The organism is Rhodococcus sp. WS3 (assembly GCF_003797085.1).
Lineage (GTDB): Bacteria > Actinomycetota > Actinomycetes > Mycobacteriales > Mycobacteriaceae > Rhodococcus_F > Rhodococcus_F globerula.
In genome coordinates this window covers 1-57,671 of record NZ_RKMA01000002.1, presented here as the reverse complement: position 1 = coordinate 57,671, position 57,671 = coordinate 1, and the positions used below count along the sequence as shown (strand labels likewise).

53 protein-coding genes, 1 tRNA gene and 1 riboswitch (1 of these 55 running past the window's edge) are annotated in these 57,671 nt (G+C 61.9%); of the genes, 15 read left to right on the top strand and 39 right to left on the bottom strand.

Translation table 11 applies throughout. From position 1 onward, the window contains the following. The 6 genes from EEB13_RS14445 to EEB13_RS14420 form a co-directional block, all read left to right on the top strand. Positions 1–853 carry the 3' portion of an SDR family oxidoreductase gene (locus EEB13_RS14445; protein ID WP_033232183.1) on the top strand. 590 nt of this gene lie to the left of the window's left edge, so 853 of the gene's 1,443 nt are visible here — the last part of the coding sequence; its start codon lies off the left edge, out of view; the stop codon is at positions 851–853. Positions 854–997: 144 nt separating this feature from the next. Further along, on the top strand, positions 998–1,411 hold the full coding sequence (locus EEB13_RS14440; protein WP_033232182.1) for a universal stress protein: 414 nt from the start codon (positions 998–1,000) through the stop codon (positions 1,409–1,411). Between the two features lie 44 nt (positions 1,412–1,455). Next, complete coding sequence (locus tag EEB13_RS14435; protein WP_033231919.1) at positions 1,456–2,748, top strand: saccharopine dehydrogenase family protein; 1,293 nt, start codon at positions 1,456–1,458, stop codon at positions 2,746–2,748. Between the two features lie 106 nt (positions 2,749–2,854). Next, positions 2,855–5,038 (top strand): malate synthase G, encoded by a 2,184-nt coding sequence (locus tag EEB13_RS14430; RefSeq protein ID WP_141485631.1) that lies wholly within the window; start codon positions 2,855–2,857, stop codon positions 5,036–5,038. A gap of 131 nt (positions 5,039–5,169) precedes the next feature. Further along, positions 5,170–6,831 carry a substrate-binding domain-containing protein gene (locus EEB13_RS14425; protein ID WP_141485630.1) on the top strand — a complete coding sequence of 554 codons (1,662 nt, stop codon included), beginning with the start codon at positions 5,170–5,172 and terminating at the stop codon, positions 6,829–6,831. After that, on the top strand, positions 6,831–7,976 hold the full coding sequence (locus EEB13_RS14420) for a metallophosphoesterase (RefSeq protein ID WP_141485629.1): 1,146 nt from the start codon (positions 6,831–6,833) through the stop codon (positions 7,974–7,976). The genes EEB13_RS14425 and EEB13_RS14420 overlap by 1 nt, the downstream gene beginning before the upstream one ends. Positions 7,977–7,998: 22 nt before the next feature. Here EEB13_RS14420 and gcvP read toward each other — a convergent pair whose 3' ends face one another. From gcvP to EEB13_RS14360, 11 genes are all read right to left on the bottom strand, one after another. Beyond that, complete coding sequence (gene gcvP / locus EEB13_RS14415; protein WP_095886376.1) at positions 7,999–10,857, bottom strand: aminomethyl-transferring glycine dehydrogenase; 2,859 nt, start codon at positions 10,855–10,857, stop codon at positions 7,999–8,001. 52 nt (positions 10,858–10,909) lie between these two features. Further along, positions 10,910–11,038: riboswitch (glycine riboswitch) on the bottom strand. A gap of 213 nt (positions 11,039–11,251) precedes the next feature. Then, positions 11,252–11,803, bottom strand: a complete 552-nt coding sequence (locus tag EEB13_RS14405) for a MerR family transcriptional regulator (protein WP_230590041.1) — start codon at positions 11,801–11,803, stop codon at positions 11,252–11,254. Positions 11,804–12,210: 407 nt separating this feature from the next. After that, positions 12,211–12,684, bottom strand: coding sequence for a bifunctional nuclease family protein (locus EEB13_RS14400; RefSeq protein WP_033231914.1), 474 nt, complete (start codon positions 12,682–12,684; stop codon positions 12,211–12,213). A gap of 89 nt (positions 12,685–12,773) precedes the next feature. Then, complete coding sequence (locus tag EEB13_RS14395; protein WP_033231913.1) at positions 12,774–13,511, bottom strand: MerR family transcriptional regulator; 738 nt, start codon at positions 13,509–13,511, stop codon at positions 12,774–12,776. Continuing rightward, positions 13,511–14,002, bottom strand: a complete 492-nt coding sequence (gene garA, locus EEB13_RS14390) for a glycogen accumulation regulator GarA (protein ID WP_033231912.1) — start codon at positions 14,000–14,002, stop codon at positions 13,511–13,513. The genes EEB13_RS14395 and garA overlap by 1 nt, the downstream gene beginning before the upstream one ends. A 199-nt stretch (positions 14,003–14,201) precedes the next feature. Further along, on the bottom strand, positions 14,202–14,606 hold the full coding sequence (gcvH, locus tag EEB13_RS14385; protein WP_033231911.1) for a glycine cleavage system protein GcvH: 405 nt from the start codon (positions 14,604–14,606) through the stop codon (positions 14,202–14,204). A gap of 46 nt (positions 14,607–14,652) precedes the next feature. Beyond that, positions 14,653–15,405: a DUF881 domain-containing protein gene (locus EEB13_RS14380; protein ID WP_033231910.1), complete on the bottom strand. Its 753-nt coding sequence runs from the start codon at positions 15,403–15,405 to the stop codon at positions 14,653–14,655. Between the two features lie 3 nt (positions 15,406–15,408). Continuing rightward, complete coding sequence (locus EEB13_RS14375) at positions 15,409–15,759, bottom strand: small basic family protein (RefSeq protein ID WP_033231909.1); 351 nt, start codon at positions 15,757–15,759, stop codon at positions 15,409–15,411. Between the two features lie 14 nt (positions 15,760–15,773). Then, on the bottom strand, positions 15,774–16,640 hold the full coding sequence (locus EEB13_RS14370) for a DUF881 domain-containing protein (RefSeq protein WP_095886377.1): 867 nt from the start codon (positions 16,638–16,640) through the stop codon (positions 15,774–15,776). Continuing rightward, complete coding sequence (locus EEB13_RS14365) at positions 16,637–17,170, bottom strand: CDP-alcohol phosphatidyltransferase family protein (RefSeq protein WP_371851319.1); 534 nt, start codon at positions 17,168–17,170, stop codon at positions 16,637–16,639. The genes EEB13_RS14370 and EEB13_RS14365 overlap by 4 nt, the downstream gene beginning before the upstream one ends. A gap of 202 nt (positions 17,171–17,372) precedes the next feature. Further along, positions 17,373–17,987 (bottom strand): NUDIX hydrolase, encoded by a 615-nt coding sequence (locus EEB13_RS14360; protein ID WP_033231907.1) that lies wholly within the window; start codon positions 17,985–17,987, stop codon positions 17,373–17,375. A gap of 101 nt (positions 17,988–18,088) precedes the next feature. Between EEB13_RS14360 and EEB13_RS14355 the strand changes: the two genes are divergently transcribed. Further along, entirely contained in the window at positions 18,089–20,305 is a 2,217-nt protein-coding gene (locus EEB13_RS14355) for a DUF2254 domain-containing protein (protein WP_141485628.1), read from the top strand. Between the two features lies 1 nt (position 20,306). Here the strand turns inward: EEB13_RS14355 and pepN are convergent, their stop codons facing one another. The 5 genes from pepN to EEB13_RS31515 form a co-directional block, all read right to left on the bottom strand. Further along, positions 20,307–22,793, bottom strand: coding sequence for an aminopeptidase N (gene pepN / locus EEB13_RS14350; protein WP_141485627.1), 2,487 nt, complete (start codon positions 22,791–22,793; stop codon positions 20,307–20,309). A 38-nt stretch (positions 22,794–22,831) separates the two neighbouring features. Next, positions 22,832–23,632 carry a bifunctional hydroxymethylpyrimidine kinase/phosphomethylpyrimidine kinase gene (thiD, locus tag EEB13_RS14345; protein ID WP_033231904.1) on the bottom strand — a complete coding sequence of 267 codons (801 nt, stop codon included), beginning with the start codon at positions 23,630–23,632 and terminating at the stop codon, positions 22,832–22,834. A 97-nt stretch (positions 23,633–23,729) separates the two neighbouring features. Beyond that, positions 23,730–25,034, bottom strand: coding sequence for a DUF1254 domain-containing protein (locus EEB13_RS14340; protein WP_141485626.1), 1,305 nt, complete (start codon positions 25,032–25,034; stop codon positions 23,730–23,732). Positions 25,035–25,122: 88 nt separating this feature from the next. Further along, positions 25,123–25,743 carry a class F sortase gene (locus EEB13_RS14335; RefSeq protein ID WP_230590018.1) on the bottom strand — a complete coding sequence of 207 codons (621 nt, stop codon included), beginning with the start codon at positions 25,741–25,743 and terminating at the stop codon, positions 25,123–25,125. Then, entirely contained in the window at positions 25,740–26,453 is a 714-nt protein-coding gene (locus EEB13_RS31515) for a hypothetical protein (RefSeq protein ID WP_033231902.1), read from the bottom strand. Before EEB13_RS31515 ends, EEB13_RS14335 begins: the two co-directional genes overlap by 4 nt. Before the next feature lie 412 nt (positions 26,454–26,865). Between EEB13_RS31515 and EEB13_RS14325 the strand changes: the two genes are divergently transcribed. Continuing rightward, positions 26,866–28,311 (top strand): UDP-N-acetylmuramoyl-L-alanyl-D-glutamate--2,6-diaminopimelate ligase, encoded by a 1,446-nt coding sequence (locus EEB13_RS14325; protein WP_261984552.1) that lies wholly within the window; start codon positions 26,866–26,868, stop codon positions 28,309–28,311. A gap of 38 nt (positions 28,312–28,349) precedes the next feature. On the opposite strand, the gene EEB13_RS14320 is transcribed toward EEB13_RS14325, so the two are convergent. Further along, positions 28,350–28,706, bottom strand: coding sequence for a hypothetical protein (locus tag EEB13_RS14320; protein WP_033231900.1), 357 nt, complete (start codon positions 28,704–28,706; stop codon positions 28,350–28,352). Between the two features lie 299 nt (positions 28,707–29,005). On the opposite strand from EEB13_RS14320, the gene EEB13_RS14315 reads away from it, so the two are divergent. Together EEB13_RS14315 and EEB13_RS14310 are read left to right on the top strand one after the other, a co-directional pair. Then, a complete protein-coding gene (locus EEB13_RS14315; protein WP_141485624.1) occupies positions 29,006–29,677 on the top strand; it encodes a HemK2/MTQ2 family protein methyltransferase in 672 nt (223 codons plus the stop codon). Positions 29,678–29,682: 5 nt separating this feature from the next. Beyond that, the gene (locus tag EEB13_RS14310; protein ID WP_116103480.1) at positions 29,683–29,904 is read left to right on the top strand and encodes a CDGSH iron-sulfur domain-containing protein; all 222 of its coding nucleotides are present in this window, start codon (positions 29,683–29,685) and stop codon (positions 29,902–29,904) included. Between the two features lie 136 nt (positions 29,905–30,040). Here EEB13_RS14310 and EEB13_RS14305 read toward each other — a convergent pair whose 3' ends face one another. Further along, positions 30,041–30,352 (bottom strand): MerR family transcriptional regulator, encoded by a 312-nt coding sequence (locus tag EEB13_RS14305; protein WP_033231898.1) that lies wholly within the window; start codon positions 30,350–30,352, stop codon positions 30,041–30,043. Positions 30,353–31,157: 805 nt separating this feature from the next. On the opposite strand from EEB13_RS14305, the gene EEB13_RS14300 reads away from it, so the two are divergent. The 4 genes from EEB13_RS14300 (at position 31,158) to EEB13_RS14285 (ending at position 34,101) form a co-directional block, all read left to right on the top strand. Beyond that, entirely contained in the window at positions 31,158–32,303 is a 1,146-nt protein-coding gene (locus EEB13_RS14300) for an alkane 1-monooxygenase (protein WP_141485623.1), read from the top strand. Then, positions 32,300–32,629, top strand: coding sequence for a hypothetical protein (locus tag EEB13_RS14295; protein WP_141485622.1), 330 nt, complete (start codon positions 32,300–32,302; stop codon positions 32,627–32,629). The genes EEB13_RS14300 and EEB13_RS14295 overlap by 4 nt, the downstream gene beginning before the upstream one ends. Positions 32,630–32,758: 129 nt before the next feature. Continuing rightward, entirely contained in the window at positions 32,759–33,469 is a 711-nt protein-coding gene (locus EEB13_RS14290; protein ID WP_095886386.1) for a GAF and ANTAR domain-containing protein, read from the top strand. Between the two features lie 218 nt (positions 33,470–33,687). Next, positions 33,688–34,101, top strand: a complete 414-nt coding sequence (locus EEB13_RS14285; protein ID WP_261984551.1) for a hypothetical protein — start codon at positions 33,688–33,690, stop codon at positions 34,099–34,101. Positions 34,102–34,195: 94 nt separating this feature from the next. Here EEB13_RS14285 and EEB13_RS14280 read toward each other — a convergent pair whose 3' ends face one another. The 3 genes from EEB13_RS14280 to EEB13_RS14270 form a co-directional block, all read right to left on the bottom strand. Then, positions 34,196–34,594: a hypothetical protein gene (locus EEB13_RS14280; RefSeq protein ID WP_033231896.1), complete on the bottom strand. Its 399-nt coding sequence runs from the start codon at positions 34,592–34,594 to the stop codon at positions 34,196–34,198. Between the two features lie 21 nt (positions 34,595–34,615). Next, the gene (locus tag EEB13_RS14275) at positions 34,616–35,059 is read right to left on the bottom strand and encodes a DUF6389 family protein (protein WP_033231895.1); all 444 of its coding nucleotides are present in this window, start codon (positions 35,057–35,059) and stop codon (positions 34,616–34,618) included. Between the two features lie 114 nt (positions 35,060–35,173). Continuing rightward, the gene (locus tag EEB13_RS14270) at positions 35,174–38,458 is read right to left on the bottom strand and encodes a protein kinase domain-containing protein (protein ID WP_141485621.1); all 3,285 of its coding nucleotides are present in this window, start codon (positions 38,456–38,458) and stop codon (positions 35,174–35,176) included. Positions 38,459–38,592: 134 nt separating this feature from the next. On the opposite strand from EEB13_RS14270, the gene EEB13_RS14265 reads away from it, so the two are divergent. Beyond that, positions 38,593–39,423 (top strand): class II glutamine amidotransferase, encoded by an 831-nt coding sequence (locus tag EEB13_RS14265; protein ID WP_175393642.1) that lies wholly within the window; start codon positions 38,593–38,595, stop codon positions 39,421–39,423. Between the two features lie 83 nt (positions 39,424–39,506). Here EEB13_RS14265 and EEB13_RS14260 read toward each other — a convergent pair. The 18 genes from EEB13_RS14260 to EEB13_RS14175 all read right to left on the bottom strand — a co-directional run bounded on the left by EEB13_RS14260 (position 39,507) and on the right by EEB13_RS14175 (position 57,529). After that, positions 39,507–39,580 (bottom strand) — tRNA-Pro (locus EEB13_RS14260). A 101-nt stretch (positions 39,581–39,681) separates the two neighbouring features. Then, on the bottom strand, positions 39,682–41,109 hold the full coding sequence (der, locus tag EEB13_RS14255) for a ribosome biogenesis GTPase Der (RefSeq protein ID WP_033231894.1): 1,428 nt from the start codon (positions 41,107–41,109) through the stop codon (positions 39,682–39,684). Next, complete coding sequence (gene cmk / locus EEB13_RS14250; RefSeq protein WP_179300812.1) at positions 41,106–41,786, bottom strand: (d)CMP kinase; 681 nt, start codon at positions 41,784–41,786, stop codon at positions 41,106–41,108. The genes der and cmk overlap by 4 nt, the downstream gene beginning before the upstream one ends. An 11-nt stretch (positions 41,787–41,797) precedes the next feature. After that, positions 41,798–43,339 carry a pseudouridine synthase gene (locus EEB13_RS14245; protein WP_141485620.1) on the bottom strand — a complete coding sequence of 514 codons (1,542 nt, stop codon included), beginning with the start codon at positions 43,337–43,339 and terminating at the stop codon, positions 41,798–41,800. 79 nt (positions 43,340–43,418) lie between these two features. Beyond that, the gene (gene scpB, locus EEB13_RS14240) at positions 43,419–44,126 is read right to left on the bottom strand and encodes an SMC-Scp complex subunit ScpB (RefSeq protein ID WP_116103431.1); all 708 of its coding nucleotides are present in this window, start codon (positions 44,124–44,126) and stop codon (positions 43,419–43,421) included. Beyond that, positions 44,123–44,938: a segregation and condensation protein A gene (locus EEB13_RS14235; protein WP_141485619.1), complete on the bottom strand. Its 816-nt coding sequence runs from the start codon at positions 44,936–44,938 to the stop codon at positions 44,123–44,125. Before EEB13_RS14235 ends, scpB begins: the two co-directional genes overlap by 4 nt. After that, positions 44,938–45,816: a ParA family protein gene (locus EEB13_RS14230; RefSeq protein ID WP_373557473.1), complete on the bottom strand. Its 879-nt coding sequence runs from the start codon at positions 45,814–45,816 to the stop codon at positions 44,938–44,940. The genes EEB13_RS14235 and EEB13_RS14230 overlap by 1 nt, the downstream gene beginning before the upstream one ends. Positions 45,817–46,093: 277 nt before the next feature. Then, on the bottom strand, positions 46,094–47,017 hold the full coding sequence (gene xerD, locus EEB13_RS14225) for a site-specific tyrosine recombinase XerD (RefSeq protein ID WP_092807649.1): 924 nt from the start codon (positions 47,015–47,017) through the stop codon (positions 46,094–46,096). Between the two features lies 1 nt (position 47,018). Continuing rightward, positions 47,019–47,651 (bottom strand): NUDIX domain-containing protein, encoded by a 633-nt coding sequence (locus tag EEB13_RS14220; protein WP_045067870.1) that lies wholly within the window; start codon positions 47,649–47,651, stop codon positions 47,019–47,021. Between the two features lie 7 nt (positions 47,652–47,658). Further along, positions 47,659–49,419 carry a CTP synthase gene (locus EEB13_RS14215; protein WP_095886394.1) on the bottom strand — a complete coding sequence of 587 codons (1,761 nt, stop codon included), beginning with the start codon at positions 49,417–49,419 and terminating at the stop codon, positions 47,659–47,661. A gap of 143 nt (positions 49,420–49,562) precedes the next feature. Then, complete coding sequence (locus tag EEB13_RS14210) at positions 49,563–50,510, bottom strand: copper transporter (protein WP_033231885.1); 948 nt, start codon at positions 50,508–50,510, stop codon at positions 49,563–49,565. Then, positions 50,507–51,691 (bottom strand): putative cytokinetic ring protein SteA, encoded by a 1,185-nt coding sequence (gene steA, locus EEB13_RS14205; RefSeq protein WP_033232172.1) that lies wholly within the window; start codon positions 51,689–51,691, stop codon positions 50,507–50,509. The genes EEB13_RS14210 and steA overlap by 4 nt, the downstream gene beginning before the upstream one ends. Positions 51,692–51,779: 88 nt before the next feature. Then, complete coding sequence (gene recN / locus EEB13_RS14200) at positions 51,780–53,555, bottom strand: DNA repair protein RecN (RefSeq protein WP_116103436.1); 1,776 nt, start codon at positions 53,553–53,555, stop codon at positions 51,780–51,782. Positions 53,556–53,558: 3 nt separating this feature from the next. Continuing rightward, positions 53,559–54,506, bottom strand: a complete 948-nt coding sequence (locus tag EEB13_RS14195; RefSeq protein ID WP_033231883.1) for an NAD kinase — start codon at positions 54,504–54,506, stop codon at positions 53,559–53,561. Then, positions 54,503–55,333: a TlyA family RNA methyltransferase gene (locus EEB13_RS14190; RefSeq protein WP_141485618.1), complete on the bottom strand. Its 831-nt coding sequence runs from the start codon at positions 55,331–55,333 to the stop codon at positions 54,503–54,505. Before EEB13_RS14190 ends, EEB13_RS14195 begins: the two co-directional genes overlap by 4 nt. 1 nt (position 55,334) lies before the next feature. Continuing rightward, complete coding sequence (locus tag EEB13_RS14185) at positions 55,335–55,577, bottom strand: hypothetical protein (RefSeq protein WP_033231881.1); 243 nt, start codon at positions 55,575–55,577, stop codon at positions 55,335–55,337. 75 nt (positions 55,578–55,652) lie between these two features. After that, positions 55,653–56,636: an HAD-IIA family hydrolase gene (locus tag EEB13_RS14180; RefSeq protein WP_045067875.1), complete on the bottom strand. Its 984-nt coding sequence runs from the start codon at positions 56,634–56,636 to the stop codon at positions 55,653–55,655. Further along, positions 56,633–57,529, bottom strand: a complete 897-nt coding sequence (locus EEB13_RS14175; RefSeq protein ID WP_230590016.1) for a hypothetical protein — start codon at positions 57,527–57,529, stop codon at positions 56,633–56,635. The genes EEB13_RS14180 and EEB13_RS14175 overlap by 4 nt, the downstream gene beginning before the upstream one ends. Positions 57,530–57,671 lie beyond the last annotated feature (142 nt).

The following is a 57,671-nucleotide window of genomic DNA, read 5'->3' as shown; positions in this document are numbered from 1 at the left end:
CGACCTCCGCGACCCTGCGCAGGTAGTCGCCCTTGCCGATTCCGTTGCAGCACAAGGCCCTCTCGACATCCTGATCAACAACGCCGCCCAGACCGTGCGCCGCTCCCCCGGCGCGTACGGCGCTCTGGTCGACGCCGAATCCGGCGCATTGCCGGCGGGCGAGCTCCCCGATGTGGTGACCTTCGGCAAAACCAGCGACGCGCATCCCGCAGCGCTCGCAGGCTCACTGTCCGACGTCGCAGCCATCACGTCCGGAAATCTCTCCGCCGACGCAGTCAGCTCGCTCGCGCTGGTCGCGAAATCCGCGTCACCCGATCGCATCGAGCAGGGCATCGCCATCGATGCCGGCGGACTCCTCCCCGACCTCGCACACACCAACAGCTGGGTTCAGACCGTCGAGGAAGTTGATCCGATCGAGCTTCTCGAAGTGCAACTCTGCAATTCGGTTGCTCCGTTCATTCTGGTCTCGCGCCTGCGCCCGTCGATGGCGGCAGCAGCAGCGCGTCGTAAGTACGTCGTGAACGTCTCCGCGATGGAAGGCCAGTTCAGCCGCGCGTACAAGGGTCCTGGTCACCCGCACACCAACATGGCGAAAGCAGCACTGAACATGCTCACTCGCACCAGCTCCAAGGAAATGCTCGAGGACGGCATCCTCATGACTGCCGTCGACACCGGGTGGATCACCGACGAGCGCCCCCACTTCACCAAGATGCGCCTCGCCGACGAGGGTTTCCACGCTCCGCTCGACCTTGTCGACGGCGCCGCCCGCGTGTACGACCCCATCGTTCAGGGCGAACTGGGCGTCGACATCCATGGCTGCTTCCTCAAGGACTACAAGCCCTCACCCTGGTGAGAGAGGTGACCGCACACACCTCACCGTCTCGATGTGGCGATCTCGACACCCCATATACGCCGTGTCGAGTACCGCATTTGAGGTAGCGCTCGGCAATACCGCGCGATAATGGACCCCGACACTGCCCACTGCCTCGGAGGAACCATGACGATTGCCGTCGTACACAAGGACAGCCCGGAGGGCCGCGCGGCAATTGTCCACGGAGCACGAGAATCCGTGAATCGGCGCGAGCAACTTGTTGTCCTGCACGTACTCGACGACGTCAATGTCCCGGACACCGACGAAGACAGCGCGGCTTTACGCGGCGAGATCCAGTCTGCGCTGGACGCCGGCGGATTCGCTCAAACACCGTGGGAGCTCCGCACCACCGAACACGACGGCGATCCAGTGACCGCGCTGGTCGAGTTGGTCGATGCCGTCGAAGCCGATCTGTTGATCGTGGGAACGCGTCGTATGTCCCCGATCGGCAAGTTCCTACTCGAGCGCCCGCTGCAGCGGCTACTGCTCGAAGTCGAGGTCCCGATCCTCGTCGTGAAGGAACCTCTACCTGCGGAGTGAGCTCACTCACACGCATTCGGGTCCCGCATTTGTAGGCTGACTACATGACCGGACCCGTGAGTGACCGCAATATCGACAGTCGACCCGAGCGCGAACTCGACATCATCGTCTACGGAGCTACCGGCTTCGTCGGCAAACTCCTTGCCGAATACCTCGTTCAGCATGCACCCGCCGGAACGAAGATCGGCCTCGGCGGGCGTTCCCTCGAGAAGCTGACCGCCGTGCGGGCCGGATTGGGTGCTGCGGCAGCCGAACTCCCCCTCGTTGTCGCCGACGCCGATGATTCGACCGCCTTGAAGGCGCTTGCCGAACGAACGCACGTCGTAGCTACGACGGTCGGTCCGTATGCCAAGTACGGCCATCAGTTGGTTCACGAATGCGCCGCCGCGGGAACCCATTACGTCGACCTCACCGGTGAGGTTCTCTTCCACCGCGAGAGCATCGACGCCAATCACGAACTTGCCGTGTCGACAGGTGCCCGCATCGTCCATTCGTGCGGCTTCGATTCCGTCCCTTCCGATCTTGGGGTCCATGTTCTTCACAAGCTGATCGAAGCGGACGGCGCCGGGGAGTTGACGGACACCACGCTGGTGGTCACGTCACTGCGCGGCGGCGTCAGCGGCGGGACCATCGATTCACTCCGCACGCAGATCGACGTGTCGAAACACGATGCACGGTTGCGGAAACTCGCGGCCTCGCCTTACTCGCTGAGCCCCGATCGCGCCAGCGAACCCGATCTGGGAAAGCAGAGTGACGCCACGGTGGTCGACGGCCGAAAGATCGATCCGTCGCTGCACGGCTGGAAGGCGCCCTTCTTCATGGCGTCCTACAACACCCGAGTCGTGCGACGCAGCAATGCCCTTCGCGAGTGGGCCTACGGCCGAAAGTTCAAGTACACCGAGGTGATGAACGTCGGTTCGTCTGTGGTCTCACCGGTGATCGCCGGCGGCGTTGCCGTGGGACTCGGCGCCTTGATCGCAGGCCTCGCACTGCCGCCGACGCGTTTCCTCCTCGACAAGGTTCTGCCGTCCCCGGGCGAGGGACCAAGCGAGGACACTCAGAGCAAAGGCCACTTCACCCTCGACGTATTCACGGTGACCACAACGGGCGCGCGCTACACCTCGCGTGTCCGGGCCAAAGGCGACCCGGGATATAGTGCTACCGCAGTGATGCTCGGCGAATCAGCGCTGAGTCTTGCTGTCAGTAACGCAGAATTGCCCGATAACGCAGCATTACCCAACGCTGCAGGCGTCCTCACCCCGGCCACAGCCTTGGGGGATGTCCTGGTCGAACGTCTGCGTCGTAGCGGTTTCGAGATCTCCGCAGGCCGGTTGTGATGTATCCATCGAGGCTCTGTCCACCTGCGAGATACTCACGAGTAACATTGATTGTGGTTCATGGCACCCGTCGTGGTGCTCCGATTTCGGAAAAGTGAGGCTATTCATGACTGAGCGCGTTCAGGTCGGCAGTCTGCAGGTTGCCAAGGTTCTCTACGACTTCGTGGTCGAGGAGGCTCTGCCAGGCACCGGTGTAGATGCCGAGACCTTCTGGGCCGGCGCTGACAAGGTCATCACCGAGCTCGCGCCGAAGAACCGCGCCCTGCTTGCCAAGCGCGACGATCTGCAGGCGCAGATCGATCAGTGGCATCGCAACCAGGCCGGCGCTCCCATCGACGCCGCCGCATACAAGGCGTTCCTGCAGGAAATCGGATATCTCCTGCCCACACCCGCCGAGTTCTCCGTGACGACCACCAACGTCGACACCGAGATCACCTCAACCGCGGGCCCGCAGTTGGTCGTCCCGATCCTCAATGCCCGCTTCGCGCTCAACGCCTCCAATGCTCGCTGGGGTTCGTTGTACGACGCGCTCTACGGCACCAACGCCATCTCCGAGGAGAACGGCGCCGAGAAGGGTTCGGGCTACAACAAGGTCCGCGGCGACAAGGTCATCGCCTGGGCTCGTGAATTCCTCGACGCGGCAGCACCTCTCGCGTCGGGATCGCACGCCGATTCGACCAAGTACTCGATCGACGGCAGTGAGCTGAAGGTCACCCTGGCGGATGGCACTGTCACGACGCTCGCCCAGCCGGAGAAGTTTGTCGGCTACCTCGGTGAGAAGGACGCGCCCACCAGCATTCTGCTGCGCAACAACGGACTGCACGCCGAGATCCAGATCGACGCGTCCTCCCCGATCGGCAGCACCGACGCGGCCGGCGTCAAGGACGTCGTTCTCGAATCCGCGGTCACCACGATCATGGACTTCGAGGATTCGGTCGCCGCTGTCGATGCCGACGACAAGGTCGTCGGTTACCGCAACTGGTTGGGCCTGAACCGCGGCGACCTGTCCGAGGAGATCAAGAAGGGCGCCAAGTCCTTCACCCGCACGCTCAACGGCGACCGTAAGTACACGGGGGTCGACGGCAGCGAACTCAGCCTGCACGGTCGTTCACTCCTGTTCGTCCGCAACGTCGGTCACCTCATGACCAACCCGGCGATCCTCGACGCCGACGGCAACGAGGTTCCCGAGGGCATTCTCGACGCGTTGATCACCAGCGCCTGTGCTGTCCACGGCTTGTCGATCAGCGAAGCCAACGGCCCACTGGACAACAGCCGCACCGGTTCGATCTACATCGTCAAGCCCAAGCAGCACGGTCCCGAGGAAGTTGCCTTCACCACCGAACTGTTCGGCCGTGTCGAGCAGGTCCTCGGCCTGCCGGAGAACACGCTCAAGGTCGGCATCATGGACGAAGAGCGTCGTACGACGGTCAACCTTGCAGCCTGCATCAAGGAAGCCGTCGACCGCGTTGTCTTCATCAACACCGGCTTCCTCGACCGCACCGGCGACGAGATCCACACCTCCATGGAAGCCGGCGCGATGGTGCGCAAGGCCGAGATGAAGAAGCAGAAGTGGATCGGCGCGTACGAGGACTGGAACGTCGACACCGGCCTGGCCTGCGGTCTGCAGGGCAAGGCTCAGATCGGCAAGGGCATGTGGGCCATGACCGAACTGATGGCGGACATGCTCGAGCAGAAGATCGGCCACCCCAAGGCCGGCGCCAACACCGCCTGGGTGCCTTCGCCCACCGGCGCCACCCTGCACGCGACGCACTACCACCGCGTCGACGTGTTCGCGGTTCAGGACGGCCTGAAGGGTAAGCCGCGCGCGAGCGTCGACGACATCCTGACCATTCCGCTCGCCCCCAGCACCGACTGGACGGACGCGGAGAAGAAGGAAGAACTCGACAACAACTGCCAGTCCATCCTCGGCTACGTCGTCCGGTGGATCGACGCGGGTGTCGGCTGCTCCAAGGTTCCCGACATCCACGATGTCGCCCTCATGGAGGACCGCGCAACGCTACGCATCTCGAGCCAGCTGCTCGCCAACTGGCTGCGTCACGGCATCGTCAGCGAGACCGATGTCGTGAGCGCACTCGAGCGCATGGCACCGGTTGTCGACCGCCAGAACGAGGGCGACGCGGAATACCGGAACATGGCACCTGATTTCGATTCCAACATCGCCTTCCAGGCCGCGAAGGAACTGATCCTCGAAGGTGCGAAGCAGCCCAGCGGATACACGGAGCCGATCCTGCATCGCCGCCGCCGCGAGTACAAGGCCGCCAACGCCTGATTTCACCTCGCTCAACTCGAACAGCCTCGACGCCGCTCCCGGTGTCGAGGCTGTTCGCGTTGGCCCCGAAGATTCGTCACTAGACTGGCTCTCGGCAGAGATCGTCGAGTGAGCAAGGTAGGGCAGCGTACGTGGGCGAACATCGCGGCGGGTCAGGCGCCAGAGGTATCAGTAAGGGGCCGATCCTGGTTGTCGTGGCGGTCGTCCTGATCGTGGCCGGATTCTTCGGGTGGAAGGCCCTCGGTAATCGCATCGACGATCAAGGTCAGCAAGCAGCGGGGACGTGCGTCGAGGGCAACCGGACGCTCGACATCACGGTTGATCCGTCGATTGCCCCGCAGGTCGAGCAGTTGGCCAAGCGATTTACCGACACTTCACCGGTGATCCGAGATCATTGCATCACCACTGCAATCAATGCGGTGCCATCGCCATTAATCGCAAACGCCCTGGCAGCAGGCGCCGAATGGGATTCCGCCGCGCTCGGACCGCGCCCAAATCTGTGGATTCCGACCAGTTCTTTCGAACTCGCCCCACTGTCCGGTAAAGCCGTGATCAACGGAGAGCCACGTTCCATCGCGAACTCGCCGGTTGTGCTGGCGGTTGCGCCGGAGACAGCAACTTCGCTGGAGTCCGCGAACGCGGGATGGCAGTCCCTCGGTGACACAACACTCGCACTTCCGGTTGGCAGCCCGCAGACCGTCATGGCAACGCAGGCAATTGCCGCGGCCGTGGCCGGCGCGGGTTCCGGACCGGTCACCCTCGAACAGGCTCAGTCCAGCCAAGTCACATCGGCATTGAGCGCTCTCGCGTCACAGTTTCAATCCCTCCCGACGCCGCCCGCCACCACCGCCGATGCACTAGCCGCCCTCACCAGCGGCGCCCCTGCCACTGTCACCGCCGTCCCGGCCATCGAACAGTCGATCGCCCAGTCGGCCAACGCTGACATGACGGCATTTTCCCCGAGCGGCGCAACTCCGCTCGCGGACTATCCGGCGGTGATCGTCGCGGGCGGCGGAATCGACGAAACCGCCGCACGCGCCGCCGCACAGTTCTCCGAGTTCATGCGCGATACGGAGCAGTCCCAGATCTTCGTCGACGCCGGATTCCGCGTCGAGGGTAAGAGTGTCCCAGATCTGGGTGCACTCGAACCCGCGCAGATCACCTCAACCCTGACGCCCGCATCGGCGGAAACTGCCACTGCTCTGAACGCTGTTGTCGCCAACCCTGTTTCCGTTCGCAGCGCAACCATCCTGCTGGATACCTCGACGTCGATGAGCGCCAACTTGTCCGCAGCCGGTGCGGCGATCGAGTCTCAGTTGGTCCGCAGCCCGGACGCCTCCGATGTCGCGGTGCACGCGTTCCCTGGCTCGAGCGCCACGGCATCGGAGCGTGTAATCGTTCCCGGCGCACCCCTCAACGCTGATCAACGAACCAAACTCACCGCCGCTATGAGCAGTCTCAGCGCTGAAGGAAAAACATCGAAATACCCCGCGCTGGCCGCAGCGTACAAAGACGCGGCAACCGGATACGACGCCAATCGAACCAACTCCGTTCTGTTGGTCACCTCTGCTGCCACCGACGAGTCGACGATGACACGCGCCGAACTCCTCAGCGCCATCGCGTCGGCAACTGATCCAGCTCGCCCGGTGCGGGTCGACGTTCTGGTTATCGGTTCCAGTGGCGATGCCGCCACGCTGCAAGATGTCTCCGACAGAACTGGTGGAACATTGATTCGCGTGAACCCGGATGACTCTGCCGCGATGTCGGCTGCAGTCGCGGAACTGCTGTCCTGATGGCGCGGATCGCAGTATTTGCCGTTGTTCTCGCACTTCTCACCTGGTTTCTGCACCGCAGGCTGGTCCGAGCAACCGGCATGCCGACGTGGTGGGCCCGCATTACCGACACCGCATTGGTGCTGTTGGCCGTTCTGACGCTCATCGGCATGGGCAGCGGCGAGGTCTTCGCCACGTCGTGGGCCCGCCCGGTCGGGTTTCTCGGGTGGGTCTGGTTGGCTTCGTGGTTGTATCTGATTCCGGGGCTGCTGATCATCGGAGTGTGCGCCGGGGTCAATCGTCTGGTGCGTAGACGACGTGAGGAACCTGAGGTGGATCCGGCGAAGCGTCGTACTTTGCAGTTGGCAACCGCCGCGGTCACGGTTGCGGCGTTGGGCACTGCCGTATACGGGGTGTACGAGGCGTCGAACCCGAAGGTCTCCCGGATTCGGGTGCCGTTGGCCCGCCTGCCCGAAGGCTTCAACGGCTACCGGATTGCCTTGATCACCGACTTGCATGTGGGCCCGGCCCGCGGAGTCGACTTCACCCGCAAGGTGGTCGAGATCGTGAACTCGCAGAATGTCGATCTGATTGCGATCGGCGGTGACCTCGTGGACGGCACAGTCGCGAAGGTTGCTCGCGATCTTGGGCCGCTCGCCGATCTTCATGCGCCGGACGGGATCTTCGGGGTCAGTGGCAATCACGAGTTCTACGCCGACGACGGCGGCAAGTGGCTCGACGTGTGGGAAACCTTGGGGATCACCACGCTTCGTAACAGCCGAGCGCCGATCGAGCGTGGCGGCGACACCATCGACATCGTGGGCATCCACGACTACACGTCACCGGCCCCGTACGAGCCGGATCTGACAGCAGCACTGAACGGGCACGATCCGAATACATTTGCGTTGCTGCTCGCCCACGAACCCCGCCAAGCGCTCGAAGCGTCGGAGATGGGCATCGATCTGCAACTGTCCGGGCACACGCACGGCGGACAGATGTGGCCGCTGCGCTATCTCGTGCCGCTGCAACAACCTTCGGTGCAGGGCCTGGACACGATCGGCAATACCGTTCTGTACACAACGCGCGGCGCCGGAGCGTGGGGTCCGCCGGTGCGCGTCGGCGCGCCGCCGGAGATCACCGTCCTCGAACTCGTTCGCGAGAACTGACGGTCTCCGGCGGGCACACGCCTTAGTTGCCTGCGAACGCTTCGATCGGCGGGCACGAGCAGATCAGGTTGCGGTCGCCGTGTGCACCGTCGATACGACGCACGGACGGCCACACCTTGGGACGAGCCTTACCGCGCGGGAACACTGCGATCTCACGCGAGTACGGGTGATCCCACTGCGCCGCGATGCTTCCGGCAGTGTGGGGAGCGCCGCGAAGCGGGTTGTCCTCCACAGTCCACTCACCGGCTCCCACGCGATCGATCTCGCCGCGAATGGCGATCATCGCGTCGCAGAACTCGTCGATTTCCTCGAGGTTTTCACTCTCGGTCGGCTCGACCATCAAGGTGCCGACCACGGGGAAGCTCATGGTCGGAGCGTGGAAACCGTAGTCGGCGAGACGCTTTGCGACGTCGTCGACGGTCACGCCGGTGTCCTTGGTCAGACCGCGCAGGTCGAGGATGCACTCGTGCGCGACCATGCCGTTCTCGCCGGTGTAGAGAACCGGGAAGTACTCGTCGAGTCGACGCGCGATGTAGTTTGCCGACGCGATGGCGGTCAGGCTGGCGCGGCGCAGGCCCTGAGCACCCATCATCCGGATGTAGGTCCAGGTGATGGGCAGGATGGACGCACTGCCGTACGGCGCTGCCGAGATCGTGCCTCTACCACCGAGTTCGGGGGCCATCGGGTGTCCGGGCAGGAACGGCGTCAGGTGCGAGCGCACGCCGATCGGTCCGACGCCGGGTCCCCCGCCGCCGTGCGGGATGCAGAAGGTCTTGTGCAGGTTCAGGTGGCTGACGTCGCCGCCGAATCGGCCCGGACGAGCAAGGCCGACAAGCGCGTTGAGGTTGGCGCCGTCGACGTACACCTGGCCGCCGGCGTCGTGTACTGCTGCGCAGATGTCGGAGATCTCGTGCTCGTACACACCGTGGGTGGACGGGTAGGTGATCATGATCGCGGCGAGACGCTCGGCGTGATCGGCGATCTTCGCGCGCAGATCGTCGACGTCGACGTCACCGTTGGGGCGGCACGCAACAACCTCGACGCGCATTCCGGCCATGACTGCCGAAGCCGCGTTGGTGCCGTGAGCACTCGACGGGATGAGGCAGGTGTCGCGGTGATCGTCGCCGCGGCTGAGGTGGTAGTTACGGATCGCGAGTAGGCCCGCGTACTCCCCCTGGCTTCCGGCGTTGGGCTGGAGGCTGACGTTGTCGTAGCCGGTGACCGCGACCAGCCAGTCCTCGAGGTCCTTGATGATCTTCAGCAGACCGGGTGCGTCGGACGTCGGCGCAAACGGGTGGATTGCGTTGAACGCGGGCCACGTGATGGATTCCATCTCGGCGGTCGCGTTGAGCTTCATGGTGCACGAACCCAGCGGGATCATGCTGCGATCGAGCGCAATGTCCTTGTCGGACAGCGCGCGCAGGTAGCGAAGCATCGCTGTTTCCGTACGGTAACGGGTGAAGGCTTCGTGCTGCAGGTAGTCGGAGGTACGCTCCTGATCAGCCGGAACCGAGTTGCCCTCTGCTTCGATGGCAACAACAGCGTCGTCGATCCCGAAAGCGTCGAGCACGGCAAGAACGTGGTCGGCGGTGGTGGCCTCGTCGCAGGAGATGCCGACATGATCGGCGTCGACCAGACGCAGGTTGATTCCGGATTCCTTTGCGGCAGCGACAACGTCGGCCGCCTTGCCCGGAACCTGAGCCAGCACGGTGTCGAAGAACGAATCGTGGACAACGGTCACGCCGCCCTCACGCAAACCGTTTGCCAACGCGTGCGCCCGGGCAGCGACGCGCAAGGCAATCGCCTTGAGTCCCTCGGCGCCGTGGTAGCTCGCATACATCGCGGCCAGGATGGCGAGGAGCACCTGAGCGGTGCAGATGTTGGACGTCGCCTTCTCACGGCGAATGTGCTGCTCACGCGTCTGCAGCGCCAGGCGATACGCCTTGTCTCCGTCCGCGTCGATGGACACGCCGACCAAACGGCCGGGCAGCTGACGCGCGAGCTTGGAGTGCACCGCCAGGTAACCGGCGTGCGGTCCGCCGTAACCCATGGGAACACCGAAGCGCTGGGTGGTGCCGAAGCACGCGTCCGCACCGAGCTCACCGGGCGAGGTGATGAGCGTCATCGCAAGTAGGTCGGCACCGACGGCAACCAGTGCGCCGCGCTCATGAGCTTCCGCAATGATCGAGGTGTAGTCGACAACGCGTCCCGAAGCGCCCGGGATCTGGGCGATGACACCGAAGAAATCGCCCTCGGGCAGTCCGGCAGTGAGGTCAGCGGAGACGATCTCGATGCCGAGCGGCTCGGCGCGCGTCTCGATGACAGCAAGGGTCTGCGGGTACAGGTCCGCGTCGACGACACAGCGTGGGGACTTGCTGCGGTTCGCGCGGCGCAGGAGCGTCATGGCTTCGGCAGCGGCGGTGGCCTCGTCGAGCATCGACGAGTTGGCCAGTTCCATGCCGGAAAGATCGGCGACCATGGTCTGGAAGTTGAGGAGGGCTTCGAGGCGGCCCTGGCTGATCTCCGGCTGATACGGGGTGTACGCGGTGTACCAGGCCGGGTTCTCGATGATGTTGCGCAACAACACCGGCGGAGTGAGCGTGTCGAAGTAGCCGAGGCCGATCATCGACGTGGCAACCGTGTTCTGGGCAGCGAGGGCGGACAGTTCCGCGAGCGCTTCGTGCTCTCCGACCGGCAACGGCAATGCGTCGAGTCCGGCAGCGATTCCGCCGGGTGCGGCGTCGAGAATGACCGACGGAACGGCCTTGGTTGCGAGATCGTCGAGGGAGTCGACCCCGATGAGTTCGAGGATGCGCGCGAGTTCCGCGGCGTTCGGACCGACATGGCGGTCGGCAAAATTACGGCTTGCAGCGTCGATCACGACAACTCCCAGGCAGATCGGAGGATCAGGACACACACCGACTGCGGTGTGTTCCTCCCCCTCTGTCGCCTGCTCGACAACGAGCGCCTGAGAGATTCGGTAGTGATCCACCATGCCGGCGGAACCACAGCCTTTCCCCGTCGGCGGGTGGGTTATCCCACCGCTTTCCAGAGGCGTCGGAGCCCGTACGGTCCTTGGTGCCTGAGAGATTGACGGGGAGGTATTGCTCCTTCGGCGCCCTGATAACGCTCACGACAAGTCCGCAAATCGAAGACTGGTGTGTGAAGCACTACCCGAGGCTCTCCCGTACGCCGGCGACGCGTGGACCAGTCTAGTTGACCGGCCGACCTTCCGTCGCCACCACATCGACCGAGCGGGTGTGACGCCCGGAACACTATCCGGTCTTGCGGCTCACACGATTCTTGCGGCGCGACGCCAATTCGTCTTCGGGATTCGGATCACTTTCGCCGCCGTCCGCACGCTCGGCCGGGAAGTCGGCGATGGTTCCGGTGAGTTCACGCATCGCGCCGCTGACGGCGATGCCGAATACTCCCTGCCCACCTTGGAGCAGGTCTACGACCTCTTCCGGGGACGTGCACTCGTAGACGGTGGTCCCGTCGGAGAACAGAGTGATGTTGGCGAGATCGCGAACGCCGCGGTGACGCAGGTGATCGACGGCCACCCGGATGTTCTGCAAAGAGATTCCGGTGTCGAGCAAACGCTTGACGATCTTGAGAACCAGAATGTCCTTGAACGAGTACAAACGCTGGCTGCCGGATCCGGCCGCGCCGCGGATGGACGGGACGACCAGTGCGGTCCGTGCCCAGTAATCGAGCTGACGGTAGGTAATGCCGGCGATCTGGCATGCGATGGGAACGCGGTAGCCGACAAGATCGTCAGGAATGGAGTCGTCCGGGAACAATCCCGGCTGCAACTCTTCCGACATGGGTTGGGCAGCCGGATCTGCAGTCAGTTCAGCGACGCCGGAATTCTCCGCCTTGCCTACGTTCGACTGTTCTTCCACTGCCGTCTCCTTCTCGATACGCCATCGTGTCATCACGCTGTGCTATGCGGCAGAGTCTGATACCCGAACAGAAACGGATACCCGCGTCAGCCGATCTCGAACCACCGAACATTTCGAAGCAGTGAATCCGAGGCACGTAATTCCACGAGTGGACTTACCTAGAGTACGCCCCGACAGAGCACCAAGACCAGACTCTATTTCAAGGCTCAACGATCTTCACCGCTCGCAACGGTAAGACCCCGGCGCGATTTTGGTCAACGCAACACGCCGAACGAGACTAAACCTCTACTTGAGAGTTGAAGCCTCAAGCCAGTCTCGGAAACTTTCGGCTAACCGTCAGTTGCCTTGAAATCATCCGGCGAGATCGTGTCCAGGAATTCCTTGAATTTCTCCACCTCGTCTTCACGCTCGTCAGGAATGACCAATCCCGCCTCGGCAAGGACTGATTCCGAGGCAAAGATCGGGACCCCGATCCGAAGTGCCAACGCGATGGAATCCGACGGACGAGCGGAGACCGTAGTTTGCTCGTCGAAAACCAGGTCGGCATAGAACGTGCCTTCTTGCAGATCCACGATGCGGACTTCCTGCAGACTGCGGCCGAAGGATTCGATCAGTATTTTGATCAGGTCGTGTGTGAGCGGCCTCGCCGGCTCGACTCCCTGTTGCTCCAGAACGATCGCCGTGGCTTCCGTCTGCCCGATCCAGATCGGAAGGTACCGATCACCATCTGACTCGCGGAGCAATAAAACCGGCTGATTCTGGGGCTGCTCGACACGAACTCCGATCACACGCATTTCGCCCATCGAGCTTGCCTCCAACCTGAAATGACCCTGGTGGCCGAATTCACGACCGTACTGAGATTCTATTCGCGTGGAACGAGATGATCGAGAACTCAGCGATCAAGACTTCCGCGGACTGCTGATTTGACCAGGCATGTATGCAATGTCAACGACAATGCTGCCAGTTCTCGAACCATTTCCTCGGCTCGATCACGGGCACCCGCATCACGTCCCTTGGCTACCGGTCCGGCGATCTGGGTAACCAACCCGGCTTCACGATCCGCAGCCAACTTGAACGCACGTAGATGTCGTACTTCCAAACCGTATTCCGCCATCGCCTTGGCTGTCCGGGCCAACGTCACTGCGTCTTCGTCGAAGAATCCGGCAGCGCCTGGCACGATCAGGCCGGTGCGAATGAGGTCGGTCAGGAATCGATCGTCGATGTCCGCGCGAGCGAGAAGATCCGCCCGACCCACTCGGACTTCTCGATCCACCCGGAATACCTCGGGCGATACTTCTCCCGGAGCGATCGACAGGACGCGCGGACGTCGCGGCGCAGAGTTGTCTGCGCTGACCGTCGCGGCACCACTGTCGATCGCCTCGAGTTGTTCCTTGATGACTTTCAGCGGCAGGTACTGATCACGTTGAGCGGTCAGTACGTAGCGAAGACGCTCGCAGTCCTCGATGGAGAACCTGCGGTATCCCGACGGCGTCCGTTGTGGGCTGATCAAGCCTTCGGACTCGAGGAAACGAATCTTCGAAATCGTCACGTCGGGAAAATCTGGACGCAACCGATCCAGCACGGAGCCGATAGACATCCCCGGCTGGCTCTGCTGCCGCAATGCCGTCATTAGCTACCAGCACCTGCTGACGCCTCGCCCACCTGCGAACCGCCGGAACGCGGGCCGGTGAGGAAAACCAGACGGAACTTACCGATCTGCACCTCGTCGCCGTTGGCCAGCACTGCCGAATCGACAGGCTCACGGTTGACGTACGTGCCGTTGAGGCTTCCGACGTCGACGACGTGGAATTCGGCTTCTTCCTGACGGAACTCGGCGTGGCGGCGGCTGACCGTCACATCGTCGAGGAAGATGTCACTGTCCGGGTGGCGACCTGCCGACGTGGTCGGCTGATCCAGCAAGAAACGCGATCCCGCGTTCGGTCCTCGTTTGACGACGAGCAGAGCCGCGCCGGCAGGTAGACCTTCGACACCTGAAACCGGCTGCTCGGCGGCCGGTGCTGCTGAGGAGTTGTCGAGCTCGTTGAGGAAATCTGCACGGAATACCGATGTGGTCTCCGCCGGCGTCTCCCCGTAGCCCGCGTCGTTACCGTTCTCGCTCACTGTTTCTCCTCCTCGATCAATCGTCCAGATCAGAAATCACTGGACTACGCAGTGCACTTTTTTCTCGAGCATCTTTCACAGTCACTTACAGATACGACCTGCACCCCGACTTGGCACATGCGTACCCCACGACCGTACCCTGCGCGCACCCTTGTGTGCAGCGAGACTGGCCGCGACACAACGGGTCGGCAGTCAAGCCCTAGCTGGACGTCAGTGCGGTGTATCCCGCAGCATCCAAGGTCTCCGAAATCGCACTGTCCAAAGTGGCTTCGTCGGCAACCTCGAGATCGACGAGCCAACCGTTGTTGTACGGATCGGTGTTCACGAGTTCGGGAGCACCGTCCAATTCGCTGTTAGCCGCAATAACTTTCGCGGTGAACGGCGCAAAGATGTCGGATACGCTCTTGGTCGATTCGACCTCACCGAGCGATTCGCCAGCGGTGACGTCTTCTCCCGCGGCGGGGAGCTGAACGAACACCACATCTCCGAGCTGTGACTGAGCGAAGTCGGTAATGCCCACTCGAACAGATGTCGGGCCGGTTCGCTTCACCCACTCGTGCTCCGCGGTGTAACGCAGATCGGTAGGTGTATCGAGCTCACTCACAGTGGCTTCCTTTCACATGCCGTCCGAAAGTTCCGGACGCAAAAATTCAATTTCCGGGTTGAGCGTATTGGCGCGGATTCAATTGTCGCAAGGCGGAGATCGTGACCTGCTGTGATTGCTCGACGGTGGAACTTCCGCCGCCCCGTGACACGTTGTCGAACACTCCGCCCGGAATGTTCAATGCCGCTGCCAAAGTCGGCGGATCGCCGATCGCGCTCACAGTGTACGGCGCTGCGATCTTGGTTCCGTCCACTTCGATGTCACCGCCGCGGCCACCGACCCACGAGTTCACGCCGATCCGGATCGGTTCGCCTGTGGCTCCGGCAATCTGAATAGCCTCGGCTCCGGCGGCACGTAGTTCCTGGATCAGATCGAGAATCACCTCGGGCCCGACACCGCCCGTCGGATCGGTCAACGTCATGGTGACGCCAGGACCGCTCGCCGGCGCTGTCCCCACCTGGATGGAGAGGGCATTCAAACGGGCCTGCGCTTCACCGAGAGCCGCGTCGGTGCTTCCGCTGCGCCGCAATGTCGCCAGAGAATCCTCGAGCTCCGAGACTTCCTGTCGCAGCGCGGCTTCGCGCCGATTCAGGTTGTCGAGAACCACAAGGAGATCGGCGGGGCGCGCAGAATCGAGCGAGTCCCCCGCAACCGTGCTGCGCACCTGAGTTGCGATTGCCACTCCCAGAACACCGAGCAGAACTGTCGCAAGAATTGCGAACACCACGTTGCTTCGGTGCTTGTTCACCGGTCGCAACTCGTGTCGTCCCTCGTCGTGCTTCCTGACCGCGTCAGCCATGTCTCACGCTCCGAACAGCCGGCGACGCAGTGCCGCTGCATTGCCGAAGATTCGAATCCCCAGGACCACTACGATGGCCGTCGAGAGTTGCGTGCCGACTCCGAGCTGATCACCCAGCCAGACGATCAGCGAGGCAACAAGAACGTTGAAGACAAACGAGACGACAAATACCTTGGCGTCGAAGATCTCGTCCAAGTACGCCCGCAAGCCACCGAATACCGCATCGAGTGCGGCTACAACGGCAATCGGAAGATACGGCGCGAATGCGTCGGGCACCTGTGGGCTGAAGACAACACCCAGGACGATGCCGATCACCAACGCGGCGAGTCCGTACAGGGCGGAACCGGCCTTCATCGAACTCGCTCCATCTATCTAGGTCCTATCGGTTCAGTCGCAACGCGCACCGGGCGCGTTGCGGCGGGCGGAAGGCTCATCGAATTATCCTCGGCCACAGCAAAACCGACGCCGTACAGCTGCGCGATGCTGGACATCCGCAGGTAGGCATCGCTCACGACAAATTCTCGCTGCAAAGCACGAGAGTCACCGATTGCCTCGACGACGTACGGCGAGAAGACGGGCTGATTGTCGACCAGCATCGCGCCGCCGGCCTGACGGATCGTTACCGTCGGGCCGATGCGCACGCCGCCCACGGCAACGGCCTCGGCGCCGCCGGCCCACAGTGCGTTGACCACACTCTGTATATCTCGATCGAGTACGACGCTCTTTCCCCCGACGCTGCGTTGCGATGCGTCGGAAAGATTGGGGCGTCCAGCCGGGTCGGTGAGGGTGACGGTGATGCCTTCGCCGTGTACGGCTTCGGCGCCCGCTTCGGCTTCGACGCCGCGCAGTTCCCCGAGAATTTTGTTGCCTTCGGTGTCTCCGGCCAATGCGGTGGCTCGGGCGGCGTCGACCTGCTCGGTGAGGGAGTGCCGAGTCGCGTCCAGATCGTCGATCTGATCTTCGGTCGCACGTACCTTCGCAACGAGATCGGAACGGAGATCTTCGGTGCCGGACACCTGCCCAGCTGCCGAGACCGCTGAGACTGTCAGAACAAAACCGAGCAGGAGTCCGCCCAGAGCCAGCCACGGCCCGGTTCGGGGCATGGAGTTCTTGCTGTGTTCATGTTCTCGTTCGAGCGCTGCAGCCTCGTATCCGGGATCGAGGTGTTCGGTCATCAGCGACCGGAGCAGTGACGGCACCGGGTTGCGGCGCACGTCCTCCCCCGTTCTTTTCATCGGGGTACAACCTCGTAGGTCCGCGCAATCCGGGCAGCTTTGAGCACATAGATCACGGCGGTCCACACGTACAGGACTGTTCCCCAGATCAGGAAGGCAAAACCGAAAGCGTGAGTGAATCCGGCGATCGGCCAATCTCCGTGGCCGGCCAGTATCAGCGGCAACGCAAACATCAGCAGGAATGTCGCGGCTTTACCGAGATAGATGACCTCGGGCGGCGGGAGGCCGCGTCTGCGGTAGATCGGAAGAGTGAGAGCAAGGATCAAGTCCCGGCCGATCAGGATCGCTGCGACCCACCAGGGGATGAAGTCGCGGGCCACAAACGTCACGAGCGTCGTCACGACGTACAAGCGGTCGACCAGTGGATCGAGAACAGCGCCCAATTTCGAGCTCTGATCGAGAATCCGCGCCAGTTTGCCGTCGAGCCAGTCCGTGAATCCGGTGAGCATCAGTAGCGCCAGCGCCCACCCGTCCGAATGTGTCACCAAGAGCAGGTACGCGAACACCGGGAGCAGCAGCAGGCGAGCCATGCTGAGAATGTTGGGAACCGTCAGAACTCGATCTGTCACGACAAGTTCCTGTTCACCTGATGTCACTGCACACACCTCGTATTGTTCCGCACTCCGCATCGAACTGCCCGCCGTTGCGGCGCCGTGGTGCCAGCTTTCCACAGCACTTGCGACATTTTGCTCATGGCCGCTCAGGGAGCCGCTCGCGCCCGTGTGGGTGTTGTTACCGCCAGGCGAAGACGGGTTGTTCGAGGTTGTCGATCCGGGTGTGCCGCCCACTGAGAACTTCCCGGAGTTGGTAGACGACGGCACCGGTCGGAGCATGCACGAGGCTGGTTCGAAACGGCCACTGCACCACAGGATTCGGAGACTCCTCGATCGACACGAAACGCGGGTCCACATCGAGTTCGGCTGATGTGACCGCGTACAACGACGCCACCTCGTCCGGGTTGGGTACCAATTTTTCGATCTCGGCGCCCGACCACACGACAAACGGACGGATCACGAAGCCTGAGCGTGTGACGTAATCGTCGAGGCGGCCGATGATGTCGGACGTCGCGGCGGTCAGCCCCAGTTCTTCGGAGAGTTCGCGCAGTGCGCCTTCTTCGGGTGTTTCACCGGCGTCGACGCTCCCGCCTGGCAGGGCGAATTGACCGGGGTGCGCGCGCATTTTGCTCGGCCGCTTGGTCAGCGGGAACACCGATGTGCCGTCGGCATCTCGCATCAGGGCAAAGACCACAGATGCCAACCTGCGCCCATCGAGGTCGACAGACCGTGGTTCGAAGGTCGAAAAGGCTGATTCGACATGGGCCCGATCCAGTAAATCCGCGTTCACCATTTCTCGACAGTAGCGCGGCCCCGGCAAGATTCAGACACAGGCCAGTTTCCAATTGAGCGTTTTGCGAGAATACCTGCGGAAAACCCTGTCATGCTGACGTAGTGAAGGCATGGTTCGAGCACACGGTCGTCGATACCGGACGGCTGCCGTTGTTCTTCCTGCTGGTCGCGTTTTTACTTACCTTTCTGTTCATCAGATTCAGTGTGCGCATGATCCGCGCCGAAGTGTCGTGGTGGCCGGGCAATGTCACGCCGGGCGGTATGCATATCCATCACATGGTGTTCGGGCTGATGATGATGCTCGTCTCCGGGTTTGCCTTTATCGCATTGGCGGATTTCCACACCCCGGTCGCCAATTGTGTGCTCGCGTCGGTGTTCGGAATCGGTAGCGCCTTGGTTCTCGACGAATATGCGCTGGTTCTGCATTTGCGGGATGTCTATTGGGCCGAAGAAGGTCGGTCGTCGATAGATGCGGTCTTCGTGGCGATCGCCATTTCCTTTCTTTTCTTGTTCGGCGTCCATCCGATCGGGTTTGCCGGCGAGTTCGACCCATACGAGGAAGATCGCAGTATCGCAACCCTCATTGCAATTGTTGTCGCGCTGATACTCCAATTGGCACTCGCGATGATCACACTTCTCAAAGGCAAGTTGTGGACCGGTTTGATCGGATTGTTTTTCCCGCCGCTCCTCATCGTCGGCGCAATCCGGCTGAGCCGCCCGGGTGCGCCGTGGGCCAGATCCCGGTACCGCGACAAGCCGGCGAAGATGTCTCGCGCGGTCGCCCGCGAGCAACGCGTCAGGGAACCACTGATCAAAGCCAAAATTCGATTTCAGGAAAGCGTCTCGGGGAGTTTCGGGGTACCGGAAGCCATCCCTTCAGCAGCAACTGAACCGACCACGGTGTCGACACCAGAGCCCCCGGCTACGACTCCGAAGTGGCGGCTATCCGACGCACTGCGGTGGCGTCGTACCCGCAGACGGCTTCGCACCGTCCCCGTGTGGCGGTTACCCGTTCTGCTTGTCGTCGCGGCATTCTTCTTGGCCGACACGCTTATCGATCTCGACAGTTCGGTGTTCGACGGCTTCGGTTCTGATTCGCTCGAATACGCCGTGGATCCGGGAGCTACAGCAACTCTGCTGAGCGTGATTGCCGGTGGAATGATCACCCTCACCGGTCTGGTGTTCACTGCGATCACACTGGCCATGCAATTCGGCGCTTCGCAGATATCGGTGCGAGTGGTGCCGATGCTGGCTCAGCAGCGAGTCATGCGATGGTCCATCGGGATGTTTCTCGCGACATTTGTCTACTCGATCATCGTTGCCCTCGATCTTGCTCTCAACACCCAACATTCAGCTCCCCAGATATCCACGTACACGGCGCTGTTTCTTGCGATCATCAGCGCCATTCTGTTTATTGCACTGGTATCTCGGGTCGGCTCAATTCTCAATTCCAGTCGCCTCCTGCGATGGATCGCAGCCGAAGGACGAAGCGCAATCGTTCGCTCCTACCCGCATTACGACGAGTCGACGTTGGACGCAACTGCTGCACCCGTAGTCGCCAATCCCGCACTGGCCGACGACGAGTCCGCAGACCTCTTGATCGTCCGACTGCGACACCTCTCCCCCAACGGGCGCATACTGCTGGCGATCAACCTGCCGCGACTGGAGCGGTTGGCATCGAAGTGGGGGGTCAGCATCGCAGTCGTGCCCGGCATCGGAGAATTCGTCGCCCAGAACGCGCCGCTGTTCGAAGTCCGTGGCACCTCGATGGCGATCCGTCCGGATTCGCTGATGTCGTGCCTGGTTTTCGGTGACACTCACGGTCCCGTAGTCGGTCCGGCCGCGGCAATCCAATCCATTGTCGATATTGCGCTCAAAGCATTGTCTCCGGCTATCAACGATCCTGGCCGCGCGGTCCAAGCTCTCGACCACATCGAGGATCTGCTCGTTCTGCTGGCACCGCGGGTGCATGCCGACTCCGCGACGTCCACGTTGACCCGAATCCGCGGGCAGCAGAGAACCTGGACGGACTACGTGTCCATCGCGACCGACGAAATTCGGCACTTCAGTACCAATTCCGCCCAGGTGCAGCGCCGCTTGCGCGCCGTGTTCACGACCTTGCTGGCAGCGTGCCCGGTGGATCAGCACGCTCCGCTCCTCGAACGCCTCGACGCCATGGACGCCGAACTGACCCGCGAGTGGACCGGCGAACTGGACATACGCCTGGCCGGTGTCACCGATCCCCAGGGCCTCGGATCCGAGGCAGGTGCAAGCGGCCGTGTCCATCCTCTGATTGTCGGACAACCAGGAGCGAAGTAATTCAGAGCGCCGAGTTGAACGCCTGAACCTTCAGATCCCGAGACAGGTTGTCGCGCTTCTCGAGCACCAACCGCCGCAACGACGCCGGCGCATCGGCATTGGCGTCGAGCCACCGATCGACCGCAATCAGATCCCCGGACGCCGGGAACAAGCCATTCACCAGGCGCCGCGCAATCTCGATGCTGCGCCCTGACCACCACGTGCGCAACGAGGCAAAATAGTCCGCCGCGTAGCCCTCGATCAGGGACGCGTCGACGCCGGCTTTGAAGCCGCCGATCATGGCATCGAGATGATCGTTCGACAATGTGAAGTCTGTGGTTGCGGCCTGCCAGACGCGTTGCTTGGTCGCTGCGGTGGGCAACGACGCGAGTGCGCGAGCGTGGGCGATCCGGCCGGCCGATGTCCCGTCGCTGCGCAACTCGTGGTCGAGGTCACTCGGTTCGGCAAAGCCTGTGGCAGCCAGGGCAATCCACATCGACCACCGAAGATCGGGGTCGAGAGCGAGCCCGATCGGGCCGGGGCTCTCGCCGAGCAGGATGGCACGCAACGCGTCAGCCCGCGAATCGTCGAGCGCCGCCGCGGCGGCACAGGCTCGGGCCCACGCCAACTGACGGCCCGATTCCGGTTCGCTCTCGAACATCGCCTTCCATGCCGTCGCCAACCACCCAGCCGCCGCGCTGGAGCGCAGCTCGCGCGGAACGTAGTGCGCGATTGCGAACTGCGCGTCAGCAGTGATCGAACTGAGAATCGCCAGGTCCGGTTCGGAAGGGCCACTTTGTTCGGCCACCGCGAGGTACCGGAATACCGACAGCTCACCGTCACGTACGGAGTTCCACAGCGAGGACAGAATCAATCCACGCGCGAGTGGATCGACAACACGCTCGAGCGACGATTCGACGGTGGCCAGCGACGCGGCGTCGAGCCGAATCTTTGCGTATGTCAGGTCGTCGTCGTTGAGCACGATCAGTGGTCCCGCGGGAACGTCGATCGGTGTGCGCTCCGCCGAAATGTCGACCTCGACGCGTGCCGTGCGAACCAGGTCGCCGGTATCGCCGTAGTTGTAGACCCCGACTGCCAGACGATGCGGTCGTGGATCAGTTTGCACCAATTCCCCGCCCTCGAACGTCAACGTCGACACTCCCGTTGTCTCGAGCCAGGCACGTGACCAATCGCGCATGTCTCGCCCGGACGTCGCGCTCAGCGCGTCGAGGAAATCGACTAGCCGAGTGTTACCGAAAGCGTTCGCCCGGAAGTACTTCCGTGACGCCTCGAAAAACGCGTCACGCCCGACAAAGGCCACCAGTTGTTTGAGGACACTCGCACCTTTGGCGTAGGTAATGCCGTCGAAGTTCAGCTTCGCAGCTTCCAGATCGACGATGTCGGCGACGATCGGATGCGTGGTCGGCAACTGGTCCTGCACGTACGCCCAGGCTTTTCGCTTGATCGCAAACGCCACCCAGGCGTCGGTGAACCGCGTTGCCTCGACGCTGACAAGCGATCCCATGAAATCGGCGAACGATTCCTTGAGCCACAGATCGTCCCACCACACCATGGTCACGAGGTCGCCGAACCACATGTGTGCCATCTCGTGCAGGATCGTGTTCGCGCGGCGCTGGTACTGCTCGGCAGTGGCTTTGCCGCGAAACACGTAGGACTCTGTGAAGGTGACGAGGCCCGGATTCTCCATTGCGCCGAGGTTGTATTCGGGAACGAATATCTGGTCGTACTTGCCGAACGGATACGGGTAGTCGAAGGCATCGGCATAAAAGTCGAGACCTTGCCGAGTCACCTCGAACACGTCGTCGGCATCGAGGTACTGGGCCAGCGACGCTCGGCACAGAACACCCAGTTCGACGGTGAGGTCGCCGCGACTCCACCCCGAACTCACTCGATGGTACGGACCGGCCGCCACTGCCGTGATGTACGTCGAAATAGGCAGTGTCGGAGCAAAAGTGACGGTCTTACTGCCGGTGGAATTCGAATCTGTCTGCACGGGAACCTGATTCGACAGCACTTCCCAGGACTGCGGTGCCGTGACCACAAAAGTGAATGGCGCCTTCATGTCCGGCTGCTCGAAGCACGCAAACACCCGACGCGCATCCGCTGGTTCGTATTGTGTGTAGAGGTACGCCTGCCCGTCGGCGTCGTCGACAAATCTGTGCAGACCCTCTCCGGAGCGGCTGTACTCCGCGAGCGCAGCAACCTGCACGACGGTCACATCCGACAGCCCGTTCAGCGCGATCCGCGCACCGTCGTACTCGACAGCGATACGACGGCCGTTCACCTCCACCGATTCGACCGCCCTACCGATGAAATCGAGCCACGTCGAATCCACGGTCGACGTCATCTCGATCGTGGTGACGGTCTTGAACGTCGCCACAGCAGGGTCGACCGCCGAGCGGAGGTCCAACTCCACCCGATAATCGGTGACCGATACCGCGGACGATCGGAGAGTGACTTCAGTTCGGTTCAGGTTTGCTGTGCTCACCCGTCTGATCCTGCCAGGCCGGGCGAACATCAGGTCCCCTATCCGGTGAAAGCTCCCTGCCACACAGTGTCGAACGGTGTGTGCGCCGAGACCCGGGCCTCGATACCCGCAGTGACAAACTTCTTTGCCAGTGCCACAGCTTCTCCCACGTCAGCGCCCTTTGCGAGTTCTGCGGTCACCGCAGCGGCAAGGGTGCAACCGGCACCGGAGACGCGCTCCTGGCCAACCTTGGGAGCAGAAAGTACCGTCACGTCGGTTCCGTCGAACAGCACGTCGACGGCGTCGTCGCCGGCCAGTTCCACGCCGCCCTTGGCCAGAACGTACTTCGGTCCGAGATCGTGGATACGACGCGCTGCTTCGATCAGTTCGTCGACGCTCGAGATCGCGTCCATTCCGGCCAAGGTGCGCGCCTCGAAGAGATTCGGGGTGACAACAGTTGCGAGGGGCAGGATCGAATCACGAAGTGCCGTATCGGTATCAAGTGCCGCTCCGGGCTCCTGACCCTTGCAGATCAGAACCGGATCGAGAACCACGTGCCGCCACGACTGGCGACGCAGCCCCTCCGCAACAACCTCGATGGTCGCGGGAGTTCCCAGCATGCCGATCTTCACGACGTCGAGATCGTGCGCCGACGTTGCTGCCTCGATCTGGTCTGCGATCACCTCGGGTGCGATGGGGACAAAGCGGTGGCCCCAGTTGTTCTTCGGGTCGAAGGACACGATGCACGTCGTGGTGGCGATTCCGTAGACACCGCGGGCCTGGAAGGTCTTGAGGTCGACCTGTAAGCCGGCACCACCGGTGGATTCGGATCCAGCGATGACATAGGCGAGGTCAACCACGGTACAAACTCCTTTTGAGGCTTCGACACCATTCACGGATACCCGCGAACGCCGGAGGTCGAAGTTTATCAACGTTGACCCCGGCGCTTCTCCGCGACTACGTGTCCTGGCTACTCACCCGCTCCACCGGAGGGTACGAATAGGTTTCGTCGAGGATCGCCTCCCCTGGCATATAGAGCCGAAGCACCAGCCTGAATGCTGCATCGGGCGACGGCAGCCAGTTTGCTCGCGCGGTGGCGTCGGTCGGCGCGTCCTTCGAGATGGTGATCCGGAGAGACCCATCTGTTTCGTAGCGGATTCCGGCGGTGCGGTCGCCGATCGAGTACCGGTCTATCGGGTTGTCAACCAGGTAGTAGCGCGGAATGTCGTAGAGCGTGATCGACCAGAATGCGCCGACGGGCGGTTTCTCCGGGAAGTTGATGAGATAGGTGTTCTCGCCGATCAGAGGCGCTCCGGTCACGTCGGTGAAGGCTTGTGCATACACCGCTTCGTAGGCGTGATTTCCCCACAGCCCCAGGCGGCACGCAATCGCCCTTTCGACAATGCGCACCTTCTCGTCCAGGATCTTCCACCGGTCGTCGTCGATCGTTCCGAGGCCGAGGTTGTAGAGGTTGTAGTCGAAGAGATGCAGGCCCACCGTCCATCCGTTGAAGACCGGTGCCTGGCCGTGTTTGGTGGCGTCCTCGAGCTCCGCGACGCCGTCCGCATACCAGGCGCGCAGGTCATCGCTGTCGACATCCGGAGACCACAAACCGGAAAACTGCTCGATCAGGGCAGATTCCGCGGTCGGAGCGGGGAATGCCTGTGACCAGCGGTGTGCCTGCTGCCAGAAGAGCAGTTCATCGGTAAGGTTCGCGTCCACCGCGGGTAGACCGTTCACTGTCGCGGCCGGGTCGAGTAACTCGAGTATCAGCAAATCCTGCAGCTTCGTCACGGCGGGAATGTCGCCAGGGCCGGTGCAGGCAAATCGGCCGACTATCGACACAATGTCGGTTGAGGCCTGGACCACCGGATGCTCCGATTCTCCGGTCCAGCCCGGTGGGACGATCAGAAAACTGCCGGCTTCATTGCCCGTAGCCCGCGTGCCGACATACGCGATGTTGTTCGTCCAGGCGTCGACAAATTGGAGTACGTAATAGCGATCCCCGGTTGCGGGCACGTCCAATCGCAGTGGTCCACCCGAAAGGTCAAGCTGCGCCATCGAATAGACGGTGTCGTTGTTGATCGTGACAAACGTGTCCTCTGGCCCTGCAAGTTTGCGGGCATGCGAGAAACTGTTGAACGGTGTTGCAGGATTGGAGCCGACTCCGGTCGTGACATAACGCTCCACCTGTCGGAGGTTCTCCACCAGCGGGTAGTAATAGAAATACGCAGCGGCCGCGGTCTCTGTCAGTGCACTCACACTCGTGTCCTTCAATCGGGCACTGTTACCAGTGCGGCGAAGACGCTAGTGCGGCCAACGATATCGATAATCGCGACAATGCGTAGAACTACGACAAATCGGGAATCCGTGTCGCCCAGGCTATGTCGTTGTCCTCGTAACCCAGCGGCGGACCCACAAACTCTCCCCCGCACGTGATCAACGCAAGCGTCTCCGGTCCGTCCATCCGGTTCAGGCGCTCGACTGGTAGTTCCCCGTCCTTGCGGTACTCGTCAACCGCATCGATCCGATAGGTCCACTCGTGGCCATCCTCCCCGGTCAACGTCACAACCGACCCCGGAGTCAACGACGAGAATTTCTTTCCGAAACCGTCACCGGCGTACACGTCATTGATGTGGCCGGTGATCACAACAGTTCCCGTACCCGAACCCGGAAATGCGGAGTCCGCCCACCAGCCGACCTTGCTCACATCCTCCGGAGGAATCAGCGAACCACCCGACGTTGTCTTGATCGCAAGAACCACGGCGGCCTCGCTGCCGATGCGCAACTGCGTCGGTGTTGCCGGATTGTCGACTGCCGCCTCCAACGCAGGTGGCAAATCCTCCTGCCCGGTCGCGAGAACCCGAACCGGTTGGTCACTGTCGTCCGAACACCCACTGACACACAACAACACCGTCAGCGCCGCTGCGCCGCACAGGCGCCGAAGCGTCTGGCGAGACGATTGCGTCACCGCGAGATCGGCCCGGACGGAACCTGGGAAATCGGAACTCGATTGCCTACATCGCGTCCGGGCAGTTCACCGTTCTGGTTGCCACCGTTGTTTCCGCCATTTTCGCCACCACCGCCGCCGTTTCCGCCACCCTGGTTGCCGCCATTCCCGCCGCCGTCTGGGCAGTCGGCCCCCGGATCGGTTGTATCGCCCGTCAGCACGATCTTGACCGCGGAGAGGTCGACGGATTGATTCTGCGCCACGAGGTTCGGAGTCGACGCATCAAAGGCGAGGGTTGCTCGGACCGGAATCACTCGTCCGTTGTCCGCATGCGTGACTTTCGTTCCGGACATCCCCAGATCCTGGGTCAGTGTCATACGTGAGCGGAGTTCTGGGTCGCCGGCGAGTCCCGCGCCGTCGATCCGCAAGGTGCCGCTGACCGGGCTGCCATGCGCGCGGATGGTTACCGAGGCTCGAAACTCGAGAGTGTCGCCTGGGACAGCGCGCCAGGACTCGATGGAATTGATCTTCGTGCCGGGTGTGCCGGTCGAGACGTCGTACCAGCCGTCGACGACGGCCGGATCGAGCGACATGGAGTTGTCATTGATCTCGGGAACGCACGTCTGCGTCAAAACGGGCGCGGCGCCGGCTACTCCCGGCAGCGCCGTAGTGATCAGGGCTGCGGTGGCAAAGATCGCTGCGCACGCACCTGCGGTACCAAAAGTTCTCATTCCCGCTACCCTCACCTACGGTCTGACAATCTGGTCAATTCAGTCAAAATACCAGTACAATCGCATATATCGGCACGATCGGACTGACAAAATATTCTTGTGGTGCCATCGGGCAATTATTCCGCAGCCGATCCCGACATTGGGTACATCGTTTCGGCGCGATTCAAAAGTTACAGTTCACCCGAGTAACCGCCGCGCGGCAATTGTGCTCACGCAGGCCTGATCATCCGCGCGTGTGCATAATCGGCGAGCGGCAGCGGAATGATTGCGGTGTGCAGTGCCGCGTGACGTGTTTGGCGCAACTCGCAAATGTCAAACCTGAGACATGCCACCTCGAGCACAAACGCCGTGATCCGACATGCGCACCGTGTCGAATAGACCCAGCAGACAACCGAAATGGTCGCTCGAGGCGGTGGCTGAATATCTCGGCGCGGACAGCGAGTTACTGCACGAGCAAGGAACCCTGGTTGTTGCCGGCGTCTGTCAGGACTCCCGTCAGGTTCGCCCTGGCGATATTTACGCGGCGCTGCCAGGCACCGAACACCATGGTGGCGAGTTCGTCGCCGAAGCCGCGCAGAGGGGTGCCGTCGCTGTGGTCAGCGATCGACCCACTGAAATATTGCCGGCGTTTGTGGTGAAGAACCCCCGAAAGATCCTCGGCCCTTTGGCCGCTTGGATATACGGCGATCCCTCCACATCGCTCGACGTATACGGCGTTACCGGCACCAACGGCAAGACCAGCACTACATTCATGCTCGAAGCCGGTCTAGCCGCGGCCGGACTGCGCACCGGCATCATCAGCGGAATCTGCGTTCGGGGACCAGACGGCGTATCGGAAGCGGAGCGAACAACACCTGAAGCGTGCACGTTGCAACGTACGTTGTCCGCTTTCGTCGACAACCGCGTCGACGCCGTCGCTATGGAAGCGTCGAGTCATGGCCTTGCACTACACCGAGTCAATGGGACGTTCTTTCGCGTCGCTGCCTTCACGAACCTTTCGCGTGACCATCTGGATTTCCACAAAACTATGGCGTCGTACTTCGACTCGAAGGCGCAGCTTTTCTTACCCGAACGTTGCGCCTGCGCGGCGATCAGTGTCGACGATCTGTACGGCAAAGCCCTCGCTGAACGCGTCACTGTTCCTCGTTTGACCTTCTCATCGCATGGTGCCAGCGCCGATGTCACCGCCACTGACATCGAGGCCGATCAAACGGGAACATCTTTTGTCGCACGCCATGGGAGTTGGGAGAGGAAAATCCGGCTGCGCCTGCTGGGGTGTCACCAAGTTGACAACGCATTGGCGGCAATTGCCGCTCTTCGCATCGGAGGAGTCGATATCGCGGCGGCGCTCGACGGTATCGAAAATCTCGACACCGTCCCCGGGAGATTGGAAAATGTGGAAATAGGACAGAATTTCCTGGCATTCGTCGACTACGTACACAACGCAGGTGCGCAACTCCGCTTGTTTCCGTACCTGCGCTCGTTGTCGAAGGGAAAGATCATTGTCGTCATCGGCGCCACTGGGGGCCGGGACCCCGGCAAACGCGAGCCTTTGGGTCGTACTGCCGGCAGTCATGCCGACGTTGTTGTCGTCACCGACGAAGGTCCGTACCGCGATGACGCAACAGCCCTCAGAAATGACGTGGCCGCGGGGGCGCGACACGCGAATCATGCAGAGGTGCTTATCATTCCGGATCGGGGTGATGCTATACGGACCGCCGTATGCTTGGCAGAAGCAGGCGATATCGTTGTCGTTGCGGGGCGTGGGAACGACCACGTGATGAACTACGACGGTACGGAGATAGTGTTCGACGATCGCCAAGTACTCGAGCGCGCACTCGTCAAGTATGCAAAATAGTTGTCAGCGCACTGTCGTCCATTCGCCCTTCGGATCGGTCAGAACAAGAAGGAAAACGACGCCGCACCGTACGCTACGGCCAACCCTACGAGAATCCATCCGACATACGATCTGATGGACAGTCTGCGAGTGCGATGCCATCGCGGCGACGCTCGTAAGAATGCCCCTACGGCGCCCACCAAGAGCGTCACGCTCGGCAAGAACACCAAAAGGCGTCGATCCTTACGCGAGCAGACCAGCACGTCGGTGTCGAAACACTCGCCCCGCCGAGAACCCAACACCACAAGTGCCACTATCATCACAATCACAACCAGGACGATCGAGACTGCGTAAGTGATTGTCCTCCTGCCGATTTCCCGCTCGGCCCCTGCGGCAAGACCGGGTTGTTCAGTCATCGAGGAAACCCTCCGCTGTATTTCACGCCGACCCATTCAGTATCGCAGTAGCGTTTCGCTCACGCTCGGCGCCCAGAGGCATTCGTGGGCCAATCGACCGCGCCGTCGTGATGATTGATCTGTAACCAGTCATACCTCCCGCCATACTCGCCTTGTCCTGATTTCAAATCGACTCTTGTTATCCAGTCTAAATGTAGCTTATCTACATCAGTGGATGCAGATAATTGACCGTTTGGAGTATAGGATTGCTTCAGTTAAACGGCCGCGTCACCACAACGCACAACCTCGAGGAGTCACCGATGCTCTTGCGTCTGCCAGGTGTTTACCCTCCACAGGAAGATACGTGGCTGCTGGCCGACGCACTGGCTGCAGAGAGACTAGGACGGGACTCACGGGTACTGGATCTCTGCACCGGGACGGGGGCGCTGAGCTTGCGCGCCGCTGCAATCGGAGCCAGACATGTCACCGCCGTCGACATATCTCGTCGCGCAGTCGTCACCACCCAGTTGAATGCCATCCTGCATCGACATTCGATTCGAGTGATTCAAGGCGATCTGACTACACCCGTTCAAGACCAACGTTTCGACGTAGTCATTTCCAACCCCCCGTACGTTCCTGCGCACGACGACGTCCTACCCACTCGCGGCGTGGAGCGGGCGTGGGACGCGGGCGTAGACGGGCGAGTGCTTCTGGATCGGATATGCACACACGCACCCCGAGTGCTTGCCGAGTCAGGTGTTCTCTTGATAGCGCAGTCTGTGCTCAGCGGGACTGAGAAAACTCAGTCCATGCTGGAAGAACAGGGGTTATCTGTGGAAGTCGTGGCTCGCGCGGAGATCCCTTTCGGGCGCGTACTCTCCGCGCGGGCGGCACTGTTCGAGGCCCGCGGCCTCATCGCTCCGGGCCAGCGCACCGAAGAGATCGTCGTCCTTCGGGCCGCGAAATCAAGTCTCGACAAGGAGGTCATGTGAATCCCATGTCCGATACCGAACGCGACATGAGCACGGTCACCGTCACCGTGTGCCCGGACGGACCGATACTTGTTCGTGGTCCTGCAACCCTGATCGATGGCGCGGGCAATCCGATCGAACGAAAACGGGCAACGGTAGCGCTGTGCCGATGCGGTGGCACGAGTATCTCTCCGTTCTGCGACGGCACACACAAGAAAAGGAAGTCCATCCCTCGTGACCAGCGCTGAATGTGGACGTGATGTGGCGAAGCCATGTGAGCCCTCGGCGCGGCCTAGTCCACCAGAGGATGTGAGGTTCGAGAGTTGTAGCGAGCCATCATGATTCGCGGTGGGCCTGCAGAGGAAACCGGAACCAACTCGCCGGTCAGACTCGAACTCCAGTTTGTTCGCTCAACTGTGCAACCCTCGCCGCCAGAATTGAATTCTCGGCCTCGAGCGACAGTATTAACCGGATGCCGACCAAGTTGACACCGTCGTCGATCAGCGCAGTGATACGGGCCAGCGTCTCCAGGTCCGATTCGCTGTATCGGCGGGTTCCGCCTCCGGTGCGGGTCGGTGTCAACAACCCTCGTCGCTCATACAATCTCAACGTTTGCGGCCCGACTCCGGAAAGTTCGGCCATCACCGAGATTCCGTAAACGCCTCGAAGCGCGCGCGCCTGGGTCTCTGACGTCACGGTATACCTCCTAGGCGTCTTCATTGACCGTGCAACCTTAACATTCTCTGCATTTCAATCTAACGTCGCCAGCACAGATTTCATGAGTCCAGCAGTGTGCAATGCGAGCGCGCATTTGTCCCGTCAATTTTCCACCTCAGCTGTTGCCAATTATCTGCAGCTGCTGGTATAGATTTTGAGGGAAGGCGATGGGCGCAACCGTCGAAAGAACAGACAGATCTGAATGAACAGGCAGATCTAGTGTCACATCTGCAGAACGACGCCTCAGGCAGTGTTGACCACGCGACTCCAGGAGGCCCAATGACCAATCACGAGGGAAGCCGGACCAAGGCCTATCCGACAGTATCGAGAGTGCCTACGTTGATCGGGTTTCGAAACACGGACACCAATTCCAAACCGACCTGCCTGACACTGTAACGTGGTCCGAAGATGGGCGGTGCGATAAGCGCAGTGCTACAAGCAAACTGAACAGCACTAGATATGTTGCTGTCCAGCCCAGAGAAGTGTCGTCCAGATCCTGAAGTTTCTGCTTGATTTCCTGCATGCTCGGCGCGGTGACCGCACATTTCCTCGCGGCACCATTTACCTCTGTGAACATTCGTATACGGACACGTCCGAAACGGCGTGACACAAGACGCCGCAACACGAGACTCTGTCGATAGACACAGCGCCGAGAATGCTCGGGGACCACCCATCAGTCGCACGAATATCCTTGTAACTTATTGCGATGGAAAGGGATACATAGGTTGCATGCTCAGCAGACGACCGGAACACCCACGACTGTGCAGCACATGTTGGAGACACCATGACGACCGACAAAGATATCGCTACCGAGGCAGTTGATCTACCCAGGTGGCGGGATCGAAAACGGTATTGGTGGCCCGTGGCCTTGTTGATCCCACTGAGCCCATTCCTGTCCTGGTTGCTCGTCGATCGTCTGAGCTTGGGATTGTTCTGGGCGACCGGGGCATGGATTCTGGTACTGATCATTCCGATCGTCGACTTGATTTCAGGTAGAGACGGCCAGAGCCCGCCGGATCATGCAATTCTACCGCTGCAAGAGGATCGCTATTATCGTTGGTGCACCTACCTTTTCGTGCCACTACAGTATGCCGGGTTGACGTTTGCGTGCTGGTGCTGGGTGAACGCCCCCATGGCGATGGGTGAGAAGATCGCCCTCTCCATGACAGTCGGAATCGTAGCCGGCGTAGGAATCAATGCCGCACACGAGCTCGGACACAAAAGCGAAGCCGTCGAGCGATGGTTGGCAAAAATTGTTCTCGCACAATCGTTCTACGGGCATTTCTTCGTCGAACACAATCACGGGCACCATGTCCGAGTGGCAACACCGGACGATCCAGCCAGCGCTCGGTTCGGCGAATCATTCTGGATGTTTTTGTCACGCAGTGTAATCGGCGGATTGAAATCGAGTTGGGCGATCGAAACAGCGCGTACGCGCCGACGCGGAAAACTCAGCTGGGGTGCGCAGAACAGCATCGTTCAGACATGGGTGATGAGCATCGTCTTATTCGGTGGACTGATCGCAGTGTTCGGCTGGCAGATCGCCCCTTGGCTGGCACTCCAAGCGATCGCCGGGATTTCATTTTTGGAGGCGGCAAATTACATCGAACACTACGGACTGCTACGCAAGCGCAGATCCGACGGCAGTTTTACGAAAGTCCGACCGGAGGACAGTTGGAACAGTGATCACATCGTCAGCAATGTGTTCCTCTATCAACTTCAACGTCACAGCGATCATCACGCCAACCCACGCCTGAGATACCAATCATTGCGAAGTAGCCCGACGGCACCGCAACTGCCGGCGGGATACGCGGTAATGATCGTCTGCGCTTGGATACCCCCGTTGTGGAGGTGGCTCATGGATCGCCGTGTTCTCGCCTACTACGACGGTGATCTCACCCTCGTCAACACGAAAGCGACTTCACGATGAACGCGCACACCGGTGAGGAAAGGCACGGCTCCACTCCCCCTGCAGGAACGACGGACCGCAGTAAAATACCGCCCGCCCCGGAGATCATCGCAGCGGTGGAATTCCTCCGCACGCAACCTGACGCAGCAAGCATCCGGCGCCGATATCTTGAACTGATAACACCAGGCAACGAGCGTGACGGCACCACCATCGACTACACCGCCGCTGAGCGCTACCTCCTCGCGACCGCTGCACGATACAAACGACAAGTACGCCTCGGTTCCCCCGCAGAGCAGGATTCCGGAGAGCAAGGTTTCACGAAGCAGGACGACACCGACGGAAGATGATTCACAGCATTTCAACCGTCGAGATCCGGGAAGCGTCGAGCCGCAAAAAGCTTCTGACGACGGGAAAGTAGGATCTAGTACCGTTCGATGCAGGTAGGACTTAACAGCAGACCCCGAGGTGCACAAACGATGTCTTGGCCAGACAATGCCCTGACAGAACCCGCAGCTGTTTTTGCGGCGTTGGCCCAGATTCTTTACTCCGCGACAGACGATGCCGACGTGTACAACGCGATCTGTTCCGCCGCGGTCGAATTGATTCCCGGTTGTGATCATGCCAGTTTGATGCTGCGCCGTGGGAACACCACCGTCACCGTCGCTGCGAGTGATGAGATGGCCGCTTTTGCAGATGATTTGGAGCGCGCCACCGGAGAAGGTCCGTGCCTTGACGCTCTCGAAACCGAAACACCACAGCTCGAGTCGGATCTGCGCACTCCGAACCAGTGGCCTGAATTTGCGCGGCAAGCTCTCTCGAAGACTCCGATCCGTGGAAGCATGGGGTTCCGCCTACTCGTCGACCGACGCAAAATCGGTGCTCTCAACCTCTTCTCCGATACACCGGGAGCGTTCACGGAGGACATAGCCGACGTGGCTATTGTTCTCGTCTCCTTCGCGTCTGTGGCAGTCACTGCGTTGTCGCGAGGAGAGGATGCCGAATCGCTGCGGCGAGGTCTGACCGGTAGCCGTGAGATCGGCCAGGCCGTCGGTTTGCTGATGGGATTACACGGGGTATCGAGCGACGCAGCATTCGAGATTCTGCAGAAGACTTCGCAGAACATGAATGTCAAGGTCGCAGACCTCGCTCGCGACGTCATCGTCCGGCATCGATCTACTCTCGACTGACCGGCTCGCTGTCTCCTGAGAAAGTTGGCGCGAGACGGTTGCCTTGCAGCCGGCAGCATCATGTCTGGCCCGCTGGGATAGGATCTGTTTCAGTTCTTCGTCAAGCATCGGCAACGGACGTTTAATTCCCATGCCGTGCTGCCCTGCAACGGCCACCTCGAACAGGTAGGTCAATCATTCCCCTTACGTCGAAGCACTCGGAAACATATAACGACGCATTGATCGCGCTGGCCGCTGCAACCCAGCGTCCGGCCAATGTTGTCAACCTCGCCGGCGATTACGCCATCCGTGTCGATCTCGAGTACAGCCGCTACGTACTGGCCACCAACACTGCCGAGGGTCTGTCGGACGAAACCTATCCCGCCGGCTCGTGGTTGGTTCGTATGTTCCAATCTCAAATCGGCGGCCTCCCAGACGAACTACTCGCCGACGCCACCGATGAATGGCTTATCGACGCATTCGATTCCGTTCTCAGGCGCCTCGAAGCCGACGGAAAGAAGATCTTCGCGGACGCGGACTTCGGAGACGTCAGCCTCCTGAAGCCGCCAACACACGTGATATCGGTGCACTCACAGATCACCCCGGCCCCTCGGCTGCGTTGCACGACTGATGGATCTGCTGTGCAGGAATAAGTCTCACTCGATCGAATACGAACCAGATCGAAACTGTGTCGCTATCGCCGTTGCTCCGAACCACGCGCTTTGCCGCATTCCAGCAATGTGGATGTCAGCCGAGCGCTTCCCCCACCAAGAACGCGACCTTCTGCCGTTCCACATCCACGTCGAAGTCGGCGTCGCGGGCGGCGATGCGCGCGATCAGCTCCGTCACCGCAGCGTGGATCGTCTGTCGCAAGAATCCGCGTGGGTCGGAATCTCCCAGGACGTCGGCACTGTTCATCTGGATCTGCGCAGTGATCGTGCGCCGCGCCAGAAAAACACGCGGGGACCGGACACCAGTCGGATCAGTCACCGTCGTGATGTCGCCACCGACGATGACAAACAGGTCGAAGTCGTACTGGAACTCCACGTTCCGCAGCTGCCACTTGATCCGACTCAACTCTTCGAAGTAGGTCAGCGGTATCGACGGGCCGCCGAACACCGATCTGAACCTGAGCCGATGCGTCATCCGGCCACACCGATCGAAGGCTCACTCACGGTTCGCTCCGACGGGGCGCGGGTCGACAGCACCGTCCGGCGTGGCGACCTCCCAGTACAGGTTGGATGGCCCGACCAAGATGAGTGGGTCGACCCACTCGGCAACGACCTCGACGATGACGTCCTCGAGTTCCACTCGTGACCAAATCCGCGGCCGGACCGGAACCGCAGGCTCCCAGCCGTCCTCACCCCAGATGACCCCGAACAGTTCCCGCTCATCACCGAGCTGCCTATCCAACGTGAACGCATCAGGGCCGTCGAATCGCGCCCAGACATCGAACGTGCCGTGCGCGTCCTGGTCGACGAATACCTCGATGATCACGCCATCAATTCGGGCAGACGCTGTGTTGCGTATCGTTTCGAGCCGAGCGGCCACGACCAGCGACGCGGTGTCGAGGACGGCTCTCAGTGCGGCGCGGTACTCAGTTGCTTCCACGGACTCAGCATATCCGTGCCGTTCCCGGAGCAGTTCACCCTCGGAGCAACAGCATGCCCCTACAGCAGGAGAACACTAAATCTATTGATCGGCAACGGATCTCGCGAGATCGTGTCAAGATGTCCGATCACGGTCCCTCTCCACAATCCAGGCTGCAACCTGCGCCCGCGAGGTGAACCCCAGTTTTGTCAGTATGTGCTCCACATGCCCCTGGGCGGTGCGCGGTGAGATCACCAGCCGATCGGCGATGGCCTGGTTGGTCAGACCTTGGGCGATGAGATCGGCGACTTGGCGTTCCCGCTTGGTCAGTCGCGTCGAGGCGTCCATGCCGGATCCGGCTGCGTCGGAGAGCCGTTCGTGGAGGGCGTAGGAAATTGCAGCTTCGAGTCCGAAGCCTTGCCCCTTTCGGAAAGCCGCCGCGAATGCTTTGTCTCCGAGCTTCTGACGCGCCTTCTGATCGCATTCCTGGTGATAGACAAGTAAGTTGGAATGAATAATCGCGGTGCTGCCCATTGCGTGCGCCAACCCATCCGCCGCTCCCATCAACACTGCGGCTCTGGTGGCGTCGCGCCGCCCGCACTCGATCCAGGCCATCGTCTCGAGGCAAGCTGCTGCGACGCGTGGGTGGTGTACCAGGCGGGCCAACTTCAGCGATTGCTCGAGTAGCCGCATCGCACGATCGGTATCGCCTTTTCGCCACACGGCGATGCCGAGGGCCCACAACGAGAGCGACCGATACATCTTCTCGCCATAGTGGTCCGTGATCGAGAGGACACGCTCGAGACATTCGATTGCCCTGTCCATCTGGCCGCTCAATCCATAGGCCAACCCCAACGAATACAACGCACCTACCTCGAGCGTCCGATCGCCGTGACGGCTGAATCCGGCGGCGGCGGCTTCGAGAAGCGAGGAAGCGCGCCTGGGGTCACCACTGTAAAGAGCATGCATTCCGTCGGCGAAGTCAACGAGTGGGCGCATCATCGGGTCACGCGTGTGAGCGGTGAGACTCCGTGCCTCCTCGACGCGGCCCGCCCCGGCCCTGAGGTCACCTTGAATACTCGCCATCAGCGTGGCGAAGTAAAGACCCTTGGCCCAGTCGAGGGTGAATTGGCCGCTCTGACGGGCAAGCAAGTGGTCGATCCAGTGCCGGCACTCGTTGTACAGGCCTTGGGAGCTCCAGAAGAAGGACAACGCGACAGCGGTTCGCAGGCCGGCGACGGGATCGTCGACGACGCTGAATTCGAGGGCTTCCCGCAGGTTCGGTTGCTCGCGCTTCAGACGCGCGATCCAGTCGAGTTGGCGGTCGCTGACCCACTCGGCCTCCGCGTCGAGCGCCAACCGTTCGTACCAGTCCCGGTGCCGGCGGCGCAGTTCCGTTAGATCGCCGGACTGCTCGAGCTTCTCGTAGCCGTACTCGCGCAACGTCTCGAGCATCCGGAACCGCACCACCGACCCATGTTCCTCGCGAATCAGAATCGACTTATCGACCAATGACGTCAACGTGTCGAGAAGCGCGCCCGGATACTGGTCCGCGCTGCACACCTGCTCCGCAGCATCGAGTTCGAAACTACCCGCGAATACCGCCAACCGACCCCACACCAGTTGCTCACTGGCAGTACATAACTCGAAGCTCCAGTCGATACAGAGCCGCAACGTCTGCTGCCGCGACGGGGCGCCCCGGATACCTCGAGTCAGCAGCGCGTATCGATCAGTCAATCGCTCGAGAATCTGCTCGAGCGACATCGCCCGCAATCGCGCCGCCGCCAGCTCGATCGGCAACGGCAGCCCGTCGAGCCTGCGGCAGATCCCGGCCACCGTCTCCGCGTTCTCCTCGGTGAGCACAAATCCCGGAACTGCCGACGCGGCGCGCTCGCCGAACAACGACACTGCATCGTATTTAGACAATCCCCGGAGCGACGGCTTCCGCTCGGGCTCAGGGACGCCAAGCGGCGGAACCCGCAGCACCGCCTCCCCACCGATGTCGAGGGGTTCGCGGCTGGTAGCCAGAATCCGTAGCGACGGACAGACGCGCACCAGGGTCGCGGCCAATTCAGCGACGGCATCGACCAGCTGTTCACAGTTATCCAGAACCAGCAGCAATTCCCGCGGTTCGAGAAACTCGATCAGCATCTCCGGTACCGGTCTCGCCGACTGGCCCCGCAGTCCCAGCACACCAGCCACTGTTTCGATCAGCAACGACTCGTCACGCAGCTCGCCCAACTCGACGACCCGGACGCCATCGTCAAATTCGCTGTGCATCCCCGCCGCGAGCCGCATCGCCAGCCGCGTCTTTCCGACCCCGCCGATCCCGGTCAACGTCACCAACGGGCCAGCGGCGAGCAGGTTCTTCGCTTCGGTCAGCTCGCGTCGGCGGCCCACAAAGCTGGTCAGTTCCAGCGGAAGCTCCCCCGTCGTGCTCGGAGTAAAGGCACCTGAACGTCGCAGTCGACCTTCAGGGCCAGGTCGCCAGCCGCCGCCCGGTTCGCCGGGTTCGCCGGGTTCGGCACGTAGGGACATCTCGTCGACCGGGAAATCGTAGTGCCGTTGCAGTTGCCGCAGTTGCTCGCCGAACTCCGCGGCAGTGACTGGGCGCGCGCCGGGCGTCCGCGACATCGCGCGAGAGATTACTTCGGCCACGTCGTCGGGGATCCCATGGTCACGCAAGTCGGGTACCGCTTGCTTGGTGATCCGCAGAAACTGCGCGACAACTTGCTCACCGCTACGACGCTCGAACGGGGCGTGACCGGTGAGAGCGCTGAACAGGACAGCGCCAAGACCGTAAATATCGGCCGCTGGACTCGACGGATCTCCCCCCAGCACCTCCGGCGCCGTATATGCCGGCGACCCGGTGACGACCCCGGTGGCAGTCTCGAAACCACCGGTGATATGCGCGATACCGAAGTCGGCCAACTCCGGTTCGCCGTACTCGGTGAGCAGGATGTTGGCGGGTTTGATGTCGCGGTGCAGGATGCCGAGCCTGTGCGCCGACTCCACCGCGCCCGCCATCTTCACCCCCAGGCGGAACGCCTGATCCAACGGCAGCGGACCGTCGCGTCGAATCCGAGCATCGAGGGAATCCCGCGGGTGATACGGCATCACGATGAACGGACAGCCACTGTCGGTGGCGCCGACCTGCAAAATGTTGACGATGTTCGGGTGTCCGGTCAACCGGCCCATCGCTTGCTGTTCCCGGAAGAAGCGAGACCTGTTCTCCTCGTCGAGATCAACCGTGAGCACCTTCACCGCAACCGGGCGATCCAAATCTGCCTGCATGCAGCGGTAGACGACGCCGAATCCGCCGCGGCCGATCTCCTGGACATCGTCGAAGCCGGCACTTCCCAGTTCCACGGCCGACGGCGGCGGGTAACGCTGAGTGCCGAGCGAATCACCTTCACCCATCGGACGGCCTACTCACTCCGTCGGCACCTAACTCCTGGCCACTGGTCCCGACGGCACGACCAGCGCCCTTCAACCCTATCCCTCACCAGTCGTAGAGGATCGTCATCACTGCCGCAATCTGATTCAATGGAAAGATGTGCAGGTGGCTGGCATATTCAGGTGAACCGATCCTTGCGCATGACCTCTTGTTCCGGCCAAAACACTCGCTAATCGACCAGAGCCTGCATTCTCGTCTCGGCGCGACAACAACCAACGGCGACGGCTTCGGAATCGGTTGGTACGGAGAGGGCAGCGAGCCTGCCCTGTTCAAGAGCATTGAACCCGCGTGGAACGACTCGAACCTCCGCGAGGTCACCAGCCAATTGCGGACGGCGGTGCTCTTCGCTCACATCCGTGCATCAACCGGTACTCCGGTGCAGCGCAGCAACTGTCACCCATTTCGACATGGCAATTGGATGTGGATGCACAACGGTTCCCTGCGCGGGTTCCATGAGATCAAACGCGAATTGGTGACCGCCATCGATCCATCGCTCTTCCCCGACTTGGAGGGCTCCACGGACTCGGAAACTCTGTTCTTTCTCGCGCTCACCTTCGGCTTGACCGATGATCCGTTCGACGGCGTTGCCAGAGCGGTCGGGTTTGTCGAGCAGACAGCCCGCGCCCACGGAATCGACAATCCAGTACAGATGACGGTCGCTACGACGGACGGAACATCAACCTGGATCTTCCGCTATTCGACTGAAAGACAATCAAGGTCGCTCTTCTTCTCCACCGAGATCTCCACGCTGCGGAAACTCCATCCCGAAGTGGAAGCATTGCACCACCTTGGTGAGGAAGCACGAATCGTCGTTTCCGAACCACTGCGCGACCTTCCGGGAGCGTGGAACGAGGTGCCGGAATCGGCTGCGGGTGTCGTTCAAGCGGGACGGGACGAAATGCGGGAGTTCGAGCCAATCCCTACGTGAGTGCCGGTTCGACATCGACATCCACTCAGACAAACAAAAAATGCGGCTCCGGATTTCTCCGGAACCGCATTTTTGCTCTTCGGTCGGGCTGACAGGATTTGAACCTGCGACCACTTGACCCCCAGTCAAGTGCGCTACCAAGCTGCGCCACAGCCCGTCCGCGCCCTTGTTTCGGGCGCTTGGAAAGATTACATCAGAGACGGGCTGAAGTACCAATCGGCTGGTCAGAGCCTTTTTAGTACTGTTTGGACGCAGAAACTAGCGGCTCTTACGGTCGCGCTTCTCGCGCACTCGGACGGATACGCGGATCGGGCTGCCGTCGAAGTTGAACTCTTCACGCAGACGTCGCTCGATGAAGCGACGGTAGCCGGCCTCGAGGAAGCCCGTGGTGAAGAGAACGAATGTCGGCGGGCGCGTGCTTGCCTGCGTCGCGAACATGATGCGAGGCAGTCGGCCACCACGCATCGGCGGCGGTGTTGCTGCCACAACTTCCTTGAGCCAGGTGTTCAGGCGACCCGTGGGGATGCGCTTGTCCCAGGACTCGAGAGCCGTGTCGAGGGCCGGCACGAGCTTCGCCACGGCGCGACCGGTGTGGGCGGAGATGTTGACTCGCTGAGCCCACGGAACGCGGACCAGATCGCGGTCCACTTCCTTGTCCAGCATGAGTCGACGGTCCTCGTCCACGAGGTCCCACTTGTTGAATGCGATCACCAATGCGCGACCCGTGTCGGCCACCATGCTCAGAACACGGAGGTCCTGCTCGGTGATCGGCTCGTGTGCGTCGATGAGCAGGATCGCGACCTCAGCGGCCTCGATCGCGCTCTTCGTGCGCAGCGACGCATAGAACTCGGCGCCGCTGGCATGGCTGACGCGCTTGCGCAGACCAGCCGTGTCGACGAAACGCCAAGGGCGCCCGCCGAGTTCGACGATCGAGTCGACCGGGTCGACGGTGGTGCCGGCAACGTTGTGTACGACGGACCGCTCGTCGCCGGACAGCTTGTTGAGCAAGCTGGACTTTCCGACGTTCGGCTTTCCGACCAGAGCAACACGACGCGGGCCGCCGCCAGGGATGCCTTCACGCGGGGTTTCCGGAAGCTTCTCCAGAACCTCGTCGAGCAGGTCGCCGGTACCGCGGCCGTGCGTCGCACTCACGGAGTACGGCTGACCGAGACCCAAGGACCACAGTGCGGCGACCTCGGACTCGGTGCGTCCGTCGTCCACCTTGTTGGCAACGAGAATGACCGGGGTCTTGGAACGACGCAGCACCCGAGCCACAGCTTCATCCGTCGCGGTGGCGCCGACAACAGCGTCGACGACCAGGAGAATGGCGTCAGCCGTTCCCATGGCCAACTCGGCCTGCCGAGCAACGGCCTGCTGAAGGCCCTTTGCGTCGGGCTCCCATCCGCCGGTGTCCTGGACGAGGAAGCGTCGGCCGGCCCAGTTCGCCTCGTACGAGACACGGTCACGGGTAACGCCGGGGATGTCCTCGACTACCGCTTCACGGCGGCCGATGATGCGGTTCACGAGCGTCGACTTGCCGACGTTCGGTCGACCGACAACAGCCAAGGTCGGGACGGCAATGTGCGCTTCGCCTTCGCCGTCCGCTTCGAGATCGGCGTAGTCCCACTCCGATTCCTCGGACCAGGTTCCGTCGCCGGCAAATTCGGTTACCAGATCGTCGCTCACTGCACTGCTCCAGTTCTGTCGCTGACCACCAACAGCAGCTTGGCGATCACATCTTCAATGCCCAATTCGCTCGTATCCACCAGGATGGAATCCTCGGCAGGGCGCAACGGCGACACTGCCCGAGTCGAATCGAGATGGTCACGGCGCTGCACATCAGCCAGCACCGCTTCGTAATTGTCTTCGCGGCCTTGGCCGACGTTCTGCGTATTGCGGCGTGCCGCACGGGTTTCCGCCGATGCGGTCAAGAAGATCTTGACGTCCGCATCAGGGAGTACGACGGTTCCGATGTCGCGTCCTTCGACGACGATCCGGTCTGCGCCCGCCGCCAACTCACGCTGAGTGGCAACCAGCAAGTCGCGAACCTCGGGCACGGCCGACACCGCGGAGACAGCCTTGGTCACCGCGTCGCCGCGGATCTCCTCGCTGACGTCCGCGCCGTCGAGATGCACCTGCTCGTTGCTCGGATCGGTACCGATGGACCAGGGCAACGCCGCAACCGCAGCGGTGATCGCCGCAGCGTCAGTCAGATCGATTCCCTGACGCAGCACGTGCAGGGTCGCGATCCGGTAGATAGCTCCGGTGTCGAGGTAGCGGGCGCCCAAACGCTGCGCCAACGCACGGGAGACGCTGGACTTGCCGGTTCCGGACGGTCCGTCCATCGCGACCACTAGCGGCATGGACGAATCGGTCACAGGCCGACCGCCTCGTACAGTCCACCGACCTCGCTACGACCGAGTACGCGCTGCGTTCCCGGACGCTGATCGCCGAGAGCGACAACTCCGACGTTGGTGCGAACCAGGCGGACAACAGGGTGACCGACGGCATCGAGGAGGCGACGCACGATGTGCTTGCGACCTTCGTGCAGAACGAGCTTGACGAGCGTCTTGCCCTCGTTGATCTCGAGCACAGTGAATGCGTCCACCTTGGCCGGACCGTCGTCGAGGGTGACACCGTCACGCAACTGCTTACCGGTGCTGCGCTCGACAACGCCGTGAACGGTGGCGAGGTACGTCTTCGGAACCTCGAACGACGGGTGCATCAGGCGGTGAGCGAGATCGCCGTCGTTGGTGAAGAGGAGCAAGCCCTCGGTGTCGGCGTCGAGACGGCCGACGTGGAACAGTCGCTGACCGGACTGAACGCGCTCGGAGACGATGTCACCGACACACGGGCGACCGAGGTCGTCAGACATGGTGCACTGCCATCCACGCGGCTTGTTCATTGCCAAGTAGACGAGGTCCTTCTGCACGACAACACGAACGCCGTCGACGCGGACTACTGCGTTCTCGGGATCAACACGCAGACCCTGCTCCACCACGATGCGGCCGTCGACCTCGACGCGACCCTGGTCGATCAGTTCTTCTGCTGCACGACGTGATGCGACGCCGGCCTGAGCCAGGACCTTCTGCAAGCGGACGCCGTCGCCCTTCGGCGGGCCGTCGTGCTTGGTGACCTCGGCGTGCTGATGACGCGCAGGCTTGGCGTTGGACACCAACGGGTTCTGGGAGACGACGCGCTGCGGCTTCTCCGTCTTCGGCTTGCCACGCTTGTTGGTTGCCGCCGGTGTCGGGGCTGCCGGCCGCTTGCGCGGAGGTCCGTCGAACTTGGATCCACGAGGAGCGTTTGCCCAGGCAGTGCCGCGAGGGGCCTCGGGGCGTGCGCCGCGCTGATCGTCGCTGCGACGGTCAGCACCACCGCGCGGTGCGCGACGGGCATCAACGTGAGGGGTACGACGGTCATCGCTGCGGGGGCCGCGACGATCGTCATTGCGCGGGCCTCGGCGGTCATCGTTGTAGCCACCACGACGGTCGTCGGTGCGTGCCGGACGACGGTCGTCGTTGTAACCACCACGACGGTCGTCGGTCCGTGCGGGACGACGATCATCACTACGTGCGGGACGACGATCATCACTGCGTGCGGGACGACGATCATCACTGCGCGGGGGACGACGATCATCACTGCGCGGGGGGCGCCGATCATCATTGAATCCACTGCGACGGTCATCCGTGCGGGGGCGGTCGGATCCGGCATTGCGGTCGTATCCGGAAGTACTGCGGGAAGTGTTGCTGCGTCCACCACGGGGGGCTTCGCTGCGTGCGCCACGGGGGGCGTCACTGCGTCCACCACGGGGGCTGTCGCTACGACCACCGCGGGGGGCATCGCTGCGTGCGCCGCGGGTGTCGCGGGAGTTGTTACGGTCCGGTGTGCCATCTCGGCGAGCGGGATTGTTCACTTTTTTCCTGTCAGTTTTCAGCTGTTTCCCGACTGTGGTCGGGTCTTTTCTTTCTGCTGACGACGGCGGGTTTTCCCCGTCAGTCGTCGTCGACTTCGGTGTCCACCACGTCGGTGGGCACGTCGGCCTTGTTCATTCTCGCAAATCGCGGATCGGATTCGAGGCTTTCGCTGATGTCGTCGATCAGGTCGACATCAGGCAAAAGCGGTGCCAACTCCGGGAGATCGCTCAGCGAGCTCAATCCGAGCCGTTCGAGGAACAGTTCGGTTGTGGAGTACCGTGTCGCGTTGGTGTCCGGGTCTGGCCCGGCTTCCGCGATCAGTCCGCGGGCGAGGAGTGTGCGTACCACCCCGTCCACGTTGACGCCTCGTACTGCACTGATCCGCGCACGAGTCAACGGTCCACGGTATGCGACTATCGCCAAAGTTTCCAATGCTGCGCGGGTCAGTTTGGTACGTGCGCCGTCCAGCAACAGCCGTTCGACGTAGGGGGCGAATTCTTGCCGCGTGTAGAAACGCCATCCGTCGCCTGCGTATCGCAGGTCTATGCCGCTGCCACGGGCGGTAAGTGCAGCCGACATCAGTTGCAGTCGCTGCTCGACGCGAGCCGGATCGGTACCGGTCACGGAGGCAAGTTGCGCCACCTCCGCCGGTGAATCGACTACGAGCAGCAGCGACTCGAGCACAGCGTCGAGTTGAGTGTCGTCCAGCTCGAAAGCGAGAGCCGAATCACCCTCACCAGAGTCTTCTACCTGCACAGATTCCGTCGCGGCGGGATCGAGACTCATCGGTAGTCCTCCTCGGTGACGGGGGTTGATTCCTCGCCGGTCCAGGTAATGAGCAGTGGCCCGAGCGGCTCGGGTTGGTCAAAGACAATGGTGCGCCGACGGTACAGCTCGAGCAGCGCCAGGAAGCGGGCGACAATCGGGGCGGCGTCGTCGCAGTCCTCGATCAGGTCCGGAAACGGTACCCACTCCCCTGTGCCGCGGGCACGCAGAAGTTCGAGGATGAACTCCGCTTGTTCGGGGATCGAGATATTGGACACATGCAGGTGATCGAGGCTGACTGTGGGAACCGGCCGGGGTGCGAAAACGGCTGCGGCGATCTCGGCGAACTTGTGCGAATCCACTCCGAGCAGCACTTCGGGAAGGAGATCGGCGAACTGGTCCTCGACGGCAACGGAGCGGGGGTATCGCCGCAATGCTGCTTCCTCGAGTTCACCGAACAGCGTCGCAACTTGCTTGTAGGCGCGGTACTGAAGGAGCCTGGCAAAAAGAAGGTCGCGGGCTTCGAGCAGAGCAAGATCCTCGGCGTCCTCGACTTCGCCTGCCGGCAGGAGCCTGGCGGCTTTCAGATCGAGAAGTGTCGCGGCGACAACAAGAAACTCCGTCGTCTGATCGAGCCCCATCGCACTGCCGAGTTGCCGGGTGTACGCGATGAAATCGTCGGTGACGGTGTGCAGCGCTATCTCGGTGACGTCGAGTTGGCGTTGGTTGATCAGGGAAAGCAGCAGATCGAACGGCCCTTCGAAGTTTCGAAGCGTTACGCGGAACTCTGCAACTGCTGGGGATGAATCTTCTTGCGGTGGAATCAGTTTCACTAACGACCAGACCGGTGGATTACTTCGCGGGCCAGCGCCCGATACGCCTCGGCTCCGGCAGATTTGGGTGCCCAGGTGGTGATCGGCTCGCCGGCCACGCTGGTTTCGGGGAAACGCACGGTGCGGTTGATCACGGTGTCGTAGACAACGTCGCCGAACACCTCGACGACGCGCGCCATCACCTCACGGGCGTGGAGTGTGCGCGAGTCGAACATCGTGACGACGATACCGGCCAACTCGAGTTTGGAATTGAGCCGGTCGTGAACCTTTTCGACGGTGTCGTTGAGCAGCGCCAGACCGCGCAGGCTGAAGTACTCGCATTCCATCGGAATGATCACCGAATCAGCGCAGGCCAAGGCATTGACCGTCAGCAGACCGAGCGACGGCTGGCAGTCGATCAGGACGTAGTCGTATCGATCCAGAACCGGATGCAATACGCGACCCAGCGTCTGTTCACGTCCCACTTCGGTAACCAGCTGAATCTCGGCCGCCGACAGATCGATATTGCTCGGGAGCAGATCCAGTCCGTCGATCCGGGTGCGCATCAGTACGTCGTCGATGGACACACGCGGTTCGACGAGCAGGTTGTGAACCGTCAGTTCCAGATCGTGGTGCTGCACACCCAACCCTGCGGACAGTGCGCCCTGCGGGTCCAGATCGACCAACAGCACGCGGCGGCCGTACTCCGCCAACGCCGCCCCCAGATTGATCGTGGACGTCGTCTTGCCGACGCCACCCTTCTGGTTACACATCGCGATGATCATCGCGGGACCGTGGTGCGGCAACGGGGTCGGCATCGGGACTTCTCGTACCGGCCTACCGGTCGGTCCGAGTTCTTCGACTGACGCAGTGTCCGACGAGGTCGGTAGGTCGAATATCGCCTCGGAATCGGCGGCAGGGGCAGGTTCGGTAGAGGGGTCGAGGTACTGGGTTGTGACATACGGCGGCGCTGACTCCGCCGCTGCTCGCTGCGATGTCGACACGGTCCGATGCTCCCCTGTTCTTTCGACGGTTGCTCTCGGCGCCGGCAACCCGTGGAATACCCGGCAATACCGAATTCCGACAGGCCGAATACTCACAAGAGTCGCTCGCGCGCCTTGAACGCTACCGCTTATTTCTCCGATTTCTCACGCAACACGCATTACACGCAGACGGCTAGCGCGCCCGGGGGTGTGCTTGCGCCCACACTTCACGTAGCGCTGTGACGGTGACCAAGGTGTAGATCTGGGTTGTGGTGACCGACGCGTGGCCCAGAAGTTCCTGCACAACACGAACGTCGGCACCGCCGTCCAGTAGGTGTGTGGCAAAGGAATGTCGCAGCGTGTGGGGCGAAACGTCAGCCGTGATTCCTGCGGCAGCCGCCGAGTCCTGAAGGATCTGCCAGGCACTCTGCCGGGACAACCGTCCACCTCGCGCGTTGAGGAACAGGGCAGGCAAGCCCCTGGTAGCCAGTGCGGGCCGGCCACGCACAAGATAAGCGTCGACGGCCTCGATCGCGGGCCGACCGATGGGCACCACGCGTTGCTTTCCGCCCTTGCCGTGGAGCACAACGGATCGAGAGTGGGTGTCGATGTCGTCGACATCGAGGTCGATGGCTTCCGAGATACGAGCTCCGGTGGAGTAAAGCAGTTCCAGGAGTGCGCGATCCCTCAGATCTCGGGGACCGTCTCCGGCTGCGCCACCACCGGACGCTTCCAATAGCGCGATGATCTGGTCGAGCGGAAGCGCTTTGGGGAGTTTGCGTCCGGGGGTCGGCGGTTTGACTGCCCGGGCCACGTCGACCGTTGTGAGTCCTTCAGCGGTCGAGAACTTGTGGAAACCGCGTACAGCGATCAGGGTCCGCGCGGCAGAACTCGGTGCCAACGCGACAATTCCGGCGTCCTTGTCCCCCAGCCGCAAATTCGTCACGAATTCCGTGATGTCGTTTTCAGCAACTCGCGAGACATTGTCGATGCCCCTGGCATTGAGGAATTCGACGTATCGATACAGATCCCGGCGGTACGAGAGAAGAGTATTGCGAGCGGATCCCCGCTCGACCGCTAGGTGGTCCAGAAATGAATCCACCTGTCTGGCAAGCATTTCAGGCCCTGGACTTGCGTTCTCCGAAGGCGGTCGGACGGTCCGGCCACGGAGCGTCGGCTGGTCGCAACTCTGTGCCGACAGCGCGTGCTGCCGCCAGCGCCATGATGCCGGACACCGCGGTGGCGTTCACCAGATCGCCGCGCAAGGCCATGTCGACGGCCTTCGCCAACGGCACCCGCGCAATCTGCAGGTCCGCCTCTTCGTGTTCGGGATCTTCCCGGTCGACGTCGTGCAACCCCTCGGCGAGGAAAACTCGCACAGCTTCGTCGGTGAACCCCGGCGAGAGCGCAACGTCGACAAGCACGGACCAACGATCAGCGCCGAGTCCGGTTTCTTCGCCCAACTCACGCGCGGCCGCGTCCAACGGACTCTCGCCAGGTGCGTCGAGAAGACCGGCCGGGATCTCCCACAACCGATGACCGAGCGGATGCCGGTACTGATGAATCAGAACAAGATTGTCGTCGGCGTCGATCGCCACCACCGCAACAGCGCCGTGGTGTTCGACGACCTCCCGGTCGGCGCGCTGACCTCCTGGCATCACCACGGAGTCCTTACGCAGCGCGATGATCGCGCCGGTGTAGATCGTGGTGGAGTCGAGGGTGTCGAATTCGTGCCGACCGGGGTCGCTCATGTGATTGCTAGACCTTTTCCGAAGATTCGGTGACGGCATCGAGTTCGGTCTCGGTTGCTGCGGTGTCGATGGTCTTCTCGGCGTGAACGTCAACGGGCAGACGCTCTTCGAGCTTGTACTTCAACGCCGCATCGATGAACGCCGAGAACAGCGGGTGCGGACGCGTCGGGCGGCTCTTGAGTTCCGGGTGTGCCTGCGTTGCAACGAAGAACGGGTGCTGCTCGCGCGGGTACTCGACGAACTCGACGAGATGGCCGTCGGGCGACGTACCGCTGAACTTCAAGCCGGACTTGGCAATCCGCTCACGGTAGGTGTTGTTGACCTCGAAGCGGTGACGGTGACGCTCGGACACATTTTCGGTTCCGTAAGCCTGCGCCGCAACCGAACCCTTGGTCAGCACTGCCGGGTACGCACCCAGACGCATCGTGCCACCGAGGTCGGCCTCGCCGGCGATCACGTCTTCCTGATCGGCCATCGTGGAGATGACGGGGTACTTGGTGTCCGGTTCGAATTCAGCCGAGTTGGCGTCCGTCAAACCGACGCTGCGTGCGGCTTCGATGACAACACACTGCAGACCGAGGCAGATACCGAGCAGCGGGAGCTTGCGTGCGCGGGAGTACCGGATCGCGCCGAGTTTGCCTTCGATACCGCGGATGCCGAAGCCGCCGGGGATCAGAATGGCGTCGACGTCGCCGAGTGCGGCCTGAGCACCTGCTTCGGTCTCGCACTCGTCGGAAGCAACCCACGAGATCTCGACCTTGGAACGATTGGCGAAGCCGCCCGCACGCAGAGCCTCTGTCACCGACAGGTACGCGTCCGGCAGGTCGACATACTTGCCGACCAACGCAACTCGGACGGTCTCACGCGGCTGGTGAACCCGATCGAGCAGATCGCCCCATACGGTCCAATCGACGTCACGGAAGGGCAGACCCAACTGACGCACGACGTACGCGTCGAGGCCCTCGCGGTGCAGAACCTTCGGGATGTCGTAAATCGACGGAGCGTCGGGAGTGGAGATGCAGGCGTCGACGTCGACGTCGCACATCAGGGCGATCTTGTTCTTGAGTCCCTGCGGGACGTCACGGTCGCAACGAAGGATGAGCGCGTCGGGCTGAATGCCGATGCTGCGCAACGACGCAACCGAGTGCTGCGTCGGCTTGGTCTTGAGTTCTCCGGACGGGCCGAGGAACGGCACAAGGGAGACGTGCAGGAAGAACACGTTGTCGCGGCCGACGTCGTGGCGGACCTGACGGGCGGCTTCGAGGAACGGCTGCGATTCGATGTCGCCGACAGTTCCACCGATTTCGGTGATGACGACGTCGGGGCGCACGCCCTGCAGATCCGGGCCGCTCATCTCGAGGATGCGTCGCTTGATTTCGTCGGTGATGTGCGGGATGACCTGAACGGTGTCGCCCAGGTACTCGCCGCGTCGCTCCTTGGCGATAACCGTCGAATACACCTGGCCGGTGGTGACATTGGCCTGACCCGAGAGATCGCGATCGAGGAAGCGTTCGTAGTGTCCGACGTCGAGGTCGGTCTCCGCGCCGTCTTCGGTGACAAACACTTCACCGTGCTGGAACGGATTCATGGTGCCCGGATCCACATTGAGATAGGGATCGAGTTTCTGCATGGTCACGCGCATGCCCCGCGCGGTGAGCAACTGTCCCAAACTGGAGGCGGTCAAACCTTTACCGAGCGAAGAAGCAACACCTCCGCTGACGAAGATGTGCTTGGTGGCGGTACGCGTGGTGTTGCGTGACTGTGGCAAAAGGGGCTCCCGTGACGACTGTGCAGGGCTTGGTCTGTTGAAGCAATGCTGGGGCCTGCCGACCCACGGGATTTCACGGTAACACCTATGGGGCCCCGACGCCTACTACGCGCCGAGTTTCGCCCCACGATGTGACCGGGGTATCAACTCGCGGGTGCACCGACGGTGATCGCCGCGGCTCCCGGGCCGGTTCCGTACCGCCCTGCTCCGCCGTTCAACTGCTCTTGCAAAGCCAGCGAGGTAGTGATCTTCCCGGCTTCACGATCAACGTTGTCGATAGTCGTCAGACCCGCTGAGAGCGCCGCATCGGCCCGTACAACCGCAATCGGACCATTGCCATCGGCCGAGCCCGGTCGACCCGCCAGGACCGTTCCTGCGCCGCGTCCGTCCAGCGCACCGGCAAAGCGGGCGATCACGGCGCCGCGATTACCGGAGGCCCCGTCGTCCGATGCGTTGTCGCCCGTGAGGACCACCGCGAGCTGAGCCGGCTTGACGACGCCGTCGTACGTGACGAAACCTGCGCTGCGCAACGTGTCGAGAGCCAGATTCAGCTCGTCCGGCGTGCTCTGCGGCTCACTGGTCGATCCGTTGAGCAAGAGGACTGATCCGAGCAGGTCACCGGCGAGGCTTCCCTGGTCGACCGCTCCCGTCTTGAGAGTGATGCCCGCGGGGATCACGTTGTTCACGACCGTCCGCAGACGGTCACCGCCGCTGGCGTCGGCAAACGAATCCGTCAACGACACGCGACCCGTCACGGCGCCGCCCGATGCCGCGATCAATCGCGTGACACCGTCCAGATCGCTCGGATCAGCGTCGGGTGCGGTCACCAGCACAACGGTCCGACCGGCGAGGGAATCACGTACGACGCGTCCGCCCACTGCCGAGTCGAAACCGTCGGCGGAGTTGAGTTGCTCTTCGAGATGATTGTTCTGTTCGTTAAGATTTTCGATCTCGTTCTGCAGATCAGCCTTGTCGTCGCGCAGGCCGGAGAGCAGCCCACTCGACAACATTCCGGATCCCAGAACAACGCCGATGGCGAGTGCCAAGAAAATAGCCGCAATCGAAATTGCGTGTTGACGCATAGAAATCACTTGAAGAGCCCCTGAACCCACAGCGCAAAGCTGTTCCATGTTGCGATTGCCCAGTCGAGAACTTCACTACCGGCATTGGATACGACCAGCGCGACGATCACCGCGACCAGTGCGGCGAGCACCAGAAGAGCAATAGCTCCCCCGGATACCCGACTGCGATACAGCGTTGCGACGGCTTTGGCGTCGACAAGTTTCGGACCGACCTTGAGTCTGGTCATGAACGCCGACGGATTGCTTTCGCGGCGAGCACGATCGAAGAATTCGTCGAGCGAGACGACGTTACCGACCGTCACGATCAGCGACGCGCCATGATGGTCCGCAAGCAACAAAGCCAGATCCGTCGGTGACCCCGTTGCCGGGAACGTCATCGCTCCGATGCCGAGATCCTGGATACGCGAAAGGCCGGCAGCATGACCGTCCTGGTCTGCAGGCAGAACTACCTCGGCGCCGGACTTCAGAGTGGCGCTGGTGATTTCTTCCGGGTCGCCCACGATGAGATCGGGGCGGTAGCCGGCTTTGCTCAGTACATCGGCGCCCGCACCGACGCCGATCATGATCGGCGAGTACTCCTTGATGAACGGCTTGAGGTTCTTGAGATCCGCCTCGTGATCGGGCCCGTCGGACACCACCACGACATGGCGGTCCTTGAGATTGATGTCGACGTCTGGCACGCCGATACCGTCGATGAGGAGCGGACTCTCGGTTCGGATGAACTCGATTGTGTTGCCGGAGAACGCTTCGAGGTGGTCGACGAGCCCGGTTTTTGCCTCGATCATCCGGTCGGAGATCTCGGCCTCGGACTGTTCCTCACCCTTGAGGAGGCTCTTTGTTCCGTTGAAGACCTCGCCTTCGTGCAGGCGAATCTTGCTGCCGTCCTTGATCGACTTGAATACCTCGCCGTCCGGCGCGTCGATCAGGACGATGCCGTTGGCGACGATCACCTCCGGGCCGAGGTTCGGGTATCTACCGGAGATGGACGGCGATGCGTTGACAACCGCGAGCACTCCGGCTTTCACCAGAGCGTCGGCTGTTCGCCTGTCGATGTCGAGCTCGTCCAGGACGACGATATCCCCGGGACCGACACGGCGTAAAAGCTTGGCCGTATTCCGATCGACCCTGGCGATGCCGCTGATCCCTGGCAACGACGTGGTGTTACGGGAGAGCAATGCGGGCATCTTCATGGCTTCGATGATGAACCCGAACCTGCCGCTATCGGTGGAGGCGCGCCGAACCAACTACCACATCAACCACAACTGCACCACGTATTGTTCAATCTGTGACGCGTGCCGCATTGGCTATTTCCAACAGTTCCTCGGCGTGCGCACGACCCGTTTCAGTATCGTCCAAACCGGCCAACATCCGGGCCAGTTCCACGACTCGATCGCTGTCCGAGAGTGTCCGAACACCACTGCTGACGACGCCGCCCTTGTCGTCGACTTTGTCGACTACGAGATGGGTATCAGCGAATGCCGCCACTTGCGGAAGGTGCGTCACCACAATCACCTGATGTGTCCGAGCAAGTTTGGCCAATCGGCGACCGATCTCGACGGCCGCACGACCACCGACTCCGGCGTCCACTTCGTCGAACACCATCGTCGCGCCCGTGTCGCTACCGGCAAGAACAACTTCCAAGGCGAGCATCACGCGTGAGAGTTCACCGCCCGACGCGCTTTTACTGATCGGCAACGACGGAGCGCCGCTGTGCGCCGACAACCGGAACTCCACCTCGTCTACGCCACCGGAGCCGGCATGCAGTTCCGCTCCCCCGACGTTCAGCGGAGCCGAATCCTGAGGACCGGCAACCTGCTGCCGAACACTGACTTCCAAACCGGCCCGGCCCATCGCCAGTCCGGCCAATTCCGCGCTGACGGCTTTCGACAGTTTTGCTGCCGCCTTCACTCGCGCCGCGCTGAGTTTGGTGGCCGCATCTGCCGTCAGTGCGGCGGATTCCTCGACCTGCTTGCTCAACAATCCGAGAGCATCCGACGATACGTCGAGTTTGGACAGTCGAGTACGAGCAGTGTCGGCCCATTCCAGAACTCCGTCGACGTCAGCGGCATACTTGCGCGTCAGCGTCTTCAGTTCGGATTGACGTGACAGCAGTGTGTTCAGAGCACCCGGATCAGACGGTAATCCAGCGAGGTAGGTATTGAGATCGCCGGCTACATCGGTGACAACCGCGATGGCATCGGCCAGCCGCGCACCCAATCCGTCCAAATCGGAATCGACGACGGACTCGATCCGCGCCCTGGCCTCCGACATCAGATCCAGTGCGGGCGAGACTCCGACATCAGCACTGGCCATGTCGTCACTACCGGCGAGCGCTGCATGTGCTTCCTCGGCTGCCGAGCGCAACGAATCCAGATCACTGAGGCGCCGAACCTCTGCCACGATGGTGGCGTCCTCGCCCGGTTCCGGTGCAACACCGTCGATTTCGTTGAGTGCGAAGGTCAGCTGATCCGCTTCCTGCGCCAGTTCGCGGGCCTTCGACGTGCGTTCGATCAGTTCCGAACGAGCGTCAAGCCATTCACGGCGATGCTTCCGGTAGCGCGTCAGGAGCGTTCCGATTGTCTTGTCGCCGAAGCGATCCAGAGCATTACGCTGCTGGTCGGGACGAAGCAGGCGGAGCTGATCGTTCTGGCCGTGCACGGTCAACAACGGGTCGGTGAACTCCGAGAGCACACCGGCCGGAACGCTGCGACCACCGAGATGAGCTCGCGATCGTCCGTCGCTACCGACGGTACGGACCGCGATGATGCTGCCGTCCTCGTCACGCTCGGCACCGGAGGACTCGAGAATCCGCGCGATCTCTCGTTCCGACGCCGGCGACAAGTCCGTGACGAACCTGCCCTCGACAACTGCGCGGGAGGCGCCCAAGCGCACCCGCCCGGCATCGGCTCGCGCACCACTGAGCAAGTGCAGGCTGGTGACAACCATCGTCTTACCCGCACCGGTCTCACCGGTCAGGACGGTCAATCCCTCGTGGAATTGCGCTGACGCCTCGGAGATCACACCCAGGCTGTCGATTCGGATCTCTGCGAGCACGTTTTAAGGCTTCCTTCCCCGCCACCCGGTCACCGGCAATTCAAACTTTCGCACCATCCGATCGGCAAACGGCGCCGAATCCAGTCGTACCCACTTGACCGGAGTCGCACCCCGAACAATCTCGACGCGTCCACCCGCAGGCAGTTCCAGCGTGCGGCGACCGTCGCAGAACACCAACCCGTCGTGACTGCCGGCAACGGTCTCCACCGCAATCAGAGACTCCGGACTGGTGACGAGTGGACGCGCGAACAGTGCGTGAGCGTTGCTCGGAACCACAAGTAGCGCTTCGAGTTCCGGCCACACCACCGGACCACCGGCAGAAAACGCATAGGCCGTCGACCCCGTCGGCGTGGACACCAGCACACCGTCGCAGCCGAATGCCGACACCGGCCGCCCGTCAACTTCGAGAACCACTTCGAGAACACCCAGACGCGAGCGGTTTTCGATACTCGCCTCGTTGAGAGCCCACCCGCGATCGATTATCTCGTCATCGACGCGAATCACAACGTCCAACGTCATCCGGTGTTCCACGCGGTATTCCTTGCGGACTACCTGCGCGAGAGCCTCTTCGAGATGCTCGGCCTCGGTCTCCGCCAGGAACCCGATGCGTCCGAGGTTGATTCCGAGAACCGGAATCGACGCTTCCTGAGCTAACTCAGCGGCACGGAGAAAGGTGCCGTCGCCGCCGAGAACCAGAACCATCTCGCAGCCGACTGCCGCTTCGGGACCTGGGTGAACAACTGTCACATCAAGATCCGGCGCCGAGAATCCCTCAGGCGCAGTCATTGCCTCGATACGCGAGCTGTCAGCTTCGTCGACCAGCACCCGCAGGCCAATGCCCGCGCTCTCGAAGATCTTTCCGACGCGTCTGGCAGTTTCGGCGATATCACGGCGACCCGGGTGTGCCACCAGGAGAATCTCGCGTGACTCACCCCCGGCAGTTGCATTCACTGCGGACCTTCCTCTACAGCTCTGCGGATAAGATCCTCGACCGACGGCGCATCGTCAGCCTGCTCCTGCGGCTCGGTTTCCTTCTTGAGCCACAGGAAGTACTCGACGTTTCCGGACGGGCCGGGCAGCGGACTCGCAACAACACCGGCGGTACGCAGGCCCACCTTGGCGGCAGCTTCGGACACTTCGAGGACAGCGGAAATCCGAAGCTCAGGGTCACGAACAACCCCACCTGCCCCGACTCGATCCTTGCCGACCTCGAACTGCGGCTTCACCATCGGAACAAGATCGGCGCCGTCTGCGGTGCACGCGACAAATGCCGGGAGCACAAGCTTGAGAGAGATGAACGAGAGGTCGGCAACAACCATGTCGACGGCCCCACCGATGGTTTCGGCGTCGATGGCGCGGACATTGGTGCGGTCGATGACGTGAACCCGCTCGTCCGACTGCAGTCGCCACACCAATTGGCCGTATCCGACGTCGACAGCAACCACTTCTTTGGCACCGCGGGTCAACAGAACGTCGGTAAATCCACCGGTCGAGGCACCGGCGTCCAGGCAGCGACGCCCCTCGACGCTCAGCCCTGATTCGCCGAAAGTGTCAAGAGCGCCAATCAGTTTGTGTGCTCCGCGGGAGGCCCAAGAGACTTCCTGCTCGACCTCGACCACGCGCAGCGGTGTTCCGGCTTCGATGGCCGTTGCTGGTTTGGTGGCAACGGCGCCCGAGATGAGGACCCGGCCGGCCGAGATCAACTCTTGTGCGTGATCGCGTGAACGTGCCAATCCACGACGAACGAGTTCAGCGTCGACGCGTGCTCTACGTGCCATGTCAGACCCTGTCCACAGACGCCAGTGCTTGGACCAGCACCTCGTGTGCTTGTTCCAGTAATTGCGCCTTGTGTGGAATCACGCCTGCTCCGTGCTGATCGTTCGGATCCTGATCGAGTTGCCCGAGACTCACGAGCAAAGCGTCGACGTCGGACCGAATACGCTCCGGGTCAACACCTCGCGACGGCCCAGGCACACCGGTGCCGGGGCTCGTGTTTTTGTTGTTCGATATCGGGGTGCTCATCGCGCACAACGCTAGTGCATGACCATTGGTTGCGCACACATCCCCACCCCGCGAGTCGAACACTCTTGCGAGAATTTACGCCAACCACGAATCTACGACGCGTTGCACATCGGCGTTCGATGCCTCGACGTTTTCGAATGCCGGATGTTCCCATGCCACGGGAGCGAGTGCGCGCAGCAGCGACGTCTCGTCCCCCACCATGGGTCCGTCCACGACCAGTGCCGTCCCGGACGCGGAGATGGTCCACTTCGAGTCGGTGCCGACCTTCGACAATGCGGCAGGCTGGTTCAGTGCGTCCAGGGTTGCAGCAATGTAGGTGGGGTGCTGTTCGAGCGGAGCGCGCAGAACATCAGCGGGCGTGCTGACACCGGTCAGAACAAGCAGTGAATCAATCGAAACAGCATGCGCGCCTTCAATATCCGTATCGAGGCGATCGCCGACGACCAACGGTTTGGTGCAACCGCTGCGGAGCAATGCATCGTTCATGAGCGGGGCCGCGGGCTTGCCGGCCACCAATGGTTCTACCTTGGTCGCTGCGCGCAGAGCCGCGACCATCGAACCGTTTCCGAGCACCAAACCACGCTCGGAAGGCAGCGTGGTGTCGAGATTGGCCGCCACCCACAGTGCGCCTGCGCGAATTGCGAGGCAGGCCTCGGCGAGGATCGACCAATCGGTTGCGGTCGAATGCCCCTGTACGACGGCAACTGGAGATTCGGCGAACTCACGAACCGGACGCAGTCCGACCCGCGTCACCTCGTCGGCAAGCGCTTCGGTGCCGACAACAAGGACCGCAGACCCGGGAGCGACCCGCTCGGCAAGCAAACGGGCAGCCGTCTGTGAACTTGTCACAACCCGGTCGTCGACAGAATCGAAGCCGAGTTCGGTCAGATGCGCAGACACATCCGACGGTGACCGGCTTGCATTGTTCGTCACGTAGTAGAGCGCTTGCGATCCCTGGCCCAGAGCACTCTGGGTACCAGGAATCGCGTGAGCGCCCGCGTAAAGCGTCCCGTCGAGATCGAGCAGAAGTACGTCGTACTGGCTGCGAAGAACCGTCACAGATCTTCTCCGGACAGCTCCGCCACCCGCTCTTCTGCATCCGTATCGCCCTCGAGATCCGCTGCTGCAGCATTGAGGAACCACTTCAGACCGTCTTCGACGCGGCCGGCCGCAACAAGTGCGTCGGCGTAGGCGTAGAACAGCCTGGCCGCAGACGCACCGGTGCGCTTTGCATCAAGATCGGCAGTCTGCAAGGTGACAACGGCCTGATCGAACTGGCCGAGATCCATCCGGGCGCCTGCTACGACCATCCGAAGCTCCGACGCTTCATCACCCGACAGCAGTTTGGCTTCGTCACTACGACCGAGTTCGATCGCCCGCTCGGGGCGACCCAATCCGCGTTCGCAGTCAGCCATCACTGCAATAAGTCCAGGACCGCCGGCCATACGACGAGCTGCACGCAGCTCGGACAATGCTTCAGCCCATTCACCGGCGTGATACGCAGTGATTCCGGCAGCTTCACGAACAACCGCGATTCGGCCGGCGCGCTGACGGGCAGCACGGGCATGGAGCAGGGCAAGTTCCGGATCTTCGTCGACCAACTTGCCGGCCATGACGAGGTGACGCGCAACTGTGTTGGCGTTGTCCTTGTCCAAGCTCAGCAGATCACGACGAACAGCCGGATCAAGTTCGGTCGGTTCTACGTTGTCTGGTAGATCGGGTTCGTCAGGGCGTGCTGCCTGACGCTGATTGCGGTCACCGTCGCGTCCACGAGGGGTAAATCCACCCTCGCCGCCACGACGCGATCCGCCGCTTCTGTCTCCTCCGCCGCTGCGGCGGTCGCCGCCACCGCTGCTTCGGGGACCACGCCCGTCGTTGTCACGACGGGGGCCACCTGAACGAGGCGCTCCTCCCCCACGGAAGGACCGACGCTCGTCGCCATTCTCCGACACAGTCTTTCCTTTCATACAACGCACGAAAGGGGACCCAGTATGTTGGGTCCCCTTTCGGTTAACGGGTGTTCGGCGGTGTCCTACTCTCCCACACCCTGTCGAGTGCAGTACCATCGGCGCTGAAGGGCTTAGCTTCCGGGTT

Coding starts and splice junctions, on each gene's coding strand:
- EEB13_RS14440 (WP_033232182.1), top strand. CDS start 998: ATGACGATTGCCGTCGTACACAAGGACAGCCCGGAGGGCCGCGCGGCA.
- EEB13_RS14435 (WP_033231919.1), top strand. CDS start 1,456: ATGACCGGACCCGTGAGTGACCGCAATATCGACAGTCGACCCGAGCGC.
- EEB13_RS14430 (WP_141485631.1), top strand. CDS start 2,855: ATGACTGAGCGCGTTCAGGTCGGCAGTCTGCAGGTTGCCAAGGTTCTC.
- EEB13_RS14420 (WP_141485629.1), top strand. CDS start 6,831: ATGGCGCGGATCGCAGTATTTGCCGTTGTTCTCGCACTTCTCACCTGG.
- EEB13_RS14405 (WP_230590041.1), bottom strand. CDS start 11,803: ATGTCGGAAGAGTTGCAGCCGGGATTGTTCCCGGACGACTCCATTCCT.
- EEB13_RS14400 (WP_033231914.1), bottom strand. CDS start 12,684: ATGGGCGAAATGCGTGTGATCGGAGTTCGTGTCGAGCAGCCCCAGAAT.
- EEB13_RS14395 (WP_033231913.1), bottom strand. CDS start 13,511: ATGACGGCATTGCGGCAGCAGAGCCAGCCGGGGATGTCTATCGGCTCC.
- EEB13_RS14380 (WP_033231910.1), bottom strand. CDS start 15,405: ATGGCTGACGCGGTCAGGAAGCACGACGAGGGACGACACGAGTTGCGA.
- EEB13_RS14375 (WP_033231909.1), bottom strand. CDS start 15,759: ATGAAGGCCGGTTCCGCCCTGTACGGACTCGCCGCGTTGGTGATCGGC.
- EEB13_RS14370 (WP_095886377.1), bottom strand. CDS start 16,640: ATGAAAAGAACGGGGGAGGACGTGCGCCGCAACCCGGTGCCGTCACTG.
- EEB13_RS14365 (WP_371851319.1), bottom strand. CDS start 17,170: ATGGCTCGCCTGCTGCTGCTCCCGGTGTTCGCGTACCTGCTCTTGGTG.
- EEB13_RS14360 (WP_033231907.1), bottom strand. CDS start 17,987: ATGGTGAACGCGGATTTACTGGATCGGGCCCATGTCGAATCAGCCTTT.
- EEB13_RS31515 (WP_033231902.1), bottom strand. CDS start 26,453: ATGAGAACTTTTGGTACCGCAGGTGCGTGCGCAGCGATCTTTGCCACC.
- EEB13_RS14320 (WP_033231900.1), bottom strand. CDS start 28,706: ATGACTGAACAACCCGGTCTTGCCGCAGGGGCCGAGCGGGAAATCGGC.
- EEB13_RS14315 (WP_141485624.1), top strand. CDS start 29,006: ATGCTCTTGCGTCTGCCAGGTGTTTACCCTCCACAGGAAGATACGTGG.
- EEB13_RS14310 (WP_116103480.1), top strand. CDS start 29,683: ATGTCCGATACCGAACGCGACATGAGCACGGTCACCGTCACCGTGTGC.
- EEB13_RS14300 (WP_141485623.1), top strand. CDS start 31,158: ATGACGACCGACAAAGATATCGCTACCGAGGCAGTTGATCTACCCAGG.
- EEB13_RS14295 (WP_141485622.1), top strand. CDS start 32,300: ATGAACGCGCACACCGGTGAGGAAAGGCACGGCTCCACTCCCCCTGCA.
- EEB13_RS14290 (WP_095886386.1), top strand. CDS start 32,759: ATGTCTTGGCCAGACAATGCCCTGACAGAACCCGCAGCTGTTTTTGCG.
- EEB13_RS14280 (WP_033231896.1), bottom strand. CDS start 34,594: ATGACGCATCGGCTCAGGTTCAGATCGGTGTTCGGCGGCCCGTCGATA.
- EEB13_RS14270 (WP_141485621.1), bottom strand. CDS start 38,458: ATGGGTGAAGGTGATTCGCTCGGCACTCAGCGTTACCCGCCGCCGTCG.
- EEB13_RS14265 (WP_175393642.1), top strand. CDS start 38,593: ATGTGCAGGTGGCTGGCATATTCAGGTGAACCGATCCTTGCGCATGAC.
- cmk (WP_179300812.1), bottom strand. CDS start 41,786: ATGCCGCTAGTGGTCGCGATGGACGGACCGTCCGGAACCGGCAAGTCC.
- scpB (WP_116103431.1), bottom strand. CDS start 44,126: ATGAGTCTCGATCCCGCCGCGACGGAATCTGTGCAGGTAGAAGACTCT.
- xerD (WP_092807649.1), bottom strand. CDS start 47,017: ATGCTTGCCAGACAGGTGGATTCATTTCTGGACCACCTAGCGGTCGAG.
- EEB13_RS14220 (WP_045067870.1), bottom strand. CDS start 47,651: ATGAGCGACCCCGGTCGGCACGAATTCGACACCCTCGACTCCACCACG.
- steA (WP_033232172.1), bottom strand. CDS start 51,691: ATGAAGATGCCCGCATTGCTCTCCCGTAACACCACGTCGTTGCCAGGG.
- EEB13_RS14190 (WP_141485618.1), bottom strand. CDS start 55,333: ATGGCACGTAGAGCACGCGTCGACGCTGAACTCGTTCGTCGTGGATTG.
- EEB13_RS14185 (WP_033231881.1), bottom strand. CDS start 55,577: ATGAGCACCCCGATATCGAACAACAAAAACACGAGCCCCGGCACCGGT.